Annotated in this window: 46 protein-coding genes (1 of these 46 running past the window's edge); 23 read left to right on the top strand and 23 right to left on the bottom strand. The window is 72.8% G+C overall.

What is annotated here, in order from left to right:
* Together AQI95_RS35355 and AQI95_RS35350 are read left to right on the top strand one after the other, a co-directional pair.
* Window positions 1-156: the end of an ABC transporter ATP-binding protein gene (locus AQI95_RS35355; RefSeq protein ID WP_067133784.1), read on the top strand. 642 nt of this gene lie to the left of the window's left edge; only the last 156 of its 798 coding nucleotides appear in the window; its start codon lies beyond the left edge, outside the window; its stop codon occupies window positions 154-156.
* A gap of 95 nt (window positions 157-251) precedes the next feature.
* Entirely contained in the window at window positions 252-1394 is a 1143-nt protein-coding gene (locus AQI95_RS35350; protein WP_067133781.1) for an agmatine deiminase family protein, read from the top strand.
* 82 nt (window positions 1395-1476) lie between these two features.
* Here AQI95_RS35350 and AQI95_RS35345 read toward each other — a convergent pair whose 3' ends face one another.
* Window positions 1477-2739 (bottom strand): DUF418 domain-containing protein, encoded by a 1263-nt coding sequence (locus AQI95_RS35345; RefSeq protein ID WP_067133778.1) that lies wholly within the window; start codon window positions 2737-2739, stop codon window positions 1477-1479.
* A 189-nt stretch (window positions 2740-2928) separates the two neighbouring features.
* Between AQI95_RS35345 and AQI95_RS35340 the strand changes: the two genes are divergently transcribed.
* Window positions 2929-3594, top strand: coding sequence for a response regulator (locus AQI95_RS35340; protein WP_067134078.1), 666 nt, complete (start codon window positions 2929-2931; stop codon window positions 3592-3594).
* Window positions 3591-4703 carry a sensor histidine kinase gene (locus AQI95_RS35335; RefSeq protein ID WP_067133775.1) on the top strand — a complete coding sequence of 371 codons (1113 nt, stop codon included), beginning with the start codon at window positions 3591-3593 and terminating at the stop codon, window positions 4701-4703. The genes AQI95_RS35340 and AQI95_RS35335 overlap by 4 nt, the downstream gene beginning before the upstream one ends.
* Before the next feature lie 68 nt (window positions 4704-4771).
* Here AQI95_RS35335 and AQI95_RS35330 read toward each other — a convergent pair whose 3' ends face one another.
* Window positions 4772-5899, bottom strand: a complete 1128-nt coding sequence (locus AQI95_RS35330; protein ID WP_067134076.1) for an FAD-dependent oxidoreductase — start codon at window positions 5897-5899, stop codon at window positions 4772-4774.
* A gap of 359 nt (window positions 5900-6258) precedes the next feature.
* Window positions 6259-7422 (bottom strand): LacI family DNA-binding transcriptional regulator, encoded by a 1164-nt coding sequence (locus AQI95_RS35325; RefSeq protein ID WP_244188946.1) that lies wholly within the window; start codon window positions 7420-7422, stop codon window positions 6259-6261.
* A 77-nt stretch (window positions 7423-7499) separates the two neighbouring features.
* Here AQI95_RS35325 and AQI95_RS35320 point away from each other — a divergent pair, with 77 nt between their 5' ends.
* Both AQI95_RS35320 and AQI95_RS35315 read left to right on the top strand, forming a co-directional pair.
* Window positions 7500-7844, top strand: coding sequence for a PLP-dependent transferase (locus tag AQI95_RS35320; RefSeq protein ID WP_067133772.1), 345 nt, complete (start codon window positions 7500-7502; stop codon window positions 7842-7844).
* Window positions 7841-9139, top strand: coding sequence for an amidohydrolase family protein (locus AQI95_RS35315; protein WP_067133770.1), 1299 nt, complete (start codon window positions 7841-7843; stop codon window positions 9137-9139). The genes AQI95_RS35320 and AQI95_RS35315 overlap by 4 nt, the downstream gene beginning before the upstream one ends.
* A 25-nt stretch (window positions 9140-9164) precedes the next feature.
* Here the strand turns inward: AQI95_RS35315 and AQI95_RS35310 are convergent, their stop codons facing one another.
* Window positions 9165-9902, bottom strand: a complete 738-nt coding sequence (locus AQI95_RS35310) for an SDR family oxidoreductase (protein ID WP_067133767.1) — start codon at window positions 9900-9902, stop codon at window positions 9165-9167.
* A gap of 115 nt (window positions 9903-10017) precedes the next feature.
* Between AQI95_RS35310 and AQI95_RS35305 the strand changes: the two genes are divergently transcribed.
* Window positions 10018-10818 (top strand): helix-turn-helix transcriptional regulator, encoded by an 801-nt coding sequence (locus tag AQI95_RS35305; protein ID WP_067133764.1) that lies wholly within the window; start codon window positions 10018-10020, stop codon window positions 10816-10818.
* An 83-nt stretch (window positions 10819-10901) separates the two neighbouring features.
* Here the strand turns inward: AQI95_RS35305 and AQI95_RS35300 are convergent, their stop codons facing one another.
* The gene (locus AQI95_RS35300; protein WP_067133761.1) at window positions 10902-13199 is read right to left on the bottom strand and encodes an FUSC family protein; all 2298 of its coding nucleotides are present in this window, start codon (window positions 13197-13199) and stop codon (window positions 10902-10904) included.
* Window positions 13200-13452: 253 nt separating this feature from the next.
* Complete coding sequence (locus tag AQI95_RS35295; protein WP_067133758.1) at window positions 13453-13818, bottom strand: hypothetical protein; 366 nt, start codon at window positions 13816-13818, stop codon at window positions 13453-13455.
* A gap of 366 nt (window positions 13819-14184) precedes the next feature.
* On the opposite strand from AQI95_RS35295, the gene AQI95_RS35290 reads away from it, so the two are divergent.
* Together AQI95_RS35290 and AQI95_RS35285 are read left to right on the top strand one after the other, a co-directional pair.
* Entirely contained in the window at window positions 14185-15387 is a 1203-nt protein-coding gene (locus tag AQI95_RS35290; protein WP_067133755.1) for an alpha/beta hydrolase family protein, read from the top strand.
* 211 nt (window positions 15388-15598) lie between these two features.
* Entirely contained in the window at window positions 15599-16558 is a 960-nt protein-coding gene (locus AQI95_RS35285; RefSeq protein WP_067133750.1) for an SDR family NAD(P)-dependent oxidoreductase, read from the top strand.
* A gap of 69 nt (window positions 16559-16627) precedes the next feature.
* Here the strand turns inward: AQI95_RS35285 and AQI95_RS35280 are convergent, their stop codons facing one another.
* Complete coding sequence (locus AQI95_RS35280; RefSeq protein WP_067133747.1) at window positions 16628-17431, bottom strand: SDR family oxidoreductase; 804 nt, start codon at window positions 17429-17431, stop codon at window positions 16628-16630.
* A gap of 128 nt (window positions 17432-17559) precedes the next feature.
* Between AQI95_RS35280 and AQI95_RS35275 the strand changes: the two genes are divergently transcribed.
* From AQI95_RS35275 to AQI95_RS35260, 4 genes are all read left to right on the top strand, one after another.
* On the top strand, window positions 17560-18435 hold the full coding sequence (locus tag AQI95_RS35275; protein ID WP_067133744.1) for a helix-turn-helix transcriptional regulator: 876 nt from the start codon (window positions 17560-17562) through the stop codon (window positions 18433-18435).
* A gap of 130 nt (window positions 18436-18565) precedes the next feature.
* Window positions 18566-18964 carry a Rossmann-fold NAD(P)-binding domain-containing protein gene (locus AQI95_RS35270; protein ID WP_067133741.1) on the top strand — a complete coding sequence of 133 codons (399 nt, stop codon included), beginning with the start codon at window positions 18566-18568 and terminating at the stop codon, window positions 18962-18964.
* A 294-nt stretch (window positions 18965-19258) separates the two neighbouring features.
* On the top strand, window positions 19259-20662 hold the full coding sequence (gene gad / locus AQI95_RS35265) for a glutamate decarboxylase (RefSeq protein WP_067133738.1): 1404 nt from the start codon (window positions 19259-19261) through the stop codon (window positions 20660-20662).
* A gap of 117 nt (window positions 20663-20779) precedes the next feature.
* Window positions 20780-21751 carry an urea transporter gene (locus AQI95_RS35260; protein WP_067133735.1) on the top strand — a complete coding sequence of 324 codons (972 nt, stop codon included), beginning with the start codon at window positions 20780-20782 and terminating at the stop codon, window positions 21749-21751.
* 18 nt (window positions 21752-21769) lie between these two features.
* Here the strand turns inward: AQI95_RS35260 and AQI95_RS35255 are convergent, their stop codons facing one another.
* Entirely contained in the window at window positions 21770-22015 is a 246-nt protein-coding gene (locus tag AQI95_RS35255; protein WP_067133732.1) for a Smr/MutS family protein, read from the bottom strand.
* Between the two features lie 194 nt (window positions 22016-22209).
* Here AQI95_RS35255 and AQI95_RS35250 point away from each other — a divergent pair, with 194 nt between their 5' ends.
* Window positions 22210-22758 (top strand): pyridoxamine 5'-phosphate oxidase family protein, encoded by a 549-nt coding sequence (locus AQI95_RS35250; protein WP_067133728.1) that lies wholly within the window; start codon window positions 22210-22212, stop codon window positions 22756-22758.
* A gap of 36 nt (window positions 22759-22794) precedes the next feature.
* On the opposite strand, the gene AQI95_RS35245 is transcribed toward AQI95_RS35250, so the two are convergent.
* Window positions 22795-23772, bottom strand: coding sequence for an AsnC family transcriptional regulator (locus AQI95_RS35245; protein WP_208614341.1), 978 nt, complete (start codon window positions 23770-23772; stop codon window positions 22795-22797).
* A 114-nt stretch (window positions 23773-23886) separates the two neighbouring features.
* Here AQI95_RS35245 and AQI95_RS35240 point away from each other — a divergent pair, with 114 nt between their 5' ends.
* Window positions 23887-25365, top strand: a complete 1479-nt coding sequence (locus AQI95_RS35240; protein ID WP_067133724.1) for a carboxylesterase/lipase family protein — start codon at window positions 23887-23889, stop codon at window positions 25363-25365.
* Between the two features lie 33 nt (window positions 25366-25398).
* Here AQI95_RS35240 and AQI95_RS35235 read toward each other — a convergent pair whose 3' ends face one another.
* Window positions 25399-26481 (bottom strand): Lrp/AsnC family transcriptional regulator, encoded by a 1083-nt coding sequence (locus AQI95_RS35235; protein ID WP_067133721.1) that lies wholly within the window; start codon window positions 26479-26481, stop codon window positions 25399-25401.
* Between the two features lie 116 nt (window positions 26482-26597).
* Between AQI95_RS35235 and AQI95_RS35230 the strand changes: the two genes are divergently transcribed.
* Window positions 26598-27764 carry a lactate 2-monooxygenase gene (locus AQI95_RS35230; RefSeq protein ID WP_067133718.1) on the top strand — a complete coding sequence of 389 codons (1167 nt, stop codon included), beginning with the start codon at window positions 26598-26600 and terminating at the stop codon, window positions 27762-27764.
* A 36-nt stretch (window positions 27765-27800) separates the two neighbouring features.
* On the opposite strand, the gene kynU is transcribed toward AQI95_RS35230, so the two are convergent.
* The 9 genes from kynU to paaA form a co-directional block, all read right to left on the bottom strand.
* Window positions 27801-29054: a kynureninase gene (kynU, locus tag AQI95_RS35225; protein WP_067133715.1), complete on the bottom strand. Its 1254-nt coding sequence runs from the start codon at window positions 29052-29054 to the stop codon at window positions 27801-27803.
* Window positions 29051-29923, bottom strand: a complete 873-nt coding sequence (locus tag AQI95_RS35220) for an alpha/beta hydrolase family protein (protein WP_067133712.1) — start codon at window positions 29921-29923, stop codon at window positions 29051-29053. The genes kynU and AQI95_RS35220 overlap by 4 nt, the downstream gene beginning before the upstream one ends.
* Window positions 29913-30761 carry a tryptophan 2,3-dioxygenase gene (locus AQI95_RS35215; protein WP_067133709.1) on the bottom strand — a complete coding sequence of 283 codons (849 nt, stop codon included), beginning with the start codon at window positions 30759-30761 and terminating at the stop codon, window positions 29913-29915. Before AQI95_RS35215 ends, AQI95_RS35220 begins: the two co-directional genes overlap by 11 nt.
* A gap of 74 nt (window positions 30762-30835) precedes the next feature.
* Window positions 30836-31612 (bottom strand): SDR family oxidoreductase, encoded by a 777-nt coding sequence (locus tag AQI95_RS35210; protein ID WP_067133707.1) that lies wholly within the window; start codon window positions 31610-31612, stop codon window positions 30836-30838.
* 58 nt (window positions 31613-31670) lie between these two features.
* On the bottom strand, window positions 31671-32870 hold the full coding sequence (locus AQI95_RS35205) for a 2Fe-2S iron-sulfur cluster-binding protein (RefSeq protein WP_244188945.1): 1200 nt from the start codon (window positions 32868-32870) through the stop codon (window positions 31671-31673).
* Between the two features lie 8 nt (window positions 32871-32878).
* The gene (gene paaD, locus AQI95_RS35200; protein ID WP_167361981.1) at window positions 32879-33412 is read right to left on the bottom strand and encodes a 1,2-phenylacetyl-CoA epoxidase subunit PaaD; all 534 of its coding nucleotides are present in this window, start codon (window positions 33410-33412) and stop codon (window positions 32879-32881) included.
* The gene (gene paaC / locus AQI95_RS35195) at window positions 33409-34209 is read right to left on the bottom strand and encodes a 1,2-phenylacetyl-CoA epoxidase subunit PaaC (RefSeq protein ID WP_067133704.1); all 801 of its coding nucleotides are present in this window, start codon (window positions 34207-34209) and stop codon (window positions 33409-33411) included. Before paaC ends, paaD begins: the two co-directional genes overlap by 4 nt.
* Window positions 34193-34504, bottom strand: a complete 312-nt coding sequence (gene paaB, locus AQI95_RS35190; protein ID WP_067134062.1) for a 1,2-phenylacetyl-CoA epoxidase subunit PaaB — start codon at window positions 34502-34504, stop codon at window positions 34193-34195. Before paaB ends, paaC begins: the two co-directional genes overlap by 17 nt.
* Window positions 34505-34524: 20 nt before the next feature.
* Entirely contained in the window at window positions 34525-35613 is a 1089-nt protein-coding gene (gene paaA / locus AQI95_RS35185; protein WP_067133701.1) for a 1,2-phenylacetyl-CoA epoxidase subunit PaaA, read from the bottom strand.
* A gap of 352 nt (window positions 35614-35965) precedes the next feature.
* Between paaA and AQI95_RS35180 the strand changes: the two genes are divergently transcribed.
* The 3 genes from AQI95_RS35180 to AQI95_RS35170 are packed head-to-tail and all read left to right on the top strand — an operon-like array spanning window position 35966 to window position 38491.
* Window positions 35966-36220 (top strand): acyl carrier protein, encoded by a 255-nt coding sequence (locus AQI95_RS35180; RefSeq protein WP_067133699.1) that lies wholly within the window; start codon window positions 35966-35968, stop codon window positions 36218-36220.
* Complete coding sequence (locus tag AQI95_RS35175) at window positions 36220-37698, top strand: class I adenylate-forming enzyme family protein (RefSeq protein ID WP_067133696.1); 1479 nt, start codon at window positions 36220-36222, stop codon at window positions 37696-37698. The genes AQI95_RS35180 and AQI95_RS35175 overlap by 1 nt, the downstream gene beginning before the upstream one ends.
* 16 nt (window positions 37699-37714) lie before the next feature.
* Window positions 37715-38491 carry a 4'-phosphopantetheinyl transferase family protein gene (locus tag AQI95_RS35170; RefSeq protein ID WP_079071746.1) on the top strand — a complete coding sequence of 259 codons (777 nt, stop codon included), beginning with the start codon at window positions 37715-37717 and terminating at the stop codon, window positions 38489-38491.
* Between the two features lie 72 nt (window positions 38492-38563).
* Here the strand turns inward: AQI95_RS35170 and ccrA are convergent, their stop codons facing one another.
* From ccrA to AQI95_RS35155, 3 genes are read right to left on the bottom strand one after another with little or no spacing between them, the layout of a single operon-like run.
* Window positions 38564-39793 (bottom strand): crotonyl-CoA carboxylase/reductase, encoded by a 1230-nt coding sequence (gene ccrA, locus AQI95_RS35165; protein ID WP_067134059.1) that lies wholly within the window; start codon window positions 39791-39793, stop codon window positions 38564-38566.
* Between the two features lie 8 nt (window positions 39794-39801).
* Window positions 39802-43731 carry a type I polyketide synthase gene (locus AQI95_RS35160; RefSeq protein WP_079071745.1) on the bottom strand — a complete coding sequence of 1310 codons (3930 nt, stop codon included), beginning with the start codon at window positions 43729-43731 and terminating at the stop codon, window positions 39802-39804.
* The gene (locus AQI95_RS35155; RefSeq protein ID WP_067133693.1) at window positions 43724-52426 is read right to left on the bottom strand and encodes a non-ribosomal peptide synthetase; all 8703 of its coding nucleotides are present in this window, start codon (window positions 52424-52426) and stop codon (window positions 43724-43726) included. The genes AQI95_RS35160 and AQI95_RS35155 overlap by 8 nt, the downstream gene beginning before the upstream one ends.
* 453 nt (window positions 52427-52879) lie before the next feature.
* On the opposite strand from AQI95_RS35155, the gene AQI95_RS35150 reads away from it, so the two are divergent.
* Both AQI95_RS35150 and AQI95_RS35145 read left to right on the top strand, forming a co-directional pair.
* Window positions 52880-54157: a phthiocerol/phthiodiolone dimycocerosyl transferase family protein gene (locus AQI95_RS35150; RefSeq protein ID WP_425264943.1), complete on the top strand. Its 1278-nt coding sequence runs from the start codon at window positions 52880-52882 to the stop codon at window positions 54155-54157.
* Between the two features lie 50 nt (window positions 54158-54207).
* A complete protein-coding gene (locus tag AQI95_RS35145; protein WP_067133690.1) occupies window positions 54208-54726 on the top strand; it encodes an RNA polymerase sigma factor in 519 nt (172 codons plus the stop codon).
* 161 nt (window positions 54727-54887) lie between these two features.
* Here AQI95_RS35145 and AQI95_RS35140 read toward each other — a convergent pair whose 3' ends face one another.
* Window positions 54888-55568 carry a helix-turn-helix domain-containing protein gene (locus AQI95_RS35140; protein ID WP_079071728.1) on the bottom strand — a complete coding sequence of 227 codons (681 nt, stop codon included), beginning with the start codon at window positions 55566-55568 and terminating at the stop codon, window positions 54888-54890.
* Window positions 55569-56150: 582 nt separating this feature from the next.
* On the opposite strand from AQI95_RS35140, the gene AQI95_RS35135 reads away from it, so the two are divergent.
* Window positions 56151-57176, top strand: a complete 1026-nt coding sequence (locus tag AQI95_RS35135; protein WP_107121848.1) for a helix-turn-helix domain-containing protein — start codon at window positions 56151-56153, stop codon at window positions 57174-57176.
* 35 nt (window positions 57177-57211) lie between these two features.
* A complete protein-coding gene (locus tag AQI95_RS35130; protein ID WP_067133686.1) occupies window positions 57212-57607 on the top strand; it encodes a DUF3592 domain-containing protein in 396 nt (131 codons plus the stop codon).
* The last annotated feature ends 64 nt before the right edge of the window (window positions 57608-57671 follow it).

Here is a 57671-nt window from a genome sequence, read left to right as displayed (position 1 = left end):
GTGATCGTCATGCGGCGGGGAGCCGTCGTCGAGGCGGGAGCCACCGCCGAGGTGCTCAACGCGCCCCGCCACCCGTACACCCGCCTGCTCCTGGCCTCCGTGCCGCGGCCCGGCTGGAACCCCGGGCGCATCGCGGCAGAGCGCCGCGCTCTGTGACGCGTTGTCGGCACCTCATCCGGAGCACCCCTCTACTTCCCGCGGACCGTCCGCGGGACCGCACCACAGGAGGCACACACGTGAACAGAGGCATCATGGGCAAGCCTTCCGGAACGGCTTCGAGCAGGCGCGGATTCCTCGCCGCCGCCGGGCTCACCGCGGCAGGCGCCGCCCTCGCGCTGACGCAGGGAAGCGCCGGCGCCGCCCCGTCGCGCCGCACCGCGGCCACGGCGAGCCGCGTGCCCGCCGAGGACGTCCGCCACGCCCGCACCTGGATGGCGTGGCCGGACAGCACCTCCATCTGGGGCCGAGGCACACTCGGCGGGGTCCAGTCGGACATCGCCCTGATCGCCCGCACCATAGCCCGGTACGAACCGGTCGTGATGTGCGCCAACTCGGGGAGCGCGGCCACGGCGCGCTCCCTGTGCGGCTCGGCGGTCACCGTCATCACCTCCATCCCCGTGGACGACTGCTGGATGCGGGACACCGGCCCCGTCTTCCGGACGGACGGTGCGGGCGGCCTCGACGCGGTCGGCCTCAACTTCAACGGCTGGGGGAACAAGCAGACCCACGCCAAGGACGCGCGCGTCGCCGAACGCGTCGCCGACTACGCGGGCATGCCCTTCGCCTACGCCGACTTCACCGGCGAGGGCGGTGCCATCGAGCAGGACGGTTCCGGGACCCTGATGGCGACCCGCAGCAGTCTGCTCAACCGCAACCGCAACTCCGGCCTGTCGCAGCAGCAGCTCGAGGCCGCCATGTGCGACGCCTACGGCGCGAGCGAGGTCATCTGGTTCGACGGGGTGAAGGGGCAGGACATCACCGACGACCACGTCGACGCCACCTCGCGCTTCCTCGCCCCGGGCGGGGCACTGGTGCAGATGCCCCTCGCGTCGGACAACGACGCCTTCGCGAAGGACGCGCGCAAGCAGTACCAGGCGCTGACGCAGGCGACGACCGCCTCCGGTCGCCCGATGGGCGTGCAGACCCTCCAGGGACCGGACTACGGAAGGATCCGCTCCACCAACCCCGACTTCCTCGCCTCCTACGCCAACTTCTACGTGTGCAACGACGCGGTCGTCTGCGGCCAGTTCGGCGACACGCGGGCCGACGCGGCGGCCAAGGCGGCCCTGGCCGGCCTGTACCCCGGCCGAGTCGTCGAACAGCTCGACATCGACCGTCTGGGCACGGGCGGCGGCGGAATCCACTGCGTCACCCAACAGCAGCCGCTCCCCTGAGAAGCGGGCTGACCATCTGCGGTGAATGATCGCGCGGTGGCGCGCGGTGGCTGCCGACCAGCCCCCGCGCGCCTCATGCGTCCTATTTGATGTGCCGGGCGGGCCGGGTGGCGATGTGGACCAGGTGCTCGAACGGGCCGCGCCGGAAATGACGGGTCCACACGGTCGCCAGCAGCGTGGCGGCCGCCATGAAGCCGAAGAGCACCAGGAGCGCGCTCATGGTGTCGCTGTGGATCGCGGGCACGTACCAGAGGGCGACGAAGAACCAGAGCGCGACGATGTGCAGGACGTAGGCCGTCAGGGCCATCATGCCGACCGCGGCGACGGGTGCGGCCAGGCGTGTGAGCCGGGGCATCCGGTCGGCCACGGTCAGACAGCCGGCGAGCACCGCCAGGGCGACGCCCGTGTTGCCGAGGATGGAGAAGGTCGTCTGGCTGTGCGGTGCGGCCACCAGCAGCCAGGCGGCCGGGACCGCGCGCTGTGGGTCGCCGACGGTGTCCGACCACCACGCCGACGAAGCCGCACCACCGTCCGTGGCGGCGGCGACGGCGGACAGGGCGTGCGGCACCATGCGCAGCGCCACCCATGATCCGCCGTAGCCGAGCAGGGCGAGCGCCCCGCCTGCGGCCGCGAGCCGGGACCGGACACCCGGCCGACCGAGATCGAGCCGGGCCACGGCCATGCCCGCGACCAGGAACGGCATCCAGGTGAGGGCCGGATACTCTCCGGTGAACAGTAGTTCGACAATGCCGTCGGTGCCGCTGAGCCGGGCCAGCGGGTCCCAGGCAGTCACGGTGTCCGCCCAGGTACCGGCCTCGATCGACGCCCGAATCGCGTACAGCGCCTGCGGCAGGACCAGCGCGCCCGCGGCCGCGACGATTGCGAGCGTGCCCGCCCGCAATCGGTACAGCGGCAGGACGGCCAGGAAGAGCAGCCCGTAGAAGCTGAGGATGACGTCCACCTCGGTGCCCAGGGCCGTCAGGGCGTAGCCGAGCACCATGAGGACGAGCGCCCGGATCACCATCCTGCCCACGGCCTGACGGCCGGCGCGTCCGGTGCGAGGTTGCGGTCGGCCCGTGATGATGACCAACGAGAAGCCCGCGAGCAGCGCGAAGAGGGCGGAGGACCGGCCCCGCGCCGCCTCCAGCAGGAACCCCACCGGCCCGCCCACGGACACATCGGGGCCGACATGGACGGAGTACATGCCGAAGACCGCGAGTCCGCGGGCCAGGTCGATGCCGATGAGCCGCCCGGTCGACGGCGCGGCAGCGGGCTCGGAAAGGCGGGGCGTCTGAAGCTCACGCCGCGCCTGTGTCGGCACGGCCGAGGTCGTGTTCTTCGTCATGTCCTCAGGTTTTGCCGAACCCCCGAGCCGGATCACCCAGCACGTTTCCGAAACCGGCCCGCCGATCGGCCGAAGCCATCCCGGCCGACTGGCCAAAGTACGCCAACGGGTGGAATCGCCCACCGGCCGCCAGTGACGGCTTCCGCGGTGGTACGGATCGAGCGGGGGCATGCGACGAGTGGAGTGCACGTGATCCGGGTCCTTGTGGTCGACGACGAAGCCCTGGTCCGTACGGGCTTCACACACATCCTCAACGCGGCCGACGGCATCGAGGTTGTGGCGGCGGTCCCCGGCAGCCAGGCCATGCGGACGGTCCGCGAGTCACCCCCTGACATCGTGCTGCTGGACATCCGCATGCCGGACGTGGACGGCCTCACCGTCCTGGCCGAGCTGCGCCGCATGCCCGCCCCGCCGGTGGTGGCCATGCTCACGACGTTCGACACCGACGAATACGTGACGGCGGCCCTGCGCTCCGGCGCCGCCGGGTTTCTGCTCAAGGACACCGACCCGGAGCAGTTGCCCCACCTCGTGCGCGCCCTGGCCGAGGGCGGCACGGTGCTGTCGTCCAAGGTCACCCGCACGGTGGTGGACGGCTATCTCGACAAGGACCTGCACGAACCCGCCTTCCGTCTCACGGCCAGGCTGACCGAACGCGAGCGTGCCGTCCTCGTGCTCCTGGCCGAGGGACTCGCCAACACCGACATCGGCGAACGGATGCACCTGAGCACCGGCACCGTCAAAGGCCACGTCAGCGCCGTCCTCAACAAACTGCAGGTCAGCAGCCGGGTGCAGGCGGCTCTGATCGCCGAGCGCGCGGGCCTTCTGGCGCCGTCGCGCGACGAGGCCACCGGATGAGGCGCCGTGGGATGCCGGCTCCCCTGCTGGACACCGTGCTCGTCCTCGTCTCGCTGGCGGACGCGTGGGGGCATCTGGACGTCGAGACGCCGGCGGCCCTGGCATGGGCGGTGCTGGCCTCCCTCGCCCTCACGCTGCGTCGTCGCCTGCCGCTGGTCGGCTTCGTCCTCACGCTCCCCAGCACGCTGGTCTCCGACGCGGTGTTCGCCACGACGGTCGCGCTCTACACCCTCTCCTCGCTCAACCGGCACCGCGCCCTGCTCGCCGGCTGCGCCCTGACCTACGCGGTCATCGACTTTCTCCCGTGGCCCTGGTCATCCCTGGAGACCGCCGGATTCAATCAGACCAACAACCTCATGCACGTCACCTACACGCTGGCCACCGCGGCGGCTCCCGTCTTCCTGGGACAGCTCGTCCAGGCTCGGCGCGACCTGTCCCAGCGTCTCGCCGAGATCTCCGAGGCCCGCGAGCAGGAACGGATGATGACCGCACAGAGCGTCCTCGCGCGGGAGCGGGCGCAGCTCGCACGGGAGATGCACGACGTGGTCTCACACCAGGTCAGCCTCATCGCCGTACAGGCGGGAGCCCTCCAGGTGGGCAGTCAGGACGCCGAAACGAGAAAGGCGGCGGCCACGATCCGGCGTCTGAGTGTGCAGACCCTGGAGGAACTGCGGCACATGGTCAGCGTGCTGCGCGCCTCCGGCAGCCGCCCCACGGAACTCACCCCCCAGCCGTCCCTGGCCGACCTGCGGCGGCTGGTCGACAGCAGCGGCATCGAGGCAGAACTCCAGACCGAGCTGCCCGAGGACCTTCCTCCCACCGTCCAACGCGCCATCTACCGCACCGTGCAGGAGGCGCTGACCAACGTCCGCAAACACGCGCCCGGCGCCACGGCGACCGTACACATCCGCCACATGGACGGCACCATCCGCACCGCCGTCACGAACACGGCGCCCACCCTGCCCCCTCTCCCCCTGCCCGGCGCCCATCACGGCCTCGTCGGTCTCAGGCAACGCGCCGAACTCCTCGGCGGAACCATCAGATCCAGACGCACCCTCGACGGCGGCTACGAACTCCTCCTGGAACTGCCGGCCACGAAGTCGCCCTGACCGTGCCACGGCATGACGGGCCGATCACCGGCACGGGAGGAGTCGGGACGGGAGGAGTCGGGACGGGGTCAGCCGAGGAAGTCCGGGAAGGCCGGCTCGGTGGAGTCGGTGTCGGGCATCAGGGCCGAAAGAATGGCCGCGGCGGTGCCCGCCTGCTCGGCAGAGCGAGCCAGCATGACGTCCTCGTACGCGGCCACCGCGTCGTCCACGCCGGGCCGGTCGATGACGGCCTGGGCGAGTTCGGCGCCGTCGAGCATGGCGAGGTTGGCGCCGACGCCCACGGGGGGCATCAGATGGGCGGCGTCGCCGAGCAGCGTGACGCCCGGGACGCGCTGCCAGGTGTGCGGGACCGGGAGGACGAAGACGGGGTGGTTGACGAAGGCCCCGTCGTTCTGACGCATCAGGTCGAGCAGGCTCTCGTCGAAGCCCTCGTACATGCCCAGCAGACAGGCGCGCACGGCTTCGGTGTCGGCCGGATCGATGCCCGAATGCCAGTCGAGCGGCCCCCGGAAGGCGATGTAGGCGCGGATGTGGGAGCCCGCGTTGCGCTGGGCGATCAGGCTCAAGCGCCCGGCCTTGGCCCACATGGTGCCCTGGCCGACTCGTTCGGCGATGGCGGGGAAGCGGCGGTCGACGTCGTCGAAGTGGACTTCGACGAACGTGACACCGCTGTACGCGGGTTGGGCGTCCGAGAGTGCGGGGCGCACCCGCGACCAGGCGCCGTCCGCGCCGACGACCAGGTCGAACTCCTCGGCGGTGCCGCGGGTGAATTCCAGTCGGACGGTGCCGTCGGGCAGCGGAACGGTCTTTTCGACCGAGTGGTCCCAGCGCACGGTGCCCGGGGTGAGGGAGTCGAGCAGGAGGGTACGCAGCTGTCCTCGGTCGATTTCCGGGGCACCGGTGTCGCCGGGCTCGGGCTGATGGTGGCGCACCAGGGCGGCCGACCGGTCGATGAGCCGCATTTCCTGGCCCTCGGGCCGGGAGAGCGCAAGGAACTCGTCGAGGAGTCCGGCGGCGCGCAGACCCACCTGGCCGGTGTCCTCACGGATGTCGAGGGTGCCGCCCTGCGAACGGGAGTCGGGGGTGGCCTCGCGTTCGAGGACCGTGACGGGGATGCCGTGCCGCTGAAGGACGCGGGCGCAGACAAGGCCTCCGGGGCCGCTGCCGACGATCGCGATGCGGGGGGTGGCGGGCATGGTGAGGATCCGATCACAGAGAGGCTGTGCGGGGGGCTGCTGCTTGCCCTGCCGCTGGTTCATGGATGGTGAGGTTAGTGATCAGGTAGATGCCGGGGCCACTCGTTTTCCACTCACCGACGGCCACGACCATCCCCCTGGCCAGGAGGCCCTGTTGGGCGGTCCCTGGAGCAGATCTCCGAAAACGTGCCGGCTGATGTCACGCAGTGAGCTGCCCAGGGTCTCGTCGAGGGCGACCGCCTTGAGGACGGTCGCTTCCTGACCGGGGTACGGGGTGCACACCATCCCGTTACACGTGCAACAGGATGGTGGCGATGCCGTGGCGCCTCTTCGCCCCGTCGCCGTCCCGGGAGCGTGGGTCAGGACGACTGGCGGGGCACCAGGACGGCGTCCGTCGGCGGCACCTCGGGGGCGTCGGTTCCCCTCAGGAGAGCGTCGATGGTGTCCGCGACCAGAGCGGGTGACGGCAGGTCCAGACGTACGGTGGTGAGCGGCGGACGCTGCAGGGCGGAGGGCACGAGGTCGTCGGCGCCGACGACCGCCACCTGGTCGGGCACGGTGATGCCCTGGTCCTGCAAGGCGTGCAGCAGCAGGGTGGCGTACTCGTCGTTGTAGGCGAACACCGCGTCGAGGCCGAGGCCGGGCCACGACTGCGCCACCTCGGCGGCGGAGTCCCGGCTGTAGCTCATCGGTACGGCGGTGACGGTCGCCCTGCTCCGGGAGGCGACGCCCTGGGCACCCGCCAGGCGCGGCTGTGCGAAGGCGTCCAGACCGCGTTCGCTCGGCATGATCACGCCGATCCGCTCGCGTCCCCGCGCGACGAGGTGCTGCGCGGCCACCGCACCGACCTCGGTGTGGTCGAAGGAGAAGGTGTGGACCCCTGCCACGGAGTGTGAGGCGAAGGCGAGCAGGGCGGACACACCGGCCCGCCGGAGCACGTCGGCCGCCGTCGCGGTCAGCCGGTCGCCGTCCAGCGCCAGGACCGCGGCCGGGCGCAGCTCGGCCCAGGCACGGGCGCCGGCCGTGGCGTCGCCGTACCGGCCGGCGTGGAGCACCGCGATGTATCCGTGCCGCTCGAGTTCGCTGTGCAGGTCGTCGAGCCAGCTGCTGACCAGGCCGCCGATCGCGGACGCGGAGGCGGGGATCAGCACGAGATTGCTGCGGCCGGCCCGCAAGGACCGCGCCGCGGCGTGCGGGACGTAACCCAGTTGTCGGGCCGCGGCCAGCACCCGTGCCCGTGTCGCCTCGCTCACGCGGTGCGCCTGCGTGTTGTTGAGGACGAACGACACCGTGGCCCGCGACACCCCCGCCAGACGAGCCACGTCCGCGCTCGTGATCGACGCCGACGCGTTCGGCACCTGGGCCATGGCGTGCATCACCTTGTCTGCCTGCGGTTTCTTCCTCCCGCCCAGGTTACACGCGTTACAGAAGGCCGCGTCCGGGAGGTGGTGGCTGTGGACCACCTCCGGCAACTGGGTGACCGTGCGCTCGAAGGCGACCGCGTCCGCCCGCGTGTGCCGCATCAGCCGGACACCGGCGAACACCCGCAGGCCGCGGCCGACCGCGGCGGGATCGCGGAGGCCGCGGCGGGCCGGCGGAGTTGCTGGACCGGACCTGGGACACCGCCGTGCTCACCGGTGCCGTGCTCGGTACCTTCGATGCGTGGTTGCTGCTGCGCAGCCTGCGCACCCTGCCGTTGCGCATGCCCCGGCACGACGCCGACGGTCAGGCGCTCGCGGAGGCGCGGGCAGACCATCCGGCCGTGGCGAGGGTGCACTTCCCGGGGCTGGTGCCCCATCCCCAACACGCTTTGGCGGCCCGTCAGATGAGCAGATCGCCGTGCCAGGCGTTCCGCCGGGGCCTCGCTCTCCGCCCGAGACGTCGTGATCAACAACCCACCAGTGACGGACAATCGGATGCTTTCGTGAAGGAGTTCATCCCATGAAGACCCTGCTCACCGGCGGCACCGTGGTCAGCATGGACCCGGCTGTCGGCGATCTCGACCGTGGCGACGTGCTGATCGAGGACGGCGTGATCGTCGAGGTGGCCGAGCGGATCGACGTACCTGACGCCGAGGTGATCGACGCGACCGACCGCATCGTGCTGCCCGGCTTCGTCGACACCCATCGGCACACCTGGCAGACGGCGTTCCGAGGTGTCGGCGCGGACTGGACGTTCGCCGACTATCTGGCCGCGATCCACGGCACGTTGAGGCCCTGCTACCAGCCCGAGGACGTCTATCTGGGCAACCTGCTCGGCCGCTTGGAGGCCCTGCACTCGGGCGTGACCACGATGCTGGACTGGTTCCACTGTCCGCAGAGCCCCGAGCACGCCGACGCGGCCGTCGCGGCACTGCGGGACGCGCCGGGCCGGTCGATCTTCTGTTACGGCGCGGGATGGGGCACCGACGACCCGATCGACGCCGAGGTCCGCCGTGTCCGTCGCGAACTGCCCGGGGACGGCCTGGTCACCATGGCACTGGGGCTGCGCGGTGCGCGGGAAACCGGTAGGGACACCGTCGCCGACGAGCTGAAGCTGGCGACCGAACTCGGGCTGCGGACAAGCCTGCACGTCGCCTCCGACGGGACCCAGCGCCCGATCGCCGACCTGCACGGGCACGGCCTGCTGCGGGGGACCACGACATTCGTGCACGCCAACGGGGTCGGCGACGACGAGCTGCGGATGCTCGCGGACGCCGGCAGTTCGGTGTCGATCAGCCCGGACGTGGAGCTGAAGATGGGGTTCGGCCGGCCCATGACCGGCCGGATGCTCGCGGCCGGTCTGCGTCCGACGCTGTCCGTCGACGACGTCCCGGCGGCCGGCGGCGACATGTTCTCCACCATGCGCACCGCCTACGCGGTGCAGCGCGGACTGGACGGCGGTCTGCGCTCCCGGGACCTGCTGGAGTTCGCCACCGTCGACGGCGCCCAGGCGTGCGGGCTCGACGCCCGGACGGGCAGCATCACGCCCGGAAAGGACGCCGACGTGATCCTGTTGCGCGCCGACGACCTGACCGTCTTCCCGGTCACCGACCCGGCCGCCACGCTCGTCACCGCCGGCCACCCCGGCCTGGTCGACACGGTTCTCGTCGCAGGCCGCGTGGTCAAACGCGACGGCGCGCTGGTGGACGTGGACCTGCCGCGGCTGAGGACCCGGCTGCGGGAGTCGCGCGACCGGATCGCGGCGGCCGCCGGCATTCCGCTCGACGGCACCTGGCGTCCACGACCGGAATCCGCGTGACGGCATCGGGGAGGCGCAGGAACGGTCAGCTCTGTGCCGTGGGGCGGATCACGACCTCGTTCACGTCGACGTCGCCCGGCTGCTCGATCGCGAAGGCGATCGCCCGGGCCACGGCGTCGGGCGCGATCGCGGTCCGGTCCCGCAGCCGTGTGATCTCGTCCCTGACCCGCTGGTTGGTCGAGGCCTCGGCGAAGTCCGTCGCGATGAAACCGGGCGAAACGACGGTCACCCGCACCGAGTCACCGGCCTCCTGACGCAGGCCTTCGCAGACGGCGCGGACCGCCGCCTTCGTCCCGGCGTAGACCGCCATCGACGGCACGATGCGATAGGCGGCCGTGGAGGCGACGGTGACGAAGTGACCGCAACCCTGGGCCCGGAAGACCGGGAGCGCGGCGCCGATGCCGTACAGCACTCCCTTGAGGTTCACGTCCACCATCTCGTCCCACTCGTCGACGCGCAGATCGTCGAGCGGGGAGATGGCCCCGGACCCGGCGTTGCCGACCAGCACGTCCAGCCGGCCGAAGCGCTCCTGGGCGAGCCCGACCAGCGCGAGCAGGTCCCCTCGTCGGGTCACATCCGTGCGCTGCTGCACGGCGGTTCCCCCGGCCGCCTCGATCCGCGCCGCCAGGTCCGCGAGCCGCTCGGTGCGGCGTGCGCCGAGGACCAGGCGCGCACCCCTTGCGGCGAGCGCCCACGCGGTCGCCTCCCCGATCCCGCCGCTGGCTCCGGTGATCGCCACGACCTTGTTCTCGATTCCCGACACGATTCCTCAGATCTCCCCACCGACCGGGCCGGTTGCCCGGTCGGGAACCAGTCTGGGGAGGATTTAGCCTGGTATACAGAGCCAGTTCATTCTGGAACCAGGAGTGCCATTCACCGTGTCGAAGAATCCCGATCAACGCCGTGAGCTGGGCGCCTTCCTTCGCACCCGGAGAGAGCGGATCACTCCGGAGCAGGTCGGCCTGCCCGGCAGCCTCCGGCGCCGCACGCCGGGCCTGCGCCGCGAGGAACTGGCGCTGCTCGCCGGCATCAGCGCCACCTGGTACACGTACCTGGAACAGGGCCGGGACATCCGCGTCTCCGAACAGGTGCTGGACGCCCTCGCGAGGACCCTGCGGCTCGACCGGCACGAGCGCACACACCTGTTCCGACTCGCCGGCCGTGCCCCGGTCGCCGAGGTCGAGCGGCCCGCCGGACTCGGCGCCGCGGTCGCGGCCGTTCCGCTGATGCTCGAACCCCACCCGGCGTACATCATCGACGGCACCTATGACGTGCTCAGTCACAACAGGGCTGCCGCGGAACTGTTCCCCTGCCTGTCCGCCACCGGGAACCGGCCGGCGAACTTCGCCCGCTGGGTGTTCCTCGATCCGGCGGCGCGGGACGTCCTGGTGGACTGGGAGCTGGAAGCGCGCGGCCTGCTCGCCCGACTGCGCTCACTGGCCGGACGCCATGCGGACGACCCCCGCTACACCCGGCTGATCGAGGACCTGGCCGCGGGCAGCGTCGAGGCCGACACCTGGTGGCCGCGCCACGACGTCCAGGACCAGCACAACGGCCGCAAACGGCTGCGGCGCCCGGAAGGCGGCGTCACCACCTTCTCGTACACCGCCTTCCACCTGGCCGAACGACCGGAGCACACCCTGGTGGTCTACTCCGAGGAGGCGGAGGCTGCCACCTGAGCGGCAGCCGACGCGGGCCGGCAGGTGCGCCGCCTGGAGGAATGCGGCCTCCTCGACCGACCGGATCGTCTCCGCGCCGCGGGTCAGCGGAGGGCGCTCCCCCGCGCCGCGGCGGCGAGGCCGGGCTGGAGGCGGCGTGCGACGTCCACATGGTCGCCGGTCCAGATGATGCGTACGGCGGTGGCGGTGGCCTGGCCTCCGCCGTCGACCAGGTCGGTGCGCACGGATTCCACGAGCCGGGCCGCGGCCTCGGCTTGGAGCCGGACGGGGGCCGGGACGGGCGTGCCGCCGCCGAGGCTCGCCGCGAGACCGCGGTACCAGTCGGTGACCTGGGACGCGGCGCCGAGGATGGCGCGGTGGGCCTCGGTCTGATCGGCTGCCGTTCGCACCGGACCGGTGGCCCGCCACAGGGACATGACGGCGTCGGCGGCCAGGCGCAGGGCGGCCACCCCGGTGACCAGCGTGGTCATGTCCGCCAGCGAGACGGGTTTGGCGCCGCGCTCGGCCAGATAGGTCCGGTAGGCGTCGTCGAGGCGGCGGGCCGAGGCGGCTGCCTCGCGGTTCTGCCGCACGGGTTCGGCGGTGCGGGGCGCGGCGGTGCAGCAGCCGACGGCGTAGCCCACGGCACCGGAGAGGTAGCCGGCGCTGGCGTCGTACGCCTCGGCAAGTGCCTTGTGGACGGCGGCCGAGGCGCCGCGGGGCCAGAAGAACAGCGCGACGAGGCTGCTGACCGCGCAGCCGAGGGCGATGTCCTGCACCCGGAACAGGACGATGTGCCAGTCGGGACTGTGTCCGATGTTGAACAGCACGACGAGGGTCACGGTGAAGGCGGCCTGCCCCGTGGCGAAGGAGACGGCGGCGGGGGCGATGCCGGCCACCAGGACGGCGAGCGGGAGCAGGAACCACAGCGCGGTTCCGTGATGGCCGATCAGCTGCAGCAGTCCGGCGCCCACGACGGAGCCGACCACGGTGCCGAGCACGGCACGCAGGGCGTTCTGGCCCGTGTTCAGCGCATTGGAGCGCAGCACGGACAGGGTGCCGAGCAGCACCCAGAAGGAGTGCTGCACCCCGGTCAGGTCGGCCAGCAGCACCGCGATGGCGAGTCCGACGGCGCCGCGCAGGCTGTTGTGCAGCCACACCGAGCGGAGTCCGAGATGCGCGGCGGCCCGTTCGCGGGCCGAGGCCAGTGGTTCGGTGAGTGTGCCGGGGTCACGGCCGAGGAGTCGGTCGGCCCACCGGCGCTGCCATGCGGTGGCGGCCAGTTCGACGTTGCCGGCGATCTGCAGGACGGCGAACCCGAGTTCCTGGGCACGGAAGGAGAGGTCGAGCGTGGCGATGAACCCGAAGGTCTCCGCCGTGCTGTCGCCGACCTGGTGGTCGGCGGGCAGGCGGACCGTGGAACTCCTCTCCATCGCCGTCATGGTCGTCCGCAGTTCCGCCATGGCGGCACGCAGCGGACCGGTGTCCCGGCGCGGGTCCGTGAGCAGGTCGGCGGCGTCCTCGAGGACGTCGGCGGCGGCGAGTCGCGCCGTGCGCGCGGCCGGGTCGCAGGCCGGGGGGTCGTCGGTGTAGGCGGGCCGGTCGGCCAGGATCGTGCTCAGCCAGGTCAGCTCGTCGACCAGGCGGACCAGGGCGCGGGACGACAGGGACAGCCCCGTGGGGCGGTAGGGGGTGGTGTCGAAGGCGTGCCGCAGCTCCGCGCTCGCGGCAGCGGTGCGCTCGGCCGCGGCCCGGCGCTGCCCGGGCTCGGCCGCCGGGCCCAGTCCGCCCAGGCCGGAGGCGTCCGTACGCAGGTAGCCGGCGGCGGCCCGGCACACCTGGGCCGCGGGCTCGCTGAGCGGATCGGCGACGGGACGCGGCCACAACAGGCATACGGCGGGCAAGGCGACCGCCGCCGCGAGTCCGGCGCCCGCGAGCCGGTCGGGCAACTGCGACAGCGGCACCGGTGTCGTGACCGGAAGGACGAAGGCCAGCAGGAGCGCGGTCGCACTGCCCGCCAGGACCGAGCTGACGACGCCGGAGAACAGGATCACGAAGGCGACCAGGAGCATCGTGACGACGGCGAGCCAGGTCACGCCCGCGACCAGTGTCCCCAGACAGATCAGCACCGCCCAGGCCACCGCGAGCCCCGCCTGTGCCCGGAGCCGCTGCGCCACGGGGCCGCTGAAATCGACCAGGAGCAGCATCGAGAAGGACCCGAACGCGGCGAAGGTCGCCATCGTCGGCGAATGGAGCACCTGACCGCACAGCGCGAACAGGGCGGGCATCACCAGCGCGGTCCGCCCGGCCCTCCTCGTCGCCGCCAGATCCGGATCGCGGTCGCGCAACCACGCCGCCCAGCGTGCCGCGGGCTGCACCCGGCCTGGATTCCGCACGGACATGCACGCCTCCCGCCGACGCGGTCACGTTCGCGGTCACGTTCGCGTTCGCACCACGACACGGCCGCCACACGCCCCATATGCGGACACATGGCGGGCCTCCGCAACCCCGAGCCGGAGCCTGCGGCCGGAAGAGGGCAGGTTCCCGAATCTTGTCGGAGCCTCATTCCAGGAGCGACTGCGCGCCGAGCACGGCCTGTCGTCACTCCACCCGAGGTGTTCGACCAGCCGGACGAGGGCGGCGTCCTCGTCCTGGTCAGGCGCGGTCCGTCAGTTCCTCCGCGAACACCTGGGACAGGGGCTGGGGTCCCACGTACTGCTGGCAGTTGCACTCGCCGGCCTCGTAGCGCAGCGGCTTCCGGTTCTCGTCCCAGGCCGTTGGGACTTCGACGCGTTCGTGGCAGCGGCCCTGCTTGTCGTGCTTGGCGAGATGATGCGTGCATCCGCACACGGGCTCCGGCGGCCTCTGCGCCGCTTCGACGGCCAAGCGTTCCTGCTTCGCCACTTCCAGCAACTGCACCTTGCGGTCATGTCGATTGCGCAGTGCGGTGCGGACGTTGTCGGCCGCCCACCCGAAACCGCCCATCCAGAACACGACAAGAACCCACCAGTACCAAGCCACCAGCCTGTTCCTTCCCCCTGCGTCCCTGCGGGCCAGCATAGACGGTCCCTCCGAAACGCCCGCGCCTTTCCAAGCGGGCAGACACGCCTCCGCGCGCCCACGACACGACACTTCCCACCCGCCTCTCGGGTCGGCGGCGCCGACGGCCTGGCCTGGCCCCCTCAGGCGCGCTGCCGCGGTGTCGGACTTGGTGCGGCTCCCCCGATTGAAAAACGGACCCGGGGTCCGTATCGTCGAACTGGACCAAGGGTCCGGATTTCACGGATGGAGGCCACCCATGCCCGCAGGCCGAATCGCCCGCCCCGCGCAGCCCGTCGCGGCCCGGCCCGCACGCGCCTTGCGCGCCCTCCCGGAGAGGGAGGATCGATGAGGCAGCTGATGTTCCAGGACGATCAGCAGTTCTGGTTCGAGACCCTGCGCAATCTCGGCTTGGCCGTCTACGGCGGCTCGGACGTCGGCGAAGTCGTCGCAACCGCCTCCCGCGTCACCTCCGGCGACTACGACAGCTGGCACGACGCCTGGCTGTCCACCGCCGAGCGGCTGGAGGCCGAGGCCCGCGCGAGCCACCCCGTCAGCGCGCGCGACGGACTCCTGCGCGCCTCCACCTACTACCGGGCGGCCGAGTTCTTCCTGCACGGCGACCCCGGCGACCCGCGCATCGACCACGCCTACGAACGCGGAGTCGCCTGCTTCCGCAACGCCGTCGTCCAGCTGCCCGGCATCACCCCCGTGGAGATCCCGTACGAAGGCACCGTGCTGCACGGCTACTTCTACCAGGCGGCGGGCGCGGGCCCGAAGCCGACGCTGGTGATGCACAGCGGATTCGACGGCGCCGCCGAGGAACTGCACTTCTTCGGCGCCACCGGCGGACAGGAGCGCGGCTACCACGTGCTGACCTTCGACGGCCCCGGGCAACCCGCCGCCATCCACCGGGACGGGCTCACCTTCCGGCCGGACTGGGAGAACGTGGTGGGTCCCGTCCTGGACTTCCTCACCGGGCTGCCGGGCGTCGACCCGGCTCGCATCGCACTCCTCGGCGTCAGCCTCGGCGGCTACCTGGCGCCCCGCGCCGCGGCCTACGAGTCGCGCCTCGCGGCCGTCGTCGCCCTCGACGGCGTCTTCGACGCCGTCTCCGCCCTGACCGCACATCTCCCGATACCTCATGACGAGGTGGTCCGGCGCGCGGCGGCCGAGCACGACGAGGAACTGGACCGGATGATCGCCAAGGCCCGCGAGCAGAGCCCGACCCTGCGCTGGGCCTGCGACCACGGCCGCTACGTCACGGGAGCCTCGACCGACAGACGGTTCCTGGCCGAGTACGCCCGCTACAACCTCCACGACGGCAGCGCGGAGAAGATCAGCTGCCCCGTGCTCGTGTGCGAGGCGACCGCCGACCTGTTCTACTCCGCCACCGAGGAGTCCGATCCTCGCAGGCTGTACCGGCACGTCAGGGCGCCGAAGAAGCTCGTGAGCTTCACCGAGGAGGAAGGCGGCGACGCCCACTGCCACCCCGGCGCGGTCCGTCTGGCGGTGGCCCGCGTCTTCGACTGGCTCGACGACACCCTCTGACACACGGTTTCACCTGCGCTGTTCTGCTCGGTCACGGCGACCGGCGGGTGTCGCGGGCAGCGCCGCGTGTCGGCGGGATGTCGGCCGCCGGGCGCGGCTGTCGGTGATCCATAGGCGATGTGTCGCCGGCCGCGTGGACCGTGGGTGGCACGCCGCGCCGCCGGGCGCGGCGCGCCCGTCCCGTCCCTCCGGATCAAGGGAGCCTGCCGTCATGTCGTCCTCGTCCTCCACTCCACCGTGGGATGTTCGCCGGCCGCCGCGCGCCGACGGCCGCGTCTTCCTCGTCACCGGCGGCAACGCGGGCATCGGGTACTTCATCGCGGAGCAGCTCTGCGCGAGTGGCGCCACCGTCGTGCTGGGCAGTCGCGACCCGGCGAAGGCCGAGGCCGCCATGGTCTGCCTCCGCTCGCAGGTGCCCGGCGCGCGGGTTCGCGCGGTGCGGCTGGACCTCGCCGACCTGTCGTCGCTCGGCACCACGGCGGAGTCACTGGCGGTGCCCCGCCTCGATGCGGTGGTGCACAACGCCGGCGTCGCGCTCGACGACCCGCCGCGCCGCGAGACCCGGGACGGTCATGAACTCATGTTCGGCACCCATCACCTCGGGCACTTCGCCCTGACGGGCCATCTGATGCCGCTGCTGTCGGCCGCACCGGCGGCACGCGTCGTGACCGTGGGCAGTTTCGCGGCGAAGTCGGAACGGCTGGACCTGGACGACCTCCAGTCCCTGCGGGACTACCGGCCCAAGCGCACCTACGGCCGGTCCAAGCTGGCGCAGATGTACTTCGGGCTCGAACTCGACCGCCGCCTGCGCTCCGTCCACAGCCCCGTCACCAGCGTCGTGGTGCATCCCGGCGGGGCCCTGGACTCCCTCACCCCGTCACGGCCGCCGGTCCATGTGCGCACCGCCGGCGAGCGGCTGCGCGCCGCACCCGCCGCTCTTCTCGTCCAGGGCAAGCACGCCGGCGCATGGCCCGCGGTCCGAGCGGTGCTCGACCCGGCCGTGAGCGGAGGGCAGTTGTGGGGACCGCAGCTTTTCGGCCTGCGCGGGGTGCCTCGGCAGGAAGCAGTATGGAGTCAGCTCGCCGACACCTCTGTGGCGGCGCGGGTGTGGGAGGCCGGCCGCGACCTGACCGGCGTCGACCTCGACACCACCGTGCCAGGACACAGGTGAGTCCGCCGGTGGCTTCCTCGGTCGGCTTCTGCGGTCATGAGGGTCGGCCGGGCTGCCCTCGCTGCCGGGCTACCCTTGCTGTACGGGGACGACGACCAGCTCGGCCACGTTGACGTGGGCGGGCGCGGACACCGAGAAGGCGATGGCCTCGGCGATGTCCTCGGCCGTCAGCGGGTGCAGGCCGGTCCGCATGCGTTCCAGCGTCGTCCGCATGTCGGCGTTGTGCATGTCCGACCCCAACTCCGTTTCGGTGACGCCGGGTTCGATGTTCCGCACACGCACGCCGCGTGGTCCCAGCTCGGCGCGGAGATTGCGGGTCAGATGGGCCACCGCGGACTTGGTGGCGCAGTAGACGGACCAGTTGGGGTAGAGGGAGTGGCCGGCCACGGACCCGACGTGCACGAGGTCCGCGGGACGGCCCTGGGCCGCGGCGGCGAGGAGGTCGTCGGTGAAGGCACGTGCCGTGCGCAGCAGTCCGCGCAGGTTGACGTCGATCATGCGGTCCCATTCGTCGGTCCGAGCGGTCTCGAAGGGGGCGCCGAGCATCGCTCCGGCATTGGCCACGACGAGGTCGACGGGCCCCAGGGCCGAAGTGATGGCGCGGGCGGCGGTGTCGGCGGCATCGGGGTGCGCCAGGTCGGCGGCCACCGGCAGAACGTCCCCGGGGGACGTGTGGCGAAGCTGGTCGGCCAGCGCTGTCAGCCGGTCTTCGCGACGGCCCACAAGGGCGACGGCGGCACCGCCCGCGGCCAGTCGGCGGGCGGTGGCGGCGCCGATGCCGCTGGAGGCTCCGGTGACCACCGCCACCCGGCCGGTGAGGTCGCGGACGTGGCGGCCGCCATCGGTGCCCGTGACGTGCGAGAAGGAATTCATGCCGTGATCGTGGCGGCAGGCGCTCGGTGGTCACCAGGCAGCGCTTCTCCGTGGAGGGCGGTTCATAGGAGTTCTACGGCCACCTTGCGGGCTGCCGTGTGCCTGTGACGCGTGCCAGGGTTGCGGGCATGGACAGCGTGAACCCGCTCGGGGACCTCCTGCGCGCCCGCCGCGCCCTCGTCAGGCCCGAGGACTCAGGCCTGACGACCACCGGCCGACGCCGGGTGGCGGGCCTGCGCCGGGAAGAGGTCGCGATGCTGGCCGGGGTCAGCACCGACTACTACGTACGCTTGGAACAGGGCCGTGAACGGCATCCGTCCGCGCAGGTGGTCGACGCCCTCGGCCGGGCGCTGAAGCTGGACGGGGACGCGGTGGAGCATCTGCACCGGCTCGCGCGCCCGGCTCCGGCCCGCGATCGCTCCCGGCGGGGATCGGAGCAGGTCGGTCCCGTTCTGCTGCGGATGATGGAGAGCTGGCACCACACTCCGGCCGTGATCTTGGGACGCTGTCTGACCGTGCTGGCTCACAACGTTCTGGGGCGGGCGCTGTTCGCCGGCCACACCTACAGCGACGATCTGGTGCGCCTTGTCTTCCTGGACCCTGATGCGCGTGTGTTCTACCCGGACTGGGAACAAGTGGCGGTCAACACGGTGGCTGGACTGCGCGCGTCGGCGGGCATCGACCATGCCGACCCCCATGTGGTCCGCACGGTCGGCGAACTGTCCTTGAACAGCGCGGAGTTCAGCCGGCTGTGGGCCCGTCACGACATCCGCCGGAAGACCCGTGAGACCAAACGCTTCCGGCATCCGCTGGTCGGGGAACTGACCCTGGACTACGAGTCGCTGGCGGTCAACGGCGCCCCCGGCCAGCAGCTGGTCGTCTACCAGGCCGCCCCCGACAGCCCTTCGCAGCAAGCCCTCGGCCTGCTCGGAAGCCTGACCGCCGACGCACCGCCCGCCCCGGATCCGGCGCGGTCCGAGAAGGCATCGCCCGCCGATCAGTGAGCGCCGGGCAGGCGGGCCGAGCGGCAGGTGTGCCGCCCCAGGCCCCTCCGCCCATGTCCACACAGGTCCGCCCAGGTCCACCCCTTTTCGGCCCGATCCCATGCGAACCCCTCCGCCTGGAGTCCTCTTCATGGGCCTCACCCCGTCTCCGGTCCGGTTCATCACCGGCTGCTCCACCGGCCTGGGCCGCGCGCCGGCGACCGCCGTCCTCGAACACGGCCACCGGGCGGTCGTCACCGCCCGTGATCCGCGAACGATCACCGATGTCGCCGCCGTCGAGGAGGGCGAGGACATCGTCGAGCCGGCCGCGTTCCGAACCAACTGGTCCGGCCCGTCCATGCGGCAGTCCGCGATCCACCTGGACGACTACGCCACGACCGCGGGCGCGCGGCGTGCCGGCACGCCGGCCACCTACGGCCACCAGCCGGGTGCCCCCGTCCGCGCGGCCGCGGCGATCATCCGCACCGTCGAGGCCGAGGAGAGCCTCCCCTGCGCCTGCTGCTGGGCAAGCTCGCCCTCGATGTCGTAGAGGCCCGTCCCGACCCCTTCAGGGCCGCCGTCGACGCCTGGCGGCACCTCACCCTCAGCGCCGACCATCCGGCGTGACCGACGGTCCCCCGCCGCGTCACGGTGCGAGCCGCGTGGGCACCCCGTCTGGTCACAGCGAACCCATGACCAGGGTTGACACGGGAAAAATCCGGTTCATTAGTATGCAAATCGATCACTGGATCGGTGTAATGGGCACAGCCGCCGGGCCTCGGGAGGATCTAGCGTCCGAGATGTACGTGGGTCGCACACGGACCAGAAAGGCATCCCCGCTCCCATGGCCATCCCGCATATCGACGTCATGCCGGAAACAGAGCACGACGCCCCGATCGCATCCTCACACCCCCTCCGACAGACCGACGACGACCTCCTCCTGCCGGCCGGCGAACTGCCCCGCTCGGCATCCTGCCCCGATGCCGTCAGCCGTCGCGTGCGCGACGAGCTGATGCTCGACGGCAACGCACGGCTCAACCTCGCCACCTTCGTGACGACGTGGATGGAACCCCAGGCACGGCAGCTCATGGCCGAGACCGCCGAGAAGAACCTCGCGGACCGCGCCGAGTACCCGCAGATCGCCGCGATGGAGGAGCGCTGCGTGCGGATGCTGGCCGGGCTCTGGCGCGCGCCGTATCCGGAACAGGTGCGCGGCTGCTCCACCACCGGGTCGAGCGAGGCGGCCATGCTCGCCGGCCTCGCGCTCAAGCGCCGCTGGCAGGCCCGCCGCCGCGCACAGGGCAAGGACACCGGACACCCGAACCTGGTCATGGGCGCGAACGTCCAGGTGTGCTGGAAGAAGTTCGCCAACTACTTCGAGGTGGAACCCCGTTACGTCCCCATGGAACCGGGCCGCTACCACCTCACCGCCGACACGCTGACCGCCTACTGCGACGACAACACCATCGGCGTCGTGGCCGTCCTCGGGTCCACCCTCGACGGCTCCTACGATCCCGTCGCGGACATCTGCATGGCGCTGGACGGGTACCAGGCCGCCACCGGAACCGACATCCCCGTGCATGTCGACGGCGCTTCCGGCGCCCTGGTGGCTCCCTTCCTCGACCCCGGTCTCATGTGGGACTTCCAGCTCGAACGCGTCGCGTCCATCAACGCCTCGGGGCACAAGTACGGCCATGTCTTCCCCGGCCTGGGCTGGGCCCTGTGGCGCAACGCCGAAGCCCTCCCCGACGACCTGGTCTTCGAGGTCGACTACCTCGGCGGCCGGTCCCCCACCTTCACCCTCAACTTCTCCCGTCCCGGCGCCCACGTCGTCGCCCAGTACTACAACTTCCTGCGCTACGGATTCGAAGGGCTCAGGGAGCTGGCGGTCCAGTGCCGTACGACGGCCCGCACGCTCGCCGCACAGATCCGCGGCATGCCGCCGTACGAGCTGATCACGGACGGCTCCGAGCTGCCCGCCTTCGCGTTCCGTCTCGCCGCCGGCACACCGGACTTCACGGTCTTCGACGTGTCCCACGCGATGCGCGAACGGAGCTGGCACCTGCCCGCCTACTCCTTCCCCGCACCGTGTCAGGACGTCTCCGTCCTGCGCCTGGTCGTACGCACCGGCTTCACCACCGACCTCGCGCGGCTCTTCCTCTCCGACCTCGCCCAGGTCACCGGGCAACTGCGCACCCGCGCTCCTCGGGTCCTGCCGCCCTTTCTCCACCCCTCCCCGGCGACCTGAGCCCAGCTCCCGGCAACGCCCGGCCGACCCGCTCTCACCCGTCGGCGCACACCCTCACCAGATCCCGCATCGCGGAAATATAATGCCGCGAAGTGAAAGATTTACTGGGGGGTGGGTATGCGAGGGGGTCTCGCGTTCGGGGTGCGTGTGCTGCGCGGTCTCGCCCAGGTCATGCTGCTGGACGATGCCCGTGCGGGCGCCGTCTTCGGCCTCGCGCTGCTCGCGGCCGACTGGCGGTACGGCGTCTACGCACTGGGCGGCGCCGCACTCGGGACCGGCGCCGCATCCGTGCTGGGCGTGGCCCGTGGCCGGATCCGGACGGGGCTGGAGGGCTTCAACTCCTGTCTGACGGCGCTCGGCTTCGCCGTGTTCCTCGACGCGAGCAGGCCGGCCACGATGCTGCTCGCCGTCGCGGCCTGCCTGGTGGTCACCGTCGTCACGGCGACGGTGGTGCGGCTGCTGCAGGTGTGGGAGCTGCCGACGCTGACGCTGCCCTACTGCGTGCTGGCCTGCGCCGTCCTCGTCGCCGCGCCCGCGTTCCGACGGATCCGGCCACCCGGCCCGAGCATCGCCGCGCTGCCCCGCGTGGCCTCCGGACCCACGGTTCTGCGACCGCAGGACGTGGGGGGAGCGTTCTTCCGCAACCTGTCGCAGGTCTTCTTCCTGGACGAGTGGTACGCGGGGGCCCTCCTGCTCGTGGGGCTCTTCCTGGCCAGCAGGGTGGCGGGGTGGATGGCCTGTTCCGGCAGCGCGACCGGCATAGTGACGGCGTGGGCGCTCGAGGCGCCCGCAGCACGGATCGCCGACGGCACGATGGGGTACAACGCGGTGCTCGTCGCGCTGGCCCTGTGCGGGGTGTTCCTGTCCGCCACCCCGGCGACGCTGACGTACGCGCTGCTCGGCGCCGCCACCGCGACCGCTCTCACACCGGCCGCAGCCGCCCTGCTCTCCCCCTCCGGTGGCCGCCCCCTCACCTGGCCGTTCGTGCTGACGACCCTGGCCTTCCTGGCCGCCGCCCGCGCCTTCCCCCGCATCACCGGCGCCCGGACACCCGCCGCACCCCGGCCCGGCCCGCCGGCCCCCACCTAGGGCCTGTTCCGTTCGTGGTCACTGGAAGTAGACGAGAATGCGTCCGGTGTTGCCCGAGTCGACCTCGCGCCGGACGTACAGCCTTCTGATGTGCTTCTGGTCCAGGAACGCGAGGACCCGGGCCTTCAGTCGCCCCGAGCCCTTGCCCGGAATGATCTCCACGACGGGTTCGCCCGCGTGGTTGGCCCTGAAGAGGAACTGACGCAGCGCCAGTTCGATGTCGCGGTTGTTCCGGAAGATCGGGTGGAGATCGAGCGACATCATGCGGAGCCTCCCAGGGACCGTTTCGAGGATCACGGCGGGCTTCAGTGTCACACGGGGGACGCCTGCCCCGACGTGCCAGGTTTCGCGAGGGCTGGGCCGGGCGGCTCGGGCCCGACGCCACCCGAACGGACGCCTGCGACGAGTTCGCCGCGGTCCGCCGGTCGTTAATGAGGGAGGAGAGGAGGGTGACGCACATGCCCGCACAGCACCCAAGGACCGAGCTGGACACCCGCTACAGTTCCGCGCTCAACCCCCGCCCCGGCGCCCAGGAGGTCACCGCGACGGAGTGGGAGCACGCACGACGGCAGCTCGAAACCGCCGAGATCTTCTGGCTGTCCACGGTCCGCTCCGACGGCCGGATGCACGTCACGCCGGTGATCGCCGCCTGGCACGACGACGTGCTGTACTTCTCCACCGGACCGAACGAGCAGAAGGCGAAGAACCTGGCGCACCAGGCGCACTGCGCGCTGACCACCGGGCGGAACTCGCTCACCGACGGGCTCGACCTCGTGGTCGAGGGCACGGCGGCGCGGGTGACGGAACCGGCCGTCCTGGAGCAGGCCATCGCCGCCTACGAAGCCAAGTACGGGCCGCACATCACCTCGCCGGAAGGCACCTTCCACGGCATCGGGGACGCGTTCCGCAAGGGCGACGCGGCGCTCTTCGCCGTGACACCGGCGACGGCCTACGGCTTCGGCAGGAACGACGGGGTGTACAGCCACACGCGCTGGACGTTCGCATGAGTCCGTATGAGCTGAGGGCGCGCCGCCTCACCTTCCTCAGAGACTGCCCGGCCGGACGAGACCCGTCCGCTTGACGCTGGTCAGGATGGGCGTGACGTCGATGCCGGTGATGTGCGCGAGGGCCCCGACCGTGTCCGTGAGGAAGAGGTACAGCGCGTTCAGGTCGGCCGCCGCGACGGCCACGAGAAGATGGGCCGGGCCGGTGGTGGCCGCGGTGAAGCGGACCTGCGCATGTCGGCTGAGTCGCCGCCCCGTCTCTTCCAGCGCGCCGGGCGCGACGGTGATCCACAAGAACGCCTCGGCGTGTACGCCGAGAACGGCGAGGTCGATCTCGGTCGCGAGCCTGATGACATGGCCGTCGGCCAGCGCCTCCAGGCGGCGCCGGGCGGTCAGGGCGGTCGTACCGGCGCGGCGTGCCAGTTCGGTGTAGGAGGCCCGCCCGTCCTCGACCAGCGCGGCGATCAGCTGCTGGTCGACGGGGAGCGGGGAGACGGGGAGCGGCTCCGCGCCCGGGCCGGTCCGCAGACCGGTCAGCTCGGCCGGGGTCAGCAGGCCGGCGCTCCAGTCGAAGCCGGCGGGGAAGACCCGCAGAAGCACGTGGGAGGTCCAGGACCGCACCGCGGGGGTGGCCGGCAGGTCGCGCAGGAGCAGGGCGTTGCGGGCCGCCGGTCCGTCCAGGAACAGGACGGCGGAGATTTCGTCCCCGCCGCCGAGCACGTCCACCCAGACGGTGTCCGGGCGGCGAGCGAGGGTGGCGGCGATGGCGGCGATCCGGTCGGGCCGACACCTGATCCGCAGGGCGACCGGGATCAGGTCGGGGAAGGAGGCCGGATTGCGCACCGCCGTGGCCCGCAGGGTGCCGTCGTGGAAGAGCGGCGCCGCGCGGCGTACGACGGTGCGCTCCGAGATGCCGAGGACGCGGCCGACCGTACGCCACGAGGCACGCGGGGCGGCCAGCATCGCGGCGGCGATCCGACTGTCGGTCTCATTGAGGCGATGACGCACTTCCTCCATATCCAGAGATCGTATGTCCTTCATTCATGCTGTGGGGCGTTCCTTCTGGCTCAGATGCGTTCATCCGGATACAACGTTCATGCTCAGACACGCCCGAGAGGAAAGGGGTGCTCCATGGTGGGTGTCGAAGGCCGGCTCGTGGCCACGAGCCGGGGCAGGGTCCGGGGAGCCGTGGGCGGGGACGTGGTGTCGTTCCGGGGAATCCCCTACGCCGCCTCACCGATCGGCGCGTTGCGTTTCGCGCCGCCGCGGCGGCCGGCGGGGTGGTCCGGGGTGCGGGAGGCCGCACAGGCCGGACCGGCGGTTCCCCAGGCGGCCTCACGGCTGGAGCTGGTGATGGGGCGCCGTTCCCCGGACTGGAACGAGGACGGCTGTCTGACCGTCAACGTCTGGAGTCCGCTGCGGGCGCTGGAGGACGAGACGCCCCGTCCCGTGCTGGTCTGGTTCCACGGGGGCGGGTTCAGCAGCGGCTCCGGCGGCTGGGACTGGTACGACGGAGCCCGCCTCGCCGCGCTGGGCGACATGGTGGTGGTGACCGCCAACTACCGCCTCGGAGCGCTGGGTTACCTGTATCTGCCGGAGATCGGTGCCGAGAACCTCGGTTCCCAGGACCAGGGCGCGGTACTGCGCTGGGTGCGGGAGAACATCGCCGCGTTCGGCGGCGACCCGCGGGCCGTCACGGTCGGTGGCCAGTCGGCCGGAGCGTACTCGGCGCTGGCGCTGGCGGTCGACCCGCGGACGGCGGGACTCGTCGACCGGGTGGTCTTGCAGAGCGGTCCGTGGGGGCTGCAGCCACAGGCCCCTGACAAGGCGGCCGAGATCACCGAGGCCTACCTGCGCCTGCTCGATGTGCCGACCGGCGCGGACGCCGGAAGGGCGCTGCGCGCGCTGCCCGTCGAACGGCTGCTCGACGCCTCCGGTCGGCTGGGGGCGCAGCTCGCCCGGCCGGGCGACGCGACGCCGCCGATGTATCCGGTGCTCGGCGGCGCCGGTCTCCCCACCGACTGGCAGCGCGCGCTGGCGGACGGCGCCCTGGAAGGAAAGCCGCTGCTGCTCGGCACCACGCGGGACGAGATGACGGCGTTCTTCGCCTTCGACCCGCGTATCCGGTCCCTCACCGCCACCGGTGCGCAGGACGTCCTGAGCCACATGCTCGGCGCTCAGTCGGCACAGACGGCACAGTCGGCACAGGCCGGCGAGGTCTATCAGCGGTACGCCGCTCGGCTTCCGGAGGCCACACCGGCGCAGGTCCTCACCGACGTGGCGACAGACGCGCTGTTCCGCGAGGGCGCGCTGAAGATGGCCGACCACCATGCCGCCGGCAAGAACGCGACCTACGTCTACCGGTTCGACCGCCGTCCCGCCGAGGACGAGCACGCCCTGGGCGCCACGCACTGCTGCGAACTGCCCTTCCTCTTCCGCACTTTCGACAGCTATCGGGACAGCCCGATGCTGGGACGCCCGGGAGACGGCGAGCGGGCCCTCGGGCGTACCTTCGCCACCGCGATCGCCGAGTTCGTCACGACCGGATCGCCGAGCGACTGGCAGCCGTACGCGCCGGCGGCGCCGGCGCGCGTCCGGCACTTCGGCTGAGAGGCATGCAGCAGCGGGTGGCGCCGTACGACGCTACCCGCGCGGGCCGGAAATGCCGGTAGACGGCGAGGCAGGGCTCTCGGGTTCGGACCAGAGGTCGGGCGGGACGACACCCACCGATCGGCCGTGTGCGTCGAGGAGACGGCCCAGCAGCTTCTCGTGCCGCAGGGTGATCACCCGCTCGGCGATGTCCACTGCGGGATGCACGGCGGCGAGCCGGGTCTCGAAGCGCGGCACGTCGGCCAGTGCGTGCAGACTCGCCTGCACCACCAGGTTGTTCGGGCCGCTGACCGCCGCGCAGTTCCTCGTCTGCGGCAGGCGCATCACGGCGTGGCCGATGTCCGGCAGATCGGCCGGTGGAACCTTGGCCCAGAAGGTCACGGCGACCGGCCAGCCGCCGAGCGGGCGCGCGAAGTCGCAGCGCAGGCGCAGCAGGCCGAGTCCGACGAGCCGGTCGACGCGCCGCTTCACGGTGGAGGCGCTGGTGTCCAGGGCGGCTGCCAACGCTCGATAGGACGCTCTGCCGTCGTGAGCCAAGCGGTCGAGGATCGCCCGGTCGGCCGCAGTGGTCGGGACGGTCCGGCGCTGCCGCTCGCCCGTGGCGGGGGGTGCGGTGGTCGCGGTCAGCTGGGCGCGCTGTCCGGGGGCGAGCGCGTCGATGCGCCAGCGCCCGCCCTCAGTGAACATGTGGGTCACGATCCGGGCCCGGACCGCGCTGACGCCGGGGACGGTCGGCAGGACGTCGAGGGTGAGGCGGGACATGGCGGCCAGGTCCGCCGTGGCCACGGTCGCGAGCAGGTCGTACCCGCCGGCCGCACGCTCGATCGTGAGCAGGTGCGGACGATCGTTCAGGGCACGGACGACCTGTGGGGCGTCGCCGAGCGGGCAGTCGATCTCGACGAAGGCGACACAGACCCGCTCGAACAGACGGGGCCCCGGTGAGAGGGCCACCCAGGCCTCGCCGCGCGCGGACAGCCGGCTCCAGCGCCTGGCCACGGTGACGGGATCCACGCCCAGCGTGGCGCCCAGCACGCTCCATGAGGCGCGCGGGTGGAGCTGGAGGGCGTTGATCAGAGCCAGGTCCTGCTCGTCCAGCCATCTGACGCCATCCTGCATCACGGGCTCCTTGATGCGAGTTTCCTGCGCTTTTGGCTCATCGGCTGGATGATACTGCACCCTGCCGGAGAAGGGCTGGGCGATCGGCGGCGCCCACGGACGGAAGGGCGGAGCAGATGGGCCAGGCGTTCGGTTCCTACCAGAACGAGATCTACTTCAATGGGCTCGGCGGCGTGATGCCGCGTTTCCCGATGACCCACGCGGAACTCGAGGCCCGCGCTCGACAGGCGCTCGCGCCGTCGGTGTGGTCCTACGTCGCCGGGGGCGCCGGGGACGAGCGGACCCAGCGAGCCAACGTCGAGGCGTTCGAGCGCTGGGGGCTGATTCCCCGGATGTTCGTCGGTGCCACCGAACGCGACCTGTCCGTCGAGTTGTTCGGGACGACGCTGCCCTCGCCGGTGTTCATGGCGCCGGTCGGTGTGATCGGCCTGTGCGCGCAGGACGGACACGGCGACCTGGCCACGGCCCGCGCCGCGGCCCGCACCGGGGTGCCGATGATCGCCTCCACGCTCTCGGTGGACCCGATGGAGGAGGTCGCCGCGGAGTTCGGCGACACTCCGGGCTTCTTCCAGCTCTACACCCCCACCGACCGTGATCTGGCCGCGAGCCTGGTCGACCGTGCGCAGGCGGCGGGCTTCAAGGGGATCGTGGTCACGCTGGACACCTGGGTCACCGGTTGGCGGCCGCGCGATCTGTCGACGGGCAACTTCCCCCAACTGCGCGGTCACTGTCTGGCCAACTACACCTCGGACCCCGTCTTCCGCTCCCGTCTGCGGCGCACTCCCGAGGAGGATCCGCAGGCCGCCGTCCTCACCTGGACCCAGGTCTTCGGGAACCCGCTCACCTGGGCGGACCTTCCCTGGCTGCGCTCCCTGACCGACCTTCCGCTGATCGTCAAGGGCATCTGCCACCCCGAGGACGTCCGCCGTGCCAAGGACGGCGGCGTGGACGGCGTCTACTGCTCCAACCACGGGGGCCGGCAGGCCAACGGCGGGCTGCCCGCGCTCGACATGCTCCCCGCCGTGGTGGAGGCCGCCGACGGACTGCCGGTCCTGTTCGACTCCGGCGTCCGCAGCGGAGCCGACATCGTCAAGGCCATCGCCCTGGGCGCCACCGCCGTCGGCATCGGACGCCCCTACGCCTACGGCCTCGCCCTCGGTGGCGCCGACGGCATCGTCCACGTGCTCCGCTCGCTCCTGGCCGAAGCCGACCTGATCATGGCCGTCGACGGCTACCCCGCTCTGGAACACCTCACCCCGCAGGCCCTGCGGCCCGTCATGTGACGGACGGGCACCCACGCGCACCCGAAGGCCGCGGGATCAGGTGACCGGGCCGGTCCGGGGCGGTTCGGGATCGTAGGCCGACTCCTGCATGATCTCCTGCAAGTGGCGGGCCGCGGTGAGCAGTTGGCGGTGCGTGGTGTAGAGGGCGTTGACGCCGAAGCGGAGAAGGTCCGGGGCGCGCATGTCGATGATCACGCCTCGCTGCGCCAGGGCATGGGTCAGGCCGAGGGCGTGGGGGTGGCGCAGGGCGATGTGGCTGCCGCGACGGCTGGGGTCGGGCGGGGTCACGGATTCGATGCCGAGGGGGGTGAGGAGTTCGGTGGCGCAGCGCAGGAAGAACTCCGTCAGGGACATGCTCTTGGCGCGGACCTGGGCGAGGTCGACGTCCTCGAAGACGGTGAGCGCCGCCTCCAGGGCGAGCAGGGAGAGGATGGGCGGGGTGCCGATGCGGGCACGGGCGATGCCCGGCGCGGGGCTGTAGTCCCGGTCCGCGCCGAAGGGGTTCGCGTGACCGTTCCAGCCGGTCACGGGGGTTTCGAAGGAGGTGTGGTGGCGGTGGGCGACGTAGAGGTAGGCGGGCGCGCCCGGCCCGCCGTTGAGGAACTTGTAGCCGCAGCCGACGGCGAAGTCCACTTCCTGGGCGTCGAGGTGCAGCGGCATGGCACCGGCGGCGTGGCACAGGTCCCAGACGGCGAGCGCCCCGGCGCGGTGCGCGGCCTCGGTCGTCGCGGCCATGTCGTACAGCTCCCCGGTGCGGAAGTCGACCGGCGCGTAGCTGACCACGGCGACCTGGTCGCCCTCCTCGGCGAGGAAGGCGTCGAGATCGGGCGGGGCTATGCGGCGCACTTCCAGTCGGTCCTGGCGGCGGGCGACCGCCTCGGCCAGGTAGCGGTCCGTCGGGAAGTGGCCGGGGTCCGTGACCAGGAACCGGCGGTCGGGGCGCAGCGCGGCGGCCGCGGTGAGCGCGGTGAACAGATGCACGCTGGTGGAGTCGCCCGCCACCGTCTGGCCCGGCGCGGCTCCGACGAGGCGGCCGATGGTGTCGCCGATCCGGAGCGGCGCGTCCCACCAGCCGTTGTCGTTCCAGGAACCGATCAGGTCGGTGCCCCACTGCCGGGTGACGACGTCCGTCACGGCCGGGGGCACCGCGGCCGGCAGGGGGCCGAGGGAGTTGCCGTCGAGGTAGATGACGCCGTCCGGGAGCACGAACCGCTCCGCGAGCGGCGCCAGGGCGTCGTCGGCGTCGGCTCGCGCGGCACGTTCGTCGAGTGCGAGGGGGGCCGTCGTCACGGTCGGGTGGCCTTCCCGGAGTCGGTGTCGGTGTCGGTGTCGGCGTCGCTGCCGGGTCGCCGGGCGCCGAAGGAGGCCGACATCTCCCACAGAGTGCGGGCGACGGCGCGGGCGCCGGGCGCGCCCGGTTCGATGAGCGTGTAGTGGCCCGTCCCGGGCAGTACGACAGTGCGCAGGTCGTCGTGCACGGCCGCGTAGTCGGCGAACTGCGTGAGCGGTACCTCCTCGTCCACGGCGCCGTGCAGCAGCACCGTCGGGACGCCTGTCGTACGTGCGTCGCGCAGCAGCGTGAGCGGGTCGACGGAGGGCAGCCGTTCCTCGAACAGTGCCTCGCCGCCGAGGAGTTGGAGGGCCGCGCCGTCGCTGAGGCCGTCGCGGCGGGTGGCGGTGAGATCCGTGATCGGGGCGAGTGCCAGCACGCTGGTCGGCAGGGCACGGGTGTGCCAGGGCGAGCCGGCGGGCAGCAGCGCGCGGGCCGCGCACCACAGGGCCAGATGGCCGCCGGAGCAGTGGCCCGCCAGGACGTACGGCCGTCCCTCGGGCAGGGTGTCCACGATCCGGGCGACGTCGTCGAAGGTCTCCGGATAGCCGCCCGCGCCGCCGGACCGGCGGAAGCCGGGCAGCAGCACATCGAGGCCCTGCTGGGAGAGGTAGGCCGCGAAGGGGGTCAGATGCATGCGGTCGTAGCGCCAGTAACCGCCGTGCAGCAGGATGACCAGCGGGGCGTCGGGATCCTCGGCCGGCCAGGCGTCGTAGACCTGGTGCGGGTGGTCGCCGTAGCGGCCGTGCACCGGTGCCAGCACCGGCTTCAGGCTGAGCACCCGCTGCTCCTCCTCGGCCGCGAATGCGGAGATGACCCTAGATGTCACCGCGCACCTCCCACAGTTCGGGGAAGACCGGGCGGGCCGCGCGCTGTTCGAGCCAGGCGAGCCCCGTGGAGCCGGCGCTTCCGCTCTTGGCGCCCATGGCGCGGCGGACGACCATGACGTGGTCGTGGCGCCAGCGCTGGACGAGTTCGGCGATGTCGGTGAGCAGTTCACCGAGGGCGAGCAGCGGGTGGTGCTGCGGGCCGCGGTAGATCCGCCGCCATACGCCCACGACGCCTGGGTCGCAGCAGTAGGGGGCGGTCACGTCCCGTTCCCGGACGTGTTCGGGAACGGGCAGGCCCTGCCGGTGCAGGTAGCCCAGCACCTGGTCGTACAGGGACGGTTCGCGGTGTGTGTCGCTGAGCGCCTCGTGCACGGCGGGGTCGCCCCGGTGCATGCGGAGCATCGAGTCGGACTTGTCGCCGAGGAGGAACTCGATGTGCCGGTACATCGCCGACTGGAAGCCGGACGCGGTGCCGAAGGCCGCGCGGAATCCGTTGAACTGAGCGGGTGTCAGGGCGGCGAGCGGCCCCCAGGTCGCGTTGAGTGCGGTCAGGGCCCGCCGGCTGCGCACCAGGGCGTCCACGGCGGCGTTCAGGTCGTCCTTGGCGAAGGCCGTTGCGGCCATCCGCCACTCGTGGACGATCAGGGTGAACCACAGCTCCATCACCTGCGTCGTGACGACGAACCCCATCTCGTCGGGGGCCTCGGTGAGGGGGTGCTGCAGGCTGTTGAGGACGGACGCGTGCACATAGGCGTCGTACGGGCTGGTCCCCGCGAAGGGCTGTGTCAGGGCGTCCTCGGCGCCCTGCTGGGCGAGTGCGCACGTGCTGTCATTCATGGTGTGTGTCTCCTCGTGCGACCGGCCACCGGGGCGTCGGCCGGCGGGCGGCGCGGCGGTAGGGGCTCGGTGGCTCACACGCCGAGATGGGCGCCGCCGGACGCGTCGATCCACTGGCCGGTCACCCAGCGGGCGTCGTCGCTCGCCACGAAGGACACGACGTCGGCGATGTCCGCGGGGACACCCAGTCGTTCGAACACGGAGGCCTGCGCGTACTTCTGGCGGATCTCCGGGATGCTGAGCGTGGGGTTGATCCCCGTGTCGGTGTAGCCGGGGGCGACACTGTTGACCGTGATGCCCCGCGGGCCCAGTTCGTGTGCGAGGGCCAGGGTGAGGTACTCCAGGGCGGCCTTGGTCATGGTGTAGGCGATGATCGGCGGGAAGGCGACGCGGGTGGCCACCGAGGAGACGTTGATGATCCGGCCGCCGTCGCGCAGCCGCTCGAGTCCGCGCTGGACGATGAAGAAGGGCGCCTTGGTGTTGACGGCGAACACCCTGTCGTAGTCGGCTTCCGTCACCTCCGCGAGCCGCCGCGGGAGGGTGATGCCCGCGTTGTTGACGAGGATGTCCAGCCCGGGTTCGGCGCCCTGGCCGGCCAGGGCGCCGTCGAAGGCCGCCCACAGGGTGTCGGCGTCGCCGGGCACGCCCAGTTCGGCGTGGACGGCGAAGGCGCGCCCGCCGTCGGCCTCGATCTCCTTGACGGTGCGCTCGGCGGACTGCGCGTCGTGCCCGTAGTGGACGGCCACCAGGGCGCCGTCGCGGGCCAGACGACGGCTGACGGCCCGGCCGATGCCGCGGCTGCCTCCGGTGACCAGGGCGGTTCTGCCGTCGTGCCGCTGGGGGGTGGTCATCGTCTTCTCCTTCAGCTGGGCGTGGTGTGGCCGGGCAGGGGGCGGTGGGTGCGCCGCCTCATGCGTCGAAGTCGAGGGTGACCTCGGGGGTGAGGGGCCGGGCGCGGCAGGTGAGCGTGTAGCCGGCGGCCAGTTCGGTGGCGTCGAGGGCGTGTTGGGGCCCGGTGGTGACCTGGCCGGCGCGGACCTTGGCCCGGCAGCTGCCGCAGATGCCCTCGCGGCACGCGTAGGGCACGTCGGGATGGTCGCGGAGCAGCGAGTCGAGGAGGGCGGCGTCCTGCGGCTGCGCGGTGACGACACGGTGGCGGCCGTCGTAGAGCGCGGTGACGCGGGTGCCGTGCGGGGACGTCCTCGCCGGACGAGCCGGTGGGGGCGTCGGGTCGGGGCTGTCGCCGAGGGTGAACAGCTCCGAGCGGATGAGCGCCGGGTCGGCGCCGCGGTCCGTCAGCGCCTGCCGCACCGCGGCGACCAGGCCGCCCGGACCGCACAGGGCGAAGGTGGTGCCGGGGCCGGGAGCGGCATGGAGCGCGGCGAGCAGGCGCGGCAGGTTCGCGGCGTCGATGCGCCCGTCCACCGGGCCGTTGTCCTGGGCCTCGCGGGTGAGGACGTACAGGACGGTGAACCGGTCGACGAACGCGTCCTTCACCATGGCCAGTTCGTCGCAGAGCAGGGCGTCCACGGCCCTCGGCACGGAGTGGACCAGGGAGACGCGGCACTCCGGGTCCTCGCGCAGCGCGGTCACGGCCATGGCGGCGAGCGGGGTGATGCCGGAGCCGCCCGCGATCAGGACGTGGTGGGCGCCGGGGCGCTCCGGGAGGGCGAAGGCACCGGTGGGCGGGGAGAGTTCGAGGACGTCGCCGGGTGCGAGGCCCGTCATGGCGTAGGCGCCGAAGCCGTCGGGGGCGCCACGTTTGATCACCAGGCGCAGGGCGTCGGGTTCGTCGGGCGCGGGGCACACGGAGTAGCTGCGGCGCAGCTCCGCGCCGGCGTGGCGATGCCGTACGACGACGTGCTCGCCGGGCCGGTGGGCGAAGGCGTCGCGCAGGGCGTCGGGCACGTCCAGGGTGACGGCGACGGCGTTCTCGGACAGGTGCCGGACGGCGGCGACCGCGAGCCGGTGCCGCCCGGTGCGCCCGCCCGCCGCGGCTCGGGGCAGGGCGGTGGGCCGGGTCGTCTCGGTGGGCGCGGCCTCGTCCTGGAGTGGGGTCCCGCCGGGGGGCGGGGGCACGTCGGGGGAGGGTGTGGCGGCGGGGTTCACGCGGGGCCTCATAGCGCGGTCAGGTGGGGGAACAGCTCGTGGCAGGCCGTGCACCGCAGCATCGACTGGCAGCGGGAGGGGCCGAACGCGCTGTGCGGCCGGGTGGCCCGGGATCCGCAGTGCGGGCAGGGCACCTTGCCGAGCTGGACCAGGACCGGGCCGTCCGCCCCCGCCGGAGCGGGCGGGGCGATGCCGTGGGCGGCAAGCTCGGCCCGGCCGGCCGCCGTGATGCGGTCCGTCGTCCACGCCGGTGCCAGCACCTGGCGTACCCGACCGTCCGGGTGACCACCGGCCGCGAGCACCTCCTCGATCGCGGCCACGATGGCGGGCAGCGCCGGACAGCCCAGGTATGTGGGCATGACCTCCACTTCGAGGTTTCCGTCGGCGCCGGGCGCGACCGAGCCGATCACACCGAGGTCGCCGAGGCCGATCATCGGCAGCTCTGGATCCGGCAGGGCCTCCACCCGTGCCCTGATCTCCTGCTCCGAGAGCGCGGTGCGGCCGGGTCCGGGCCGCCTCGCCGGGGCCGTACGGCCGTTCACCAGGTGCCTCCCGGGAACTGGCGGTGCACCGACTGCAGTTCGGCGACCAAGGACGCGAACTCCTCGGAGTGCAGGCCCGCGCGCCCGCCACGGGCCTGCCAGCGCGGGGTGGGCACGGTGAGTCCGCAGCGGCCGACGACCTCGGCCGTGCGGCGCTCCCACAGCGGGCGCACCGATGCCGGTGAGGGGACCGTGCCCGCGGCGACGAGGGGGCGCAACACCTCGTCCTCGTCGAAGAGTTCGGCCGCATAGGGCCAGACTCGGACCAGGCCCCGCTGCATTCGGCGGGCGCTCTCGGGGGTGCCGAGGCCCAGCCGTTCGGTCCAGGTGTCGGCGTGCAGCCGGTGGAAGGCGACCTCCTTGGCGGCCCGTTGCCCGAACGCGGCGAGTTCGGGGTCCGCGCAGCCGCCCAGCGCCTCGTAGTACAGGGCCGCGTAGTGGGTGTAGACGAGTTGCCGGGCGACGGTCGCGGCGAAGTCGCCGTTCGGCAGCTCGGTCAGCAGCGCGTTGGTGAACTCGCGGTCGGACCGGGTGAAGGCGAGGTCGTCCTCGCTGCGCTCCGTGCCGTCGATGCGCCCGCTCAGCGTGAGCAGCGTCCGGGCGTGGCCGATGAGGTCGAGCGCGATGTTGGACAGCGCGAGGTCCTCCTCGATGTCCGGTGCCCTCGTGATCCACTGGCACAGCCGCTGTCCGAGGACGAGGGCGTCGTCGCCGAGGCGCAGCAGGTGCACGGCGAGGTGGACGTCGACACGGACGCCGCCCTCGGCACGGGGTGCCGGGTCAGTGGTCGTGGTCACCGTCGGGGCCTTTCTCGGTCAGGGGCGCGAACTGCTGGGGGTACCGGTAGGGCTTGTGCAGGGCGTTGGCGAAGTAGGGGTCGCGCTCGTCCGGGGAGGCGGTGTGCACGGAGTCGGAGCGGACCACCCACAGCGACAGCGGTTCGCCGCGGCGGGTGTACAGGTCGCGGGCCCTGAGCAGGGCCGTGTCCGCGTCGCAGGCGCGCACCGAGCCCACGTGCTGGTGCGCGAGTCCGCGCCGGGGACGCAGGAAGACCTCCCAGGAGGCGGGTGCGCCCTCTCGTTCCCGGCTCATGCGCTCCTCGGCTCCCTGGTTCATGCGCGCTCCTCCGTCCGGCCGGGACCGCTTGCGCCGGCCGCCTGGGCGACGGGCGGTTCACCGGCCTGCGCACGGGCGGCGTACGCGGCGGCGGCCTCCCGCACCCAGGCGCCCTCCTCGTGCGCCGCCAGCCGGTGGGCGATGCGCTGCCTGGCCCAGTGGGTCTCCTCGCCGAGCGCCTGCCGGTAGACGTCCCAGTCGACGGGCGTGAAGTCGTAGTGGCCGCGTTCCTCGTTCCACCGGATCGCCGGGTCGGGCAGGGTCAGCCCGAGGCGTTCGGCCTGCGGGACGCACGCGTCGACGAAGCGCCCGCGCAGCTCGTCGTTGGTGTGGCGTTTGATGCCCCAGGCCATGGCGCGGCGCGAGACCGCGGCGCCGAGTGCCGCGGTGCGGGCGTCGGCGCCACCGGCCTCGGTGTCGGGCGGCCCGAACATCAGGGCCACGGCCGGCAGCCACCAGCGGTTCACCGCGTCCTGGGCCATGGCCTTCTGCTCCGGGGTTCCCTCGCACAGGGCGCGCATCAGGTCGTAGCCCTGGCGCACATGGAAGGCCTCCTCCTGGCAGACGCGGCGCATCGCCCGTGCGTACGGCCCGTACGAGGTGCGGCACAGCGGCGCCTGGTTGATCACGGCCGCGCCGTCCGTGAGCCAGGCGATGGTGCCGGTGTCCGCCCAGGTCAGCGCGGGGTGGTTGAAGGTGGCCGAGGCGCGTTGCTGGCCCCGGTGCAGGGCGTCCAGCAGTTCGGCGCGGTCCACGCCGAGGGTCTCCGCCGCCGAGTATAGGTACAGGCCGTGTCCGGCCTCGTCCTGGACCTTGGCGATGAGCACCGACTTGCGGTGCAGGGACGGCGCCCGGGTGAGCCAGGCGCCCTCCGGCTGCATGCCGATGATCTCGGAGTGGGCGTGCTGGGCGATCTGGCGGATCATCATCCGGCGGTATCCGTCGGGCATCCAGTCACGGGGTTCGACGGCCTCCCCGGCGGCGACGAGCGCCTCGAACCGGTCGAGCGGCTCCCCCGGGCCCGACTCCTGCGGCCCCGGCTCCCCGTGCCCGGCCGCAGCGGCGCCGGCCGGCTGTGCGCTCATGCTCCGCCTCCCCGGCAGGTCTGCGCCGCCACCGGGACGCACACGCCCTCGACCGGGCCCCCTCGCCTGGGCACTGGCATCACTCCTTCGCCACCTCTTCGGCACTTCTCGGGCGTCCACGCGCCCCTGTGGCCCGGCAGGCCGGGCGCAGCGTCCATCCCGGAAAGAGGCGGGGCGGCGGGCTCGCAATCCCCCGGGCGGCGCCAAGGGTGCGTGACAAAGGTCACGAGGTGTCGCGGGGATTGCGATGCGGCGCGGCCGCCTCTTGTTCGGGTGACAGGCGACAGACGCGACGCGCGGCGGCTGACGCGACCCGCTCGGCGGTCGGCTCACCGCGGCGAAAGGGGAATCCATGAGCACCATCAGGGAGTTGCTGGTCGAACTCACCGGCACGCAGGAGTTCGCCGACAGCGAGCGGGTCGGTGACGACGTCGACCTCGCCGCGAGCGGCATCGACTCCGGGGACCTGGTGCGTCTCGTTCTGCTGGTCGAGCAGCGGGCCGGTGTGGAGATCACCGCCGAGGACATGGAGACGCTGCGCACGATCGCCGACTACGAGCGTTTCGTGGCCGCGCGCGCCGCGGCCGGTGCCGGCGGCGATGCGTGATGTGGCTGACGCAGCTGCTGGAACGCAATCGTCAGTGCTACCCCGAGCGGACGGCCCTGGTCGACGAGCAGCGCGCGGTCAGCTGGTCGGAGTTGGCCGACCGCACGCTCGAACTGGCCCACGGTCTGACCGAGTTGGGTATCGAGCGCGGTGATCGGGTCGCCGTCCTGTCCAAGGACCGCGTCGAGGTCCTGGAGAGCTACTTCGCGCTGGCCCGGCTGGGCGCGCTGTTCGTCCCGCTGAACCACAGCCTGGCCGTGCCCGAGGTGGCGGACATCATCGAACGGGTCGGCGCGGTGGCCGTGCTCGGCGAGTCGGAGCTGCTCGACCGGCACCCCGAGCTTCCGGCGTCGGTGCGGATCAGGGTGGCGCTCGACAAGCCCGTGTTCGAGGCGCTGGGCACGGTGGCCGCCCAGGGCGCGCTGCCGGCCGTGGCGGACACCGATCCGGTCGCCGTGCTGCACACCTCGGCGACCACGGGGCGGGCCAAGGGCGTCACCGTCGACAGCGCCTCGTTCCGCGCCATCGCCCTGGGCTGGCTCGTCCTGGCCCGGCCCACCGACGACATCGTCATGGTCAACTGCTGCCCGCTGTACCACGGCAGCATGGTGGTGTCGCTCACCTACATGGCCGCGGGCGCCACCGTCGTGCTCATGCCGGGCTTCACCCCGCAGCGGGCGCTGGCCGCGGTGGAGCGGCACCGCGCGACGCACATGTGGATGGTCCCGCAGATGCTCCGCTTCATGCTGCAGGCCAAGGGCGCGGACCGGACCGACCTGTCGACGCTCCGGGAGATCCTCTACGGCGCCGCGCCCATGCCGCTCGACGTCTACGACGAGGCGGTCCGGCGGCTCGGCTGCGGCTTCCGGCAGGTCTACGGCATGACCGAGGTGGGCGGGCCCTTCGTCACCCTCGGCCCCGACGAGCACCCCGCCCCCGGGGACGTCACCGCGCGCATCCCCTGCGGACGCGTCGTGCCCGGCATGTCCGCCCGCGCGGTCGACCCGGCCGGCGGGGAGCGGCCCCGCGGTGAGATCGGCGAGATCGTCGTACGCGGGCCCGGCGTCATGCGGGGCTACTGGAACGACCCCGAGGCCACTCGCGAGATCGACCTCGACGGGTGGATCCGCACGGGTGACCTGGGGTTCGTGGACGAGGCCGGCCGTATCCACCTCGTGGACCGCACCAAGGACGTCATCATCCGGGCCGGTCAGAACGTCTACCCCTCGGAGATCGAGCGTGCCCTGATGTCGCACCCCGCGGTGCGGGACGTGGCGGTCGTCGGCATGCCCGACGAGGACTACGGCGAGGTGCCGCTGGCGTACGTGGTGGCCGAGCCGGACACCGGGGCGGTGGAGCTGCTCGGGCATGTCTCACAGCTGCTGGCGCCCTACAAGCGCCCGCGGCGGGTCCAGTTCGTCGAGCAGGTGCCTCGCAACCCCGCAGGGAAGATCATCAAGAAGCTGTTGCGGGCCTGACGGCGTGCCCCACGCGATGCACCCGACTGCTCCGACCGGCGCGCCCGTTCAGACGGCTCCGACCGTCCAGGCGGCTCCGACCGGCAGCGAGCAGCCCGGCCGCCGCTGCACCGAGGTGGCCGGGCTCGGGGCGTTCGTCGCCGCCCGACTACGCCTGCTGGAGCGGGAGTTGACGGTCGCCGGGCTCGGCGCGGGCCTCGCCGTCCACGACGAACCGCGCCTCGCGCCCGCCGGGCCCGGCGAGGCGGACGCGGTCGCGTCGATGCCGTGGCAGCGCCGTCTGGAGTTCCTGGCCGGCCGGCTCGCCGCGCGTCGCGCGCTGGGTGCCGTGGGGCTGGACTGCGGGGAGATACCGCGTGCCGGCCGGCTGCCGGTGTTCCCGCCCGGGCGGGCCGCGTCGATCTCGCACAGTTCGGGCGTCGCGGTCGCCGTGGCCCGTGCGCCGGGCCGCGACACCCCGCTCGGCTGCGATCTGGAACTGCGTCCGCTGCCCGCCGCCGCGGCCCGGCTGGTACTGCGCGAGGACGAGGAGGAACTGCTGCGCGGCACCGGACCGAAGGCCGTGCCGTGGTCGGTGACGTCGCTGTTCTCCGCGAAGGAGGCCGCGTGGAAGGCCCTGCACGGCAGCGGGGCCGCAGACGGGCTGAGCGGTCTGCGCGATCTGCGGGCGGCACGGCACCCGAACGGGCTGCGGGTCGAGGCACGCAGCGCCGCGGCACCCGCCCTGCGCGTCCGGGTGATCGAGGCCGGGCCCGGCTTCTTCAGTACGGTCCTCGGCTGGGCCGACGGCTGACCCCGTGGCCGCGCCGCACCACGTGCACCGGGGCCGGCGGCACCAGCCGCCGGCCCCGTGGCCACTCGCCCGCTACGCGGACGCGTTGACCAGCACCGCCATGTTTCCCGCCGGATGACGGTTGTCATGGATCAGCTGGTGCGCCAGGCCGATCTCCTCGAAGGAGAACGTCCGGGACAGACACGGGTCGACCACGCCCTGGTCGATCAGCCGGGTCACCTCGCGGGCCTCGCGGGCGCTCGCCACGTGCGAGCCCTGCAGCCGCTTCTGCCGCATCCACAAAAAGCGCAGGTCCACATCGCCGTTGTAGCCGGTGGTGCCCCCGCAGATGACGACCATGCCCGCGTTGTCGCACAGGTAGATGGAGGTGGGGATGGTGTCGGCTCCCGAGTGTTCCAGCACGATGCGCGGGCTGCGGCGCTCGCCGAGCACCTCCCAGAACCGCCGCCCGAAGGCGCGGGCCCCGGACAGCCAGCGGCTCATCGCCTCCTCGTCCGACGTGTCCGGCATCCGGCCCCAGTGGTCGAACTCCCGGCGGTCGATCCATCCCTTGGCGCCGAGCTTCACACAGAACTCACCGCGTTCCTCGCTGGAGACGACCGCGACCGGGATGCCGCCGACGTGCCGGACGAGCTGGATGGCGATGCTGCCGAGGCCGCCGGCGCCGCCCCAGACCAGCACCGGGTCGCCGGGCCGGACGGTGTGCGGATCCCAGCCGAACAGCTGGCGGTAGGCGGTGGCCGCCGTCGCCATGTAGCAGGAGGCCGCCGCCCAGGACAGCCGCTTCGGCTTCGGGTGGCACATGTAGTCGTCGACGACGGCGAACTGGGCGAAGGAGCCGTAGTTCTCCTCGTACCCCCACACCCGCTGGGTGGCGGAGGCGGCCGGGTCGCCGCCGAGGCGGATGTCCTCGGCCGACTCGTCCCAGCGGCTGGCGAGCACGACGACCTCGTCGCCGAGCCGTACGCCCCGCACGTCCTCGCCGACGGCCCAGACGACACCGGACAGGTCGGAGCCGCCGATGTGGAAGTCCTCGGTGGCGCCGGCCTTCTGACGGGCGGCGATCACGTCGAGCGGGTGTCCCAGCGCCGCCCAGACGTTGTTGTAGTTGACGCCGGCCGCCATCACCTTGACGAGCACCTGCCCGCGCCGCACCGGCGGCACGTCGACGACCTCGGTGCGGAAGGCGTCGACAGGCTGCCCGTAGCGTTCTTGGCGGATCAGCGAGGCGTACATCTTCTTGGGTACGGTGCCGAGTTCGGGCGCGTCACCGAGTTCGTAGAGGTCCTGGGTCGCGGTCACGGTCGCGGTCATGCGGGGTCTCCTGGGGGCGGGACGGGTACGGCACGGGTGGTGCGGTCGGCGGCCTGGCGCAGCGCCTCGGCGACGGCGGCGCCGATCAGCGCGACGGGTTCGGGTTCGGTCATCTCGTAGTGGCCGCAGGGCACCTGGTGGTGGTGCAGGGTGCCGGTGATGTGCGGCTGCCAGGCGTCGGCCTTGCCGGGCAGGACGGCGAGGTCGCCGGGGAAGTCCGTGGCCTGCTCCTGGGCGGCGCTGAAGAACAGCACGTCGCCGTGGAAGACACCGGGCGCGAACTGGGGTGCGAGGCGCAGGTTGTTGTGCATGACCTCGGCGATGGCCGCGGCCTCGGCACGGGTGACGGGCGAACTGGCCGCATCGGCAAGCAGGTTCGCCTCGATGCGGTCCAGGACGGCCGCCACGTCGGGCGGTCCGGCCGTGTCCGTGACCGCGTCCGTGTCCGGGGACAGGCCGGCCACCCGCATCAGCAGGGCCGCCACCTGGCGTTCGGCCTCGGCGGCGTCGTACGCGGTGCCGTACGGCTGCGGGGCGTCCAGCATCGCCAGCAACTCCACCTGCTCGCCCCGCTCCTGCAGGGCGCACGCCATCGCGTGGGCCACGAAGCCGCCGTACGACCAGCCGAGGAGCCGGTAGGGGCCGTGCGGTCGCACCTCGCGGACGAGGTCGACATAGGCGGACACCATGGCGGCGGCGTCGGGCGCGGGCGGCCGGGTGCCGTCGAGACCGAAGGCCTGGATGCCGTGGACCGGCTGGTCGCCGCCGAGGTGGGGCAGCAGGCCGGTGTAGCGCCAGGAGACACCGGCCCCGGGGTGGACGCAGAACAGCGGTGCGGCGCCGCCCTCGGGGCGCAGCGGCAGCAGCGGCGCGAGCGCGTTCGCCCCGCCGTCCGCCGGCCGGCCGCCGGTGCCGTCGTCGGCCGCGAGGACGCCCGCGACGGTGGGCGCGGCGAGCAGGGCGGCGGCGGGCACGTCGAGCACGCCGCTCCGGCGCAGCCGGCCCGCGAGCAGGACGGCGCGCATGGAGTCGCCGCCCAGGTCGAAGAAGTTGTCGTGGACGCCGATGCCGCCGATGCCGAGGGTCTCCTCCCACAGCCGGGTGACGGCCTGTTCGCGTGCGGTGCGCGGGGGCACGTGCTCGGTCGTGAGCCGGGGCCGAGGGCCGAGGGCCGCGCCGAGGGCGGCCGCATCCGGGGTGTCCGGCGCGCCGGGCTCCGTGCGGGCGCCGGGCGCGTCGATCCAGTGGCGGTGTCGTTCGAAGGCGTAGGGGGGCAGCGGTACCGGCCTGGCCGTGCCCGGCACCGGCGGGAGCGCGGAGTCCACGCCCGCGCTCCACAGCCGGCCCAGCGCCTCGGCGAGGACGAAGCCGTCGCGGGCGTCGGCCTTGCCGTGCCGCATGGTGGTCACCGTCACCGGTGCCTCCCGCGCCGACCGGGCCGCGGCCAGCTTGGTCAGGGTGTCGGCCGGTCCGATCTCCACCAGGATCGGGCGTCCGCGTTCCCACAGCGCGCCGACGCCGTCGGCGAACCGTACGGTGCCGCGGGTGTGGTCGATCCAGTGCCGCACGGAGGTCGCCTGCTCGTCGGTGATCCAGGTGCCGGTGACGTTGGTGACGAACGGGATCCGCGGCGGCCGCAGCGTGACGCCGAGCAGGTGCTTCTCGTACGTCTCCAGCACCGGGTCCAGCACATGGGAGTGAGCGGCGGCGGGGATGCGTACCCGGCGGAACGGCATGTCCCGGCGGGCGAGTTCGGCCTCGAAGCGTGCGACGGCCTCGTCGTACCCGGCGACGGTGCAGGCGGCGGGACCGTTGACCGCGGCCAGGGACAGCTCGGCGTCCAGCAGCGGCAGTACGTCCTCGACCGGTGCCGCCACCCCGACGGTCGCCCCGCCCGCGGCGCTGATCAGCCGGATCCGTTCGGTGACCAGCGGCAGCATGTCGTCCAGGCCGATGACGCCGGCCAGGCAGGCCGCCGTGTACTCGCCCAGCGAGTGGCCGATGAGCGCGTCCGGGCGGACCCCGGCCGCCATGAGGGTGCGGGCGAGGGCGTATTCGGTGACCACCAGGCCGAGGAAGGTGCTGGTGTCGTCGGCCGTGCCGGGTTCGAACAGCGAGGTGCGCACGTCGGCGCCCAGGGCGGGGCGCAGGATGCGGGCGCACTCGTCCACGGTGTCCCGGTAGACGTCGTGGTCGCGGTACAACTCAGCGCCCATGCCCGGGTACTGGGTGCCGCCGCCCGGCAGCAGGAACGCCACCTGGGCGGGCTCGTCCGGGCGGGGCGGGGTGGCGGGTGCGGCGGTGCGCAGCGCCGCGAGGGCCTCGTCGCGGGAGGCGGCGGTCACCGTCAGACGGTGGCGCAGTGCGGGCCGGTCGGTGCGCAGGGAGTGCGCGACGTCGTCCAGGCGCAGGTCCGGCCGGCGTTCGAGGTGGCGGGCGAGCGCCTCGGCCTGGCTGCGCAGGGCGCCGGCGGTGCGTGCGGACAGCGGCAGCACCAGTCGGCTGCCGTCCTCGGGCGCGCGCGGCGGGGCGGGCGCGGGGGCCGGTGCTTCCTCCAGGATCAGGTGGGCGTTGGTGCCGCCGATACCGAAGGCGTTGAGCGCGGCCCGCCGCGGGTGGCCGGCGGCGGGCCAGTCCTCCAGGGCGGTGGGCACCCGGAAGGGGCCGCCGGCGAAGTCGATCAGCGGGTTGGGCCGTTCGAAGTGGAGGCTGGGCGGGATCTGCCGGTGTTCGAGGGCGAGGACGGCCTTGATGAGCCCGGCGATGCCCGCGGCCGCGCCCAGGTGGCCGATGTTGGTCTTCACCGAGCCGAGGGCGCAGTAGCCGCGCCGCTCGGTGGACTGGCGGAAGGCCTCGGTGAGCGCGGCCACTTCGATGGGGTCGCCGAGCCGGGTGGCGGTGCCGTGCGCCTCGACCAGGCCGATGGTGCCGGCGTCGACCATGGCCTGGGCCTGCGCGGCGAGGACGACCTCGGTCTGTCCGGCGGCACTGGGCGCGCTGAAGCCGACCTTGCGGCGGCCGTCGTTGTTGACGGCGCTGCCCCGGACGACGGCCCGAATGCGGTCGCCGTCGGCCAGGGCGTCCTCCAGCCGCTTGAGGACGACGGCGCCGACGCCGTCGCCGGACGCGGTGCCGGCGGCGTCGGCGGCGAAGGCGCGGCAGTGGCCGTCGGGTGAGAAGGGCCCGTCGGGTACGTAGCGGTAGCCGAGGAGTGCGGAGGGGTTGAGGGAGACGGCGGCGGCGAGCGCGGTGTCGCAGCGGTGGTCGAGGAGGTCCTGGCAGGCGGTGTGCACCGCGACGAGCGCCGTGGAGCAGGCGGTCTGCAGCGAGACGCTCGGGCCGGTGAGCCCCAGTTCGTAGGAGACGCGGGTGGCGAGCGTGCCGAGGGAGTTGGCGGTGGCCGCGTGCACCAGCTCCACCGATCCGGGCTGTCCGGCGTAGCGGGGATGCACATGGGCGGGGTAGTAGCGGCTGTCGCCGCTGCCCGCGTAGACGCCGAAGGTCCCGGTGTCGGCGGCGGGGCCGAGACAGCCGGCGTCCTCGAGGGCGTGATAGGCCGTCTCCAGCAGGAGCCGCTGCTGCGGGTCGACGACGGCCGCCTCGGCGGGGTTGTAGGCGAAGAAGCCGGAGTCGAAGCGGTCGATGCCCTCGACGACCGAGGCCATGCGGATCAGTGACGGGTCGTCGAGGTCGCGCGGTTCGCCGCCGGCGGCGAGGAACTCCTCGTCGGTGACGGGCCGCGCCGATGCGCGGCCTGCGGCCAGGTTGTCCCAGAACGCGTCCAGGTCGTCGGCGCCGGGGAACCGGCCGGCCATGCCGATCACGGCGACGGCGGGCGCCTGTTCGTCCGGCGAGTCCGGTGAGCCCAGGGAGCCTTGTGGGTGCTGTGAGTGCTGTGAGTGCTGTGGTGCGGTGATGTCATGCATGGCCCTGGCCCTTTCCGTGCCGTGCGGAGCGGCGGGCGCGGGCCGCACGCTGTCGCTGTGCCTGTTCCTTGGCTCGGTCCAGTGCGCTCGGCGGGGCCGGGGCGCCCTCGGGCGGGGTCTGCGGATCCGCCGTCCGTGCAGCCGCCGCGGTGCCCGGCCCGGTCCGGGCCGCGAGGTGGCGGGCCAGGTCGCGCACGGTGGGGTGCGCGAACAGGTCGACCACGGAGAGATCGCAGTCGAAGGCCTCGTTGACGGCGTTCTGCGCGGTGACCAGGAGCAGTGAGTTGCCGCCTAGGTCGAAGAAGTTCTCGTCCCTGCCCACCTGTTCGCGGCGCAGGACGTCGCGCCACAGCCGGGCCAGCCGGTTCTCCAGATCGAGGAGCCGCTCCTGCGCCTCGGAGGCCGCTGCGGGCTGCTCGGCGCTGCCGGCGGCGCGCAGGACCCAGGGGGCGCTGCCTGCGGCGTCGGCCGCCGCCCGGTGCAGCGCGCCGAGGTCGGCCCCCTCCTCCAGCACGACGCGTCCGGCCAGTCGCCGTACCTGCCGGGCCGGTTCGCGGACGTGGCTGCGGACCCAGGGGGCGGTGCGGTCGGCGCCGATCAGCAGGTGGGGTTCGTCCAGGGTGCGGGCGAGGTCGAAGGAGCGCAGTGCGGCGGCGGTGTCCAGCACGCGGTAACCGCGGGCCTCGGTGAGCGGGGCGAGCGCGTAGCCGCTGCTCATGCCGCGCTCGTGCCACATGCTCCAGGCCAGGCTCTGCGCGGGCAGGCCGAGGGTACGGCGGTGCAGGGCGAGGGCGTCGAGGTAGGCGTTGGCCGCGGCGTAGGCGGTGTTCATGGCTCCGCCGAAGTAGCCGTTGACCGAGGAGAACAGGACGAAGGAGGCGACCGGGTGGTCCGCGGTGACGCGGTGCAGGGTCCAGGCGCCGTGCGCCTTCGCGTCCAGGGCCTCGTGCCAGGCGGCGGCGTCCAGTTCGCCGACGGGCCGCTCGACGAGGGCTCCGGCCAGGTGCAGCACCGACACCAGGGGGACGCCGAATGCCTCGGTGGCCGCGTCCACCGCTGCCCTCACCTGGTCTTCGTCGGTGACGTCGGCGCAGGTGTACCGGACGTCGCCGAGTTCCCTCAGCCGCCGGTACGCCTCGATGCGGGCGGCGTCCCGGGACGCGTCGGCGAGGTGCCGTTCCCAGGTCTCCTCGGCGGGCAGCGGGGTGCGTCCGAGGAGCAGCAGCCGGGTGCCGGGGGTCTGCAGGAGGTGGGCGGCGAGTGCGGTGCCGATCCCGCCCAGTCCCCCGCTGATCAGGTGGTAGCCCTCGGCGTCGGGCGCTTCCGTACGGGCCGGCTGTTCGGGTGGCGGGGCGAGCCGGCGGACGTAGCGCCGTCCGCCGCGGTGGGCGACCTCCGGGTCGACGGGCGCCTGCGCGGCTTCCGCCGTGAGGAGCGGTACGAGGTCGGTGTCCCGTTCGACGTCCAGGTGGACGCACCGCAGGCGCCCGAACTCCTCCGGCAGCGACTTCAGGACCGCACCGGCCATCGCCTGCGCCGAGGAGGGCAGGTCGTCGTCGGTGACCGCCTGGGCGCCCGCCGTCACGTACAGCACGTCCACCGGTCGGGCGCCGAGCGCCCGCCCAAGTGCCAGCAGGGACAGGGGAATTGCCTGGTCCGGGGATGCTGCCTCGCCCGCGTGCAGGGCGCCGAGGTGGACGACCGTGTCGAGCGGGCGCCGGTCGGCGTCCAGGCCCCGCAGCAGCGCCGCGTGGTCGGCGTCCTCGGCAGGCCGGATCCGGTAGCGGGCGGCGTCCAGTCGTTCGTACGACGCCGCGTCCGTGACCACGGTGCACAGGCCGCCGTCGGCGCGCAGCGACCGGGCCAGGCGCTCGGCGAGGGCGTGGGCTCCGGGGTCGGCGCCGGCGAGCACGAGGGTGTGCCGCCCGGCCGCCGTGGGGCGCGGGTGGTGGCGTTCGGCCCGCTGCCACACGGGCCGCAGGAACCAGTCGGGCAGGGTCGCCGCGGTGCCCAGCAGCAGTTGGGCCTCGCGGACGGCGGCGTCGAAGTCGCCCGCTTCGAAGCTCTTGCGCAGCTTCGTCCGCTGGATCTTGCCGATCTCGGTCTTCGGGATGTCGTCGGTGCCGACCGGGACGAGGAAGGCGGGGCTGACGCCGATCTCCCGGGTCACCTTGCCGGCGATCTCCCGCAGCGCGGCGGCGCGGTCGGGTCCGGGGGCGAGGTGGAAGAACAGGGCGAGTTCGTCGGTGGTGGCGGACGGGCCGGAGCGGACCGCACAGGCCGCGGTGAAGCTGCGGACGACGCTGGGCAGTTCCTCGACGCAGGCCTCGATCTCGTGGCTGTAGTGGTTGACGCCGTTGACGATGATGACGTCCTTGGCCCGGCCGGTGATGTACAGCTCGCCGTCGCGCAGGAACGCCAGGTCGCCGGTGTCGAACCAGCCGTCGGCGGTGAACGCCTCGGCGTCGGCGGCCGGGTTGTCGTGGTAGCCGCCGGTCACGGAGGTGCCGCGGACCTGGAGCCGGCCCACCTCCCCCTCGGCGCGCGGTTCGGTGTCCTCGCCGATGATCCGCATGGCGAAGCCGGGGTAGGGCAGGCCGCAGCTGACGAAGGTCTCGTCGGTGTCCGGCGCCTCGGCCGGGAGCACCGAGTCGGTCACCACCGAGCAGGTCTCCGACATGCCCCAGCCGGGGTGCATCACGTCCTGGGGGAGCCCGAAGGGCCGCAGGGCGTGCAGGAAGCCGCGGGCGGCGGCGGCCACGACGACCTCGCCGGCGTTCATCACCAGCCGCATCGGTGTCAGGTCCCAGTCCCGGTCCTGGAAGCGATCGGCCTGTTCGGCGAGGAGTCCGAAGGCGAAGTTGGGGGCCCACGTGACGCTGACCCGGTGCCGGTGGGCGAGGTCCATCCAGCGCCGGGGGTCCTGGAGGATCCAGGAGGTGGGCGCGTGGATCTGACGGCAGCCCAGGTACACGTCCCGCAGGTGGAACATGACGACGCCGGTGACGTGGTCGAGCGGGATCCAGTTGAGGGTGACGTCCCGTTCGCCGAGTCCGTTCATGGCCTCGGTCGCGGCGGACCGGGTCAGCACGTTGCGGTGGGTCAGCCGCACGGCCTTGGGCAGACCGGTGCTGCCGGAGGTCATGAGCATCAGGACGAGGTCGTCCGGCCGGGCGGCGTACCAGTCGCGGTCCTCGGGTGCGTCCCTGAGCGCGTCGGCCGTCGTGAGCCGCAGGCCGGGCCAGTCCTGCCGGTCCGCCAGCTCGCGCAGACCGGCCTCGAGCGCGGGCGAGCACGCGATCCAGGGCCTGCCGAGCATCCGCCAGATGCCCTCCAGTTTGGTGAGCGCCGCCGAGGGCGTGCCGTAGGAGGCGGGCACGGTCAGCGGGACGGCGACGAATCCGCCGAGGATGCAGCCCCACAGCACGGCGAGGAAGTCCTCGCCGGCGTCGCACTGCAGGATCACCTGGTCGCCGGGGCGCAGTCCGGCCCGCCTGAGCCCGGCCAGCACGCGGGAGGCCTCGGGGATGAGGGAGGCGTAGTCGCGCCGTGTCTCGCTGCCGTCGGGGTGCACGTGCACGATGTCGCCCTGGGCGCGTTCGGCCGCACGGAGCAGGGCCTCGGCCCAGCCGGACACGGACGGTTCGGTCAGCTCCGGGCCCTCGCTGAGGGCGGGTCGGGTGCCCACGGCCGTGCGGGTGTCGCCGTCGGGCGCGGGCCGGGTGGTGCGACGGGCGGGTCCGGCGTGTCGGCGGTCCAGCTCCTCCGGTGCGTTCTCGACGAGGACTTCCGCGGCGCCGACGCCGGCGATGCGGGTCAGGCGCTGCTGCCAGGACTCGGCGGCGGTCCGGTCGACCGGGGGCAGCGCGGTGAGGGCGGCCGTGTCGAGGGTCCCGTCGGCGGTGCGGGGCAGGGTGCTGACCGCGGTGACGCGGACGGTGCCGGCCCCGGTGCGTTCCAGTTGCCGTTCGACGCCCTCGACGGCGTCCGCCCGGCCCGGCACAACGAACAGCCGGGGCGTGGCCTCGTCGGCCGCGGGCAGGGCGACGGCGTCGCGGATGCCGGGCACGGACAGCGCCGCCTGCACCAATGCGGCGGTGTCGGCCGGGCGTGGTGCGGCCGGGGTGCGGGGTCCCGGCGCCGGGAGTTCGCCGAGCCGCACGTCCGGGTCGGCGGACACGGTGTGCAGCAGGCGGCCGAGGGCGCGGGCGAACTCCTCGGCGGTGGCGGCGTCGTAGAGGTCGGTGGCGTACTCCACGTGCAGGTCGAGGCCGTCGGGGGTGCCGTCCGGGGTGTGCCGTTCGAGGACGTCGACGAAGAGGTCGAATTTGGCGGTGCCGGTGGCGGTGGGCCGCAGCGGCACCCGTCGCCCGTCGAGGCGGAGTACGGCGGGCTCGTTGTTCTGCAGGGCCAGCATGACCTGGAACAGCGGGTGCCGGCCGGCCAGGCGGGGCGGGTTGAGTTCGTCCACCAGCCGGTCGAAGGGCAGTTCCTGGTGGTCCAGCGCGGCCAGGTCGCGGCGGCGCACCTGGCCGAGCAGGTCGCGGAAGGCGGGGTCGCCGGAGGTGTCGGCGCGCAGCACGAGGGTGTTGGTGAGCAGGCCGATCAGGTCGTCGAGGCCGGGTTCGGAGCGGCCGGCGACAGGGGTGCCGAGGACGATGTCCCCTCCGGCGCCGCAGCGGGTGAGCAGGGCGCTGACGGCGGCGTGCAGCACCATGAACAGGCTGGCGCCCTCGCGCTCGGCGAGGCCGACGAGGCCGTGGTGGAGGGCGGCGTCCACGTGCCGGGTGACGTGGGCGCCGCCGCGCGGTGCGGCGGGCCGCGGCCGGTCGCCGGGCAGGGTGCACTCCTCGGGCAGGCCGGCCAGGGCCGCGCGCCAGTGCGCGGTCAGCCGCTCGACGTGTCCGGTGCCGTCCGGCGCGGCGGCGAGCAGGGCGCGCTGCCAGAGCGCGTGGTCCGCGTACTGCGCGGGCAGCGCGTCCCACGTCGGGGCGGTGCCCGCGCCGCGCGCGGCGTAGGCGGTGTTCAGGTCGTCGGCGAGGGGGCGCAGCGACCAGCCGTCGGCCGCGCTGTGGTGCAGGACGAGCAGCAGCGTCCGGTCGTCGCCGGTCCCGAACAGCCAGGCCTGCAGGGGGCTTTCGGCGCTGAGGTCGAAGCGGTGCCGGGAGGCGGCCGCCACGTGGGCGCCGATCTCGTCGGGCGGGCAGTCGACCCGGCGCAGCCCGGGACGCAGTGCTCCGTGCGGCAGGATCCGCTGGTACGGCGCGCCGTCGTGCTCGGCGAACACGGTGCGCAGGCTCTCGTGGCGGTCGGCGAGGTCGCCCAGCGCGGCCCGCAGCGCCTCGGCGTCGACGGCGGCGCCGACCGGCACGACCAGCGGGATGTTGTACGTGGCCGTCGAGTCGTCGAGCCGGTTCAGGAACCACATGCGTTCCTGGGCGTACGACAGCGGAACGCGTTCCGGGCGGTGCGCCGCGCCGAGGACGGGCCGCCCGGGAGCGGTGCCGGGCCCGTCGGCCAGCAGCGAGGCGAGGGCGGCGGGCGTCGGTCCCTCGAACAGGGCGGTGATGGGCACCTCGGCACCGGTCCGGTGCCGCAGGCGGGCCAGCAGCCGGGTGGCGAGCAGCGAATCGCCGCCCAGGTCGAAGAAGCCGGCGTCCACCCCGACCGTGTCCCGGGGCAGCTTCAGCACGTCCTCGAACAGGCCGCACACCAGGGCCTGTTCGGCGCTGACGGGCCGTGTGCCCGCCGCGGACTCGGTGAAGTCGGGGGCGGGCAGCGCGTCGGTGTCCAGCTTGCCGTTGGCGGTCAGCGGGAGGGTGTCGACGGGGACGCAGGCCGCGGGGACCATGTGCTCGGGCAGCTGGGCGGCGGCGTGGGCGCGCAGCTCGGCCGGGCTCGGGGCGGATTCGCCGGCGGCGACGGTGTAGGCGACGAGCTGCTGGGCGCCGTTGTCGGCGCGGCGTACGACGACGGCGGCCCGGGAGACGCCCGGGTGCCGGGCGAGGACGGTCTCGATCTCGCCGGGCTCGACGCGGAAGCCGCGCAACTGCACCTGCTGGTCGGCCCGGCCGAGGTAGTCGAGTCCGCCGTCGGCGCGGCGCCGGGCCAGGTCTCCGGAGCGGTACATGCGGCTGCCCGGCGGGCCGAAGGGGTCGTCGAGGAACCGCTCGGCGGTCAGCTCGGGGCGGTGCAGATAGCCGGGGGCGACGCCCGCGCCGGCCACGTGCATCTCGCCGACGGCGCCCGGCGGCACGGGGCGGCCGGCCGCGTCCAGCAGGTACACCCGCAGGTCGGCCAGTGGCGCGCCGATCACGCTGCCGCGGCGCGGGTCCTGAAGATCCGCCCGGGTGATGCGGTGGTGGGTGACGTGGACGGTGGTCTCGGTGATGCCGTACATGTTGACCAGGGCCGGGCGGTCCAGGCCGTGCCGGTCCGCCCACGGGCGCAGCCGCTGCGGGTGCAGGGCCTCACCGCCGAAGACCACGTACCGCAGCGCGCCCGCCGGGACCGGTGCGGCCTCGGTGGGCTGCGTCTCGTCGGCGTCCGTCAGCTGCTCGAAGGCGGACGGTGTCTGGTTGAGGACGGTCACGCCGTCGTCGTGCAGGAGCCGCAGGAAGTCCCGGGGGGAGCGGCTGACGGCGTACGGTACGACGACGAGCCGGCCGCCGTGCAGGAGGGCGCCCCAGATCTCCCACACGGAGAAGTCGAAGGCGTAGGAGTGGAACAGGGTCCAGACGTCGTCGGCGCCGAAGTCGAAGTGCTCGGCGGCCGCCGTGAAGAGCCGGACCACGTTCGCGTGCGGCACGGGCACGCCCTTGGGCCGGCCGGTGGAGCCGGACGTGTGGATGATGTAGGCGATGTCCTCGGGGCTCGTGGGGCCCGTGCGGTCGGCGTCGGTCAGGGCGCCGGCCGGCCGTGCGGCCAGGTCGGCCTGGACGGCGGGGTCGTCCAGGAGGACGGCGGGGACGTCGCCGTGGAGCTGTTCGGCGAGGCCGGTCTCGGTGACGAGGAGGGCGGGGGCCGCGTCCGCCATGACCAGCCGCAGGCGTTCGGCGGGGTGGCCGGGGTCCATGGGCAGATAGGCGGCGCCGGTCTTGAGGACCGCCAGCAGGGCGGGCACCAGCCTCGGGCCCCGGTGCAGCGCCAGCGCCACCATCCGGCCCGGTCCCGCGCCGCGCTCGGCCAGCAGCCGCGCCAGCCGGTTGGCCTCGGCGTCGAGTTCGGCGTAGGTGAGCCGTTCGCCCTCGTACGTCACGGCGACCCGGTCGGGTCGGGCGTGCGCCTGACGCTCGAACAGCTCGGTGAGGGTCGCGTCGACAGGGAAGTCCCGCACCGGCGTCTCGCGCGGGTGCTCGCCGGGGAGCAGCAGGTCCAGCTCGCCGAGCGGCGTCGTGGGCGCGGCCTGGGTGAGGTGCCGCAGCAGGGTCAGGAACCGGTCGCGGTGGAGGGTGAGTTCGTCCTCGTCGTACAGGGCGGGGTTGGCGTCGAGGGCCAGCCAGAGCCCGCCGGGCCGGGTGCCGGGCCGGACGCTGATCTGCAGGTCGTCGACGGCGCCGCCGCTGAGGTGGTGCCAAGTGGCCGGGTGGCCGCCGAAGTTCAGGTCCTCGGTGAACGGGACGATGTTCAGCACCGGTCCGTACAGCCGGCGTCCGGTGCCCAGCAGTCCCAGGTCGCGGCGGATGAACTCGCCCCGGTACTGCTGGTGCCGGCGCAGCGCCGCCAGTTCGGCGGCCACGGTGCCCGCGAAGTCGGCGACGGTGGTGCCGGGTCCGGCGGTCACGCGCAGCGGCAGGACGTCGGAGGCGGTGCCGGGAGTGCGCAGGGCGGCGCTGCCGAGCCGGCTCATCGTGGCCATGCCCAGCACGAGGTCGTCGGCGCCGGTCATGCGGTGAAGGTAGGCGGCGACCGCGGCGGTCAGCAGGTCGGTGCGTGTGACGTCCAGGCGGGCGGCGGCTGCGGCAAGGGCCTCTGCCGTGGGGGCGTCGACTTCCGCGGTGCGGCGCAGGAACGGCGTGTGCGGTGCGGCGGCACGGTGGGTGAGCCGGGCCGGTTCGGGCAGTGCGGCCAGCTGGTCCGCCCAGTGCGCGCGGTCGCGGGCGCGGCGTTCGGAGGCGAGGTAGGCCGCCTCCTCGGTCTGGAGCCGGCTCACCGGTGCGAAGCCGGTGGGGCCGGGCTCGCGTCCCTCGGCCAGCGCGTTGTAGGTGTCGGCGAGGCGGCGGCCGAGGAGCTTGTAGCTGTAGCCGTCGAGCAGGATGTGATGGGCCCTCAGCAGCCAGATGTGCCGGTCGTTTGCGAGGGAGAGCAGGGTGTGTGCGAACAGCGGGCCCTTGTCGGTGTCCACCGGGGTCGCGAGGTCGGCGCGGATGCGTTCCCAGGCGGCGGCGTCCGGGTCGGCGGCGTCGCTGACGTCGACCCGGTGCAGCGGCCAGTCGGCCGCGTCCTCGGCGGGGTGGCAGCGAGGGCCGTCGTCCGTGTCGAGGAAGCGCAGCGCGAAGGTGCCCGCCTCGCCGACGGTGCTGCGCAACGCGCTCTCGAACAGACCCGTGTCGAGGGCACCGTGGATCTCCACCGCCTCCGCGGTGTTGTACGCGGCGCTGTCGGGTGCCAGCCGCTGTGCGTACCAGAGGCCCTCCTGGGCTCCGGACAGCGGTCGACGTTCGTCCTCGAAGAGTGACTCCTCGTGGAGTGACATAGCACAACCCTCACGTGGCAAGCCGTAATGTCCGGGCGGGATGCGCCCGACCGGTCGGACAGGGGTGCGATCCCGGCCCGCGGGGCGGGCACGGTCGCATGCCGGGGGCGCGGCCGTTTCGCGGCCCGCCGCCGGTTCACAAGGTCAACACGGTGGGGTCGCGGCGGGAACCCGGTCAAGCCCGATCCGGTCTCCCGGAGGGGAATTCAAGTGTTTCCCTGAAGAGCGCGGGCGCCGGGATAGCAAAGAACTCAACAAGCTTTAGGGAAAATACGCGAGTTGCCCCGGGTGCCCCGCCGCAGGTGGATTCACACCCGCCCAACAATGCACTCTCGAAAGGACGTTGAGCCGAACCGGCGCCGTTGACCATCGGTCAGTGGACGTGGGTTCCGGAAATGAGCCGACGGAATGAGGGCCGAGGTCATGCACCGTGCGTTGTGTCCGGTGGAGACGATGTATGTGGGGCAGCGAAGCCGAGCGGTGCTCTCCAGCACCCTGCGAGGTCGTGTCGACATCGGGGCGCTGTCCGCGGCGTTCGACGGGCTCGCGCAGGCGCATCCCTCGCTGCGGACCCGCATCGAGCCGGACGGCGAGGGCTTCGCGCTGTGCCTGCTGGACGAGGCCGAGCGGCCGCGGCTGATCACCCGGACCGGCGGTGAGGAGGACGCCCACGCGACGGAGCTGAACACTCCTCTGCCGGTCGGCGGGCCGTTGAGCCGGGCCGTCCTGGTCAGCTCGCCGGAGGGCGACGGTCATGTGTTCGTCCTCTCTGTGGACCACACCATCACGGACGGGCACAGCAGCATCGCGCTGCACAACGAACTGTGGGACCGCTACCGGACCCTCGTCGAAGGCGGCGCGGATCCGGGCGCCCCGGCCTGGGCGCCGGGCGAGACACCCGAGTGGCCCGAGCCCGTCAGCCGGCTGCTGCCCGACGCCGACCGGGCGGAGACCGCCGAGTACCTCGACCGGCGGATCGAGGAGGCAGGCCGGCACCCGGTGGAGCTGGTCGCCTACGACGTTGCCGATCCCTCGGCCGTCCAGGGCCGGATCGAGGTGTCCCGGCTGACGCTCGACACGGAGCGCACCGCCCGGCTGCGGCATGCCGCGCGCCGGGCGGGTGTGTCGGTGCACGCCCTGATCAGTGCGGCGCTGCTCGCCGCGGCACGCCGACACCTCGCCGGCGACGGCCCGCGCACCCTCGGCTGTCTGTCTCCCGTGGACCTGCGGTCCCGGTTGGCACCGCCGCTGTCCGCCCTGGTCATGGTGCCGGCAGTGACCACACATCTGCAGACCGTGGACGTCGCGCCGGACGCGGACCCCATCTCGCTGGCCCGCACCGTCCACGCCCGGCTGAGCGACTTCGTCTCGGGCACGGGCCCGCACCACGAGATGCGCATCACGCCCGAGATCCCGCGCCATCCGGCGCTGCAGCTGGCGACGGTGATCGCGACGAACATGGGCGTCGCGCCCGGCCCACGGCTGCCGGCGGGACTGGAGGCCACCGATGTACGGCTGGTACCGGCCCGTGAGCAGTACTTCCCGCAGGCGGGCCGCAGCCCCGTCATGGCGTGCATCGTCTCGTTCGAGGGGCGGCTCGCCGTCGAGTTCCCGCACTTCACCGCCTGCTTCAGCACGTCGTTCGTGCAGGCGCTGCGCGACGACGTCCTCAAGGCGCTCGAAGCGTTGGCCGACAACACCCCCGGGCCCGCCGCCCTGCAGGCGGGCTGAGTCCGCCCCCGGACGCACCGCACCAGCCACTGTAAGGAGCCTCCGCCGCCATGCGAACCGTCGGCGACATCCCCACTCCCCTGACGCTGCTGCCCCGAGCCCAGGCGGGCGACGAGCAGGCCATGAACCAGCTGCTGACCGCGATCACCCCCTACGTGGCCCGGCTGTGCCGGTCCGTCACCCACGACGACGGTGCCGATGCCACGCAGGAGGCCCTCCTCGCCGTCTACCGCGGGCTGCGCACCCTGCGCGAGCCGACCGCGTTCTTCGGGTGGGTACGGTCGGTGACGGTTCGCGAGGCCGTCCGGACCGTCAAGCGCACCGGTGAGGAAGGGCCGTATCTGCGGGTCGAGTCGGGCCAGGAGGAGAACCCGCTGGACGCCGTGCACATCAGTGATGTGCTCGACCGGTTGTCCACGTCCCACCGGCAGGTCCTCACCCTGCGCGCCTACGGGCTCAACGAGGAGGAGATGGCCGAGGTCCTCGCGCTGCCGGTGGGCACGGTGCGATCCCGGCTGCACCGTGCCCGCCTCCGGTTCCGGGAGGCCTGGCAGCCTTCGGCGGCCTAGGGTCTGGCCGATGGGTCCTGCCGGGCACGCGGGGTCTGGCACGCACGCTCGCCGCGGTTCGCGCCGCCGGTCGGCGCGCCGACCGCGACGGCCACCGGCGGGTAGCCGCCGCCGGTGGCCGTCGTCGGTGGCCGTCGTCGGAAAGGAGGAGCCGGGAGCCGCTATGCGATGAAGTCCGGTAGCACCTGCGGGGGCCACTGGCCCGGCGCGAACAGACCCATCGCATGAGCACGTGCCACGAGGGCGGGACGGTTGGGGGCCTCGAAGCGGCGCAGCAGCTGCCCCACCCGGTATTCGACTCCCTGGCGACTGAGGTAGACGCGGGCGGCCAGCTGCACGGTCGACGCGCCGCCCGCCACGCCTTCCAGGACGCGTGCGTCGAGTTCGCTGAGCGTCGGTTCGCACGGGCGTGGCACGGGCGCCTCGCCGAGGGGACGGAGCAGGATGACCAGTCCGGCGGGCCCGGCCGGGCCGGTGACCGCCGTGGCGGTCATGACCGCGGAGAAGTCACGGCCGTTGCCGTCCCGGCCGGTCACCCGCTCCGTGAACCAGTTGGTACGGCCTTCGGAAAGGTCTGTGAACCGGTGCCGCAGTCGTACGGGCGGGCTCGCCTGGAGCAGATCGCACAGCGCCCGGCCGCATATCTCGCCGGGGCTCGAACCGAACTGCCCGGCGAATTCCGCTTCCGCGGCCGTGATGGTGACGTCCGGGGAGGTGTGGGCCGTGTAGGTGCGGCGGCGGCCGGCGGCGGCACCCGTGCGCACGGACCGGGATGCCGGACCGGCGCCTGTCCTCGCGGCGGCGGTGGATGAGGCGGTGATGCTGGTGGTCACCACGGACATACCGTCTTTCCCTTTGTACATGGGGGGTGTGATGCACCGCTCCGTATCCGTGCCATCGGCACGCCGGACCGGAGTAAGCGCCTGGTCATACCGGATCGGCGGACGACTGCAGCCATTGATTTTCGGCCAGAACAACGTTGTCGACCCTTTCCGATCCCGAAGCCTCCATGGGTCGATTCAGCCATCGACGCCGTACTCACGGTCGACGAACTCCGAGGCGCACACTGAGGGGCACCAAGGCGCACGAAAACCTCCGGCGGACGAGGGCGTAATTCGTAACACGTCGACACCTCGGAGGCTAAGGGCGGACAAGCCGACTGGCAAGTGTTTGCCTACCCGGGCGAGCCGCGCGCCAACTCTTTTGGCCAGGAGCCCTTTTCGGCCATCCGAGCACGCCGTGCGGCGCAACCGAATGTCAACGCCCCCCCGAAACCACGGCAAATGACAGGGGAAATCTCGCACACACAACTGTGTTGCCGCCCTTGTCAGGGCTTTCTAAAGTATGGGCAACTTCCGGACTGCCTCTCGGGAACAGGCGGCACACGGAAGACTCAAAAGGACCTGAGAGGATCAGAGGGCGAAATGCTCGAGCAGCCGCACTTCGGCCGGCAGCTGAGGAAGCTCAGGACGGAGCGAGGCCTGAGCCAGGTGGCAGTCGTCGGCGAGGGCATGTCCACGGGGCACCTCTCGCGCCTGGAGTCGGGGGAACGACGGCCCACCGCACGCGTCGTCGGCTACCTCGCCCGGCAACTCGGTGTCGAGGAGAGCGCGTTGACGCAGCCGCGCTCTCCCGACTGCCTGAGCGGTGCGCTCGCCGTCGCCGCGTCGGCACCTGCCGGCACGGACAGCGCCGAAGCCCTGCTCCGGGCGGTACGCGACGACGAGCACGAGGACCCGGCCGGCCGCTGGCAGGCACTGTGGCTGCTCGGCCGCATCAGCAACAGCCACGGAGACTACGAACAGGAGCGCGGCCATCTGCTGGAGCTGATCGAGCTGAGCGAGGTGATCGCGGCGCCGGAACTGCGGGTGCGGTCCCACGTCCAGTACGCGCGCTGCCTGTGCGCCCTGGGCCAGACGCCGGCGGCGGAACCGGTCGCGGTCACCGCGCTCACCGTCGCGCGCGGTGCGCGCCTTCCGGTGGCGGACACCATGGCCGCGCTGACGGTGATGATCGGCGTCGAGGCCGAGCTGGGCCGGCTGGACGCGGCCGAGCAGCATGTCGGGGAGATGGAGCGGGACTTGTTGCCCGATGCCGCTCCCCCGCAGGCGGCCGAGGCGCTGTGGACCGCGGCCGTGGTCAGTGACCGCCGTGGAGATCACGCCACCGCGCAGTCCCGGCTGGAGGCCGCGCTCGCCCTGCTCCGGGACGGCGACGATCTCACCCTGTGGACCCGGCTGCGTACGGCCGCGGCGACCGCCGCGCTCCGGATGTCACCCCCGCGCGTCGAGGCGGCCGAGCGTTGGCTGAACGAGCTGGCGGTGGTCCTGGAAGTGATCGGCACTGCGCCGCAGTTGCGGGAACTGACCGCCCTGCGCGCGCGTCTCGCCTTCCACCAGGGCGGTTCGCACGAAGCGATCGGGCCCCGGCATGATGCGGACGAACCCTGATCACACGCCGTGGTATGCCCACAGAATGAGGCGACATGAAGTCACTGCTGCTGTACCTGACCGGCGTGGCGGGCCCGATGTTCTTGATGGTCGCCGGGTTGGAGGTCCGCAACCAGCGAAGGCTGCGACGTGAGGGAAGCCGGATCTCCGGGACGGTCGTGCGCCATGAACAGGATTTCACCGAGGACGACGCCTACTACCCCGTCGTGGCCTTCACCGCTGCCGACGGGCAGCGGTACGAATGCCGCAGCGCCTACTCCGGCCGACGGCACTATCCGGTCGGCCGTGTCGTGCCGGTGCTCTACCTGCCCGGGTCGCCGAGCAACTCTGTCATCGACATGAGGGCCCAGCGTTGGTCGAGGTTCATCGTTCTCGTACTGGTCGGCGGGGCCTTCACCGCGACCTTCGTGAAGTACGTCCTGCTTCGGTAGGCCGACTCCGTGTGCTGATCGAGGCCGGCCCGGCCCCACGTCATCCGTGATCCGATGCGCGGTT

Source organism: Streptomyces yokosukanensis (assembly GCF_001514035.1).
GTDB classification, from domain to species: Bacteria; Actinomycetota; Actinomycetes; order Streptomycetales; family Streptomycetaceae; genus Streptomyces; species Streptomyces yokosukanensis.
The sequence above is the reverse complement of the archived record's forward strand: the minus strand, read 5'-3'. Positions and strand labels throughout refer to the sequence as shown.

Bases quoted from the DNA above. Each gene is read 5' to 3' on its own strand.
- AQI95_RS35350 (WP_067133781.1), top strand. From the start codon at position 252: ATGGGCAAGCCTTCCGGAACGGCTTCGAGCAGGCGCGGATTCCTCGCC.
- AQI95_RS35345 (WP_067133778.1), bottom strand. From the start codon at position 2,739: ATGACGAAGAACACGACCTCGGCCGTGCCGACACAGGCGCGGCGTGAG.
- AQI95_RS35335 (WP_067133775.1), top strand. From the start codon at position 3,591: ATGAGGCGCCGTGGGATGCCGGCTCCCCTGCTGGACACCGTGCTCGTC.
- AQI95_RS35330 (WP_067134076.1), bottom strand. From the start codon at position 5,899: ATGCCCGCCACCCCCCGCATCGCGATCGTCGGCAGCGGCCCCGGAGGC.
- AQI95_RS35325 (WP_244188946.1), bottom strand. From the start codon at position 7,422: ATGCGGCACACGCGGGCGGACGCGGTCGCCTTCGAGCGCACGGTCACC.
- AQI95_RS35315 (WP_067133770.1), top strand. From the start codon at position 7,841: ATGAAGACCCTGCTCACCGGCGGCACCGTGGTCAGCATGGACCCGGCT.
- AQI95_RS35300 (WP_067133761.1), bottom strand. From the start codon at position 13,199: ATGTCCGTGCGGAATCCAGGCCGGGTGCAGCCCGCGGCACGCTGGGCG.
- AQI95_RS35290 (WP_067133755.1), top strand. From the start codon at position 14,185: ATGAGGCAGCTGATGTTCCAGGACGATCAGCAGTTCTGGTTCGAGACC.
- AQI95_RS35285 (WP_067133750.1), top strand. From the start codon at position 15,599: ATGTCGTCCTCGTCCTCCACTCCACCGTGGGATGTTCGCCGGCCGCCG.
- AQI95_RS35280 (WP_067133747.1), bottom strand. From the start codon at position 17,431: ATGAATTCCTTCTCGCACGTCACGGGCACCGATGGCGGCCGCCACGTC.
- AQI95_RS35275 (WP_067133744.1), top strand. From the start codon at position 17,560: ATGGACAGCGTGAACCCGCTCGGGGACCTCCTGCGCGCCCGCCGCGCC.
- AQI95_RS35270 (WP_067133741.1), top strand. From the start codon at position 18,566: ATGGGCCTCACCCCGTCTCCGGTCCGGTTCATCACCGGCTGCTCCACC.
- gad (WP_067133738.1), top strand. From the start codon at position 19,259: ATGGCCATCCCGCATATCGACGTCATGCCGGAAACAGAGCACGACGCC.
- AQI95_RS35260 (WP_067133735.1), top strand. From the start codon at position 20,780: ATGCGAGGGGGTCTCGCGTTCGGGGTGCGTGTGCTGCGCGGTCTCGCC.
- AQI95_RS35255 (WP_067133732.1), bottom strand. From the start codon at position 22,015: ATGATGTCGCTCGATCTCCACCCGATCTTCCGGAACAACCGCGACATC.
- AQI95_RS35250 (WP_067133728.1), top strand. From the start codon at position 22,210: ATGCCCGCACAGCACCCAAGGACCGAGCTGGACACCCGCTACAGTTCC.
- AQI95_RS35245 (WP_208614341.1), bottom strand. From the start codon at position 23,772: ATGGAGGAAGTGCGTCATCGCCTCAATGAGACCGACAGTCGGATCGCC.
- AQI95_RS35240 (WP_067133724.1), top strand. From the start codon at position 23,887: ATGGTGGGTGTCGAAGGCCGGCTCGTGGCCACGAGCCGGGGCAGGGTC.
- AQI95_RS35235 (WP_067133721.1), bottom strand. From the start codon at position 26,481: ATGCAGGATGGCGTCAGATGGCTGGACGAGCAGGACCTGGCTCTGATC.
- AQI95_RS35230 (WP_067133718.1), top strand. From the start codon at position 26,598: ATGGGCCAGGCGTTCGGTTCCTACCAGAACGAGATCTACTTCAATGGG.
- AQI95_RS35215 (WP_067133709.1), bottom strand. From the start codon at position 30,761: ATGAATGACAGCACGTGCGCACTCGCCCAGCAGGGCGCCGAGGACGCC.
- AQI95_RS35210 (WP_067133707.1), bottom strand. From the start codon at position 31,612: ATGACCACCCCCCAGCGGCACGACGGCAGAACCGCCCTGGTCACCGGA.
- paaB (WP_067134062.1), bottom strand. From the start codon at position 34,504: ATGAGCCGGGAACGAGAGGGCGCACCCGCCTCCTGGGAGGTCTTCCTG.
- paaA (WP_067133701.1), bottom strand. From the start codon at position 35,613: ATGAGCGCACAGCCGGCCGGCGCCGCTGCGGCCGGGCACGGGGAGCCG.
- AQI95_RS35180 (WP_067133699.1), top strand. From the start codon at position 35,966: ATGAGCACCATCAGGGAGTTGCTGGTCGAACTCACCGGCACGCAGGAG.
- AQI95_RS35175 (WP_067133696.1), top strand. From the start codon at position 36,220: ATGTGGCTGACGCAGCTGCTGGAACGCAATCGTCAGTGCTACCCCGAG.
- AQI95_RS35170 (WP_079071746.1), top strand. From the start codon at position 37,715: ATGCACCCGACTGCTCCGACCGGCGCGCCCGTTCAGACGGCTCCGACC.
- AQI95_RS35160 (WP_079071745.1), bottom strand. From the start codon at position 43,731: ATGCATGACATCACCGCACCACAGCACTCACAGCACTCACAGCACCCA.
- AQI95_RS35155 (WP_067133693.1), bottom strand. From the start codon at position 52,426: ATGTCACTCCACGAGGAGTCACTCTTCGAGGACGAACGTCGACCGCTG.
- AQI95_RS35150 (WP_425264943.1), top strand. From the start codon at position 52,880: ATGTATGTGGGGCAGCGAAGCCGAGCGGTGCTCTCCAGCACCCTGCGA.
- AQI95_RS35145 (WP_067133690.1), top strand. From the start codon at position 54,208: ATGCGAACCGTCGGCGACATCCCCACTCCCCTGACGCTGCTGCCCCGA.
- AQI95_RS35140 (WP_079071728.1), bottom strand. From the start codon at position 55,568: ATGTCCGTGGTGACCACCAGCATCACCGCCTCATCCACCGCCGCCGCG.
- AQI95_RS35135 (WP_107121848.1), top strand. From the start codon at position 56,151: ATGCTCGAGCAGCCGCACTTCGGCCGGCAGCTGAGGAAGCTCAGGACG.
- AQI95_RS35130 (WP_067133686.1), top strand. From the start codon at position 57,212: ATGAAGTCACTGCTGCTGTACCTGACCGGCGTGGCGGGCCCGATGTTC.